Source organism: Lapidilactobacillus luobeiensis, assembly GCF_024345205.1.
In the GTDB taxonomy this organism is placed as follows: domain Bacteria; phylum Bacillota; class Bacilli; order Lactobacillales; family Lactobacillaceae; genus Lapidilactobacillus; species Lapidilactobacillus luobeiensis.
The window spans coordinates 1-57,671 of record NZ_BROC01000012.1 but is presented as its reverse complement, the minus strand read 5'-3'; the positions used below and the strand labels follow the sequence as shown (position 1 = coordinate 57,671).

The 57,671-nt window shown below is 46.2% G+C and carries 60 protein-coding genes, 10 tRNA genes and 1 pseudogene (1 of these 71 running past the window's edge); 6 read left to right on the top strand and 65 right to left on the bottom strand.

The annotated features are described in order from the left end of the window. From OCU21_RS05950 to OCU21_RS05910, 9 genes are all read right to left on the bottom strand, one after another. On the bottom strand, positions 1-166 hold the beginning of the coding sequence (locus OCU21_RS05950) for a flavodoxin family protein (RefSeq protein WP_261806519.1). The gene continues 644 nt to the left of window position 1, outside the view; the window shows 166 of its 810 coding nt (coding positions 1-166); the start codon lies at positions 164-166; the stop codon falls past the left edge of the window. A 24-nt stretch (positions 167-190) separates the two neighbouring features. Next, positions 191-607, bottom strand: coding sequence for a flavodoxin (locus OCU21_RS05945; RefSeq protein ID WP_261806518.1), 417 nt, complete (start codon positions 605-607; stop codon positions 191-193). A gap of 156 nt (positions 608-763) precedes the next feature. Further along, entirely contained in the window at positions 764-1,726 is a 963-nt protein-coding gene (locus tag OCU21_RS05940; protein WP_261806517.1) for an alpha/beta hydrolase family protein, read from the bottom strand. Positions 1,727-1,825: 99 nt separating this feature from the next. Further along, positions 1,826-2,878, bottom strand: a complete 1,053-nt coding sequence (locus OCU21_RS05935) for an NAD(P)-dependent alcohol dehydrogenase (RefSeq protein WP_261806516.1) — start codon at positions 2,876-2,878, stop codon at positions 1,826-1,828. Positions 2,879-2,974: 96 nt separating this feature from the next. Then, positions 2,975-3,568, bottom strand: coding sequence for a cyclophilin-like fold protein (locus tag OCU21_RS05930; protein WP_261806515.1), 594 nt, complete (start codon positions 3,566-3,568; stop codon positions 2,975-2,977). A 231-nt stretch (positions 3,569-3,799) separates the two neighbouring features. Beyond that, a complete protein-coding gene (locus tag OCU21_RS05925; RefSeq protein WP_261806514.1) occupies positions 3,800-4,507 on the bottom strand; it encodes a flavodoxin in 708 nt (235 codons plus the stop codon). A 42-nt stretch (positions 4,508-4,549) separates the two neighbouring features. Continuing rightward, the gene (locus OCU21_RS05920; RefSeq protein ID WP_261806513.1) at positions 4,550-5,830 is read right to left on the bottom strand and encodes a ferric reductase-like transmembrane domain-containing protein; all 1,281 of its coding nucleotides are present in this window, start codon (positions 5,828-5,830) and stop codon (positions 4,550-4,552) included. A gap of 137 nt (positions 5,831-5,967) precedes the next feature. Further along, positions 5,968-6,687 (bottom strand): flavodoxin, encoded by a 720-nt coding sequence (locus OCU21_RS05915; RefSeq protein WP_261806512.1) that lies wholly within the window; start codon positions 6,685-6,687, stop codon positions 5,968-5,970. Positions 6,688-7,196: 509 nt separating this feature from the next. Next, a complete protein-coding gene (locus tag OCU21_RS05910) occupies positions 7,197-10,100 on the bottom strand; it encodes an AMP-binding protein (protein ID WP_261806539.1) in 2,904 nt (967 codons plus the stop codon). Positions 10,101-10,347: 247 nt separating this feature from the next. On the opposite strand from OCU21_RS05910, the gene OCU21_RS05905 reads away from it, so the two are divergent. Continuing rightward, on the top strand, positions 10,348-11,214 hold the full coding sequence (locus tag OCU21_RS05905) for an Rgg family transcriptional regulator (RefSeq protein WP_261806511.1): 867 nt from the start codon (positions 10,348-10,350) through the stop codon (positions 11,212-11,214). A gap of 235 nt (positions 11,215-11,449) precedes the next feature. On the opposite strand, the gene rpsI is transcribed toward OCU21_RS05905, so the two are convergent. The 8 genes and pseudogenes from rpsI to OCU21_RS05865 all read right to left on the bottom strand — a co-directional run bounded on the left by rpsI (position 11,450) and on the right by OCU21_RS05865 (position 21,634). Then, positions 11,450-11,845: a 30S ribosomal protein S9 gene (rpsI, locus tag OCU21_RS05900; RefSeq protein WP_125600212.1), complete on the bottom strand. Its 396-nt coding sequence runs from the start codon at positions 11,843-11,845 to the stop codon at positions 11,450-11,452. A 14-nt stretch (positions 11,846-11,859) separates the two neighbouring features. Continuing rightward, positions 11,860-12,303, bottom strand: a complete 444-nt coding sequence (rplM, locus tag OCU21_RS05895) for a 50S ribosomal protein L13 (protein ID WP_125600209.1) — start codon at positions 12,301-12,303, stop codon at positions 11,860-11,862. Positions 12,304-12,677: 374 nt separating this feature from the next. Beyond that, positions 12,678-13,418 (bottom strand): annotated as a pseudogene (gene truA / locus OCU21_RS05890) (tRNA pseudouridine(38-40) synthase TruA); the annotation flags it as partial. Positions 13,419-13,652: 234 nt separating this feature from the next. After that, positions 13,653-14,837 carry an MFS transporter gene (locus tag OCU21_RS05885; RefSeq protein WP_261806509.1) on the bottom strand — a complete coding sequence of 395 codons (1,185 nt, stop codon included), beginning with the start codon at positions 14,835-14,837 and terminating at the stop codon, positions 13,653-13,655. Between the two features lie 188 nt (positions 14,838-15,025). Then, positions 15,026-18,052, bottom strand: coding sequence for a non-ribosomal peptide synthetase (locus OCU21_RS05880; RefSeq protein ID WP_261806508.1), 3,027 nt, complete (start codon positions 18,050-18,052; stop codon positions 15,026-15,028). A gap of 1,107 nt (positions 18,053-19,159) precedes the next feature. Then, a complete protein-coding gene (locus OCU21_RS05875; RefSeq protein ID WP_261806507.1) occupies positions 19,160-19,960 on the bottom strand; it encodes an energy-coupling factor transporter transmembrane component T family protein in 801 nt (266 codons plus the stop codon). Beyond that, positions 19,953-20,822, bottom strand: a complete 870-nt coding sequence (locus OCU21_RS05870; RefSeq protein ID WP_261806506.1) for an energy-coupling factor ABC transporter ATP-binding protein — start codon at positions 20,820-20,822, stop codon at positions 19,953-19,955. The genes OCU21_RS05875 and OCU21_RS05870 overlap by 8 nt, the downstream gene beginning before the upstream one ends. After that, positions 20,798-21,634 (bottom strand): energy-coupling factor ABC transporter ATP-binding protein, encoded by an 837-nt coding sequence (locus tag OCU21_RS05865; RefSeq protein WP_261806505.1) that lies wholly within the window; start codon positions 21,632-21,634, stop codon positions 20,798-20,800. Before OCU21_RS05865 ends, OCU21_RS05870 begins: the two co-directional genes overlap by 25 nt. 330 nt (positions 21,635-21,964) lie before the next feature. On the opposite strand from OCU21_RS05865, the gene OCU21_RS05860 reads away from it, so the two are divergent. Then, the gene (locus OCU21_RS05860) at positions 21,965-22,663 is read left to right on the top strand and encodes a YczE/YyaS/YitT family protein (RefSeq protein ID WP_261806504.1); all 699 of its coding nucleotides are present in this window, start codon (positions 21,965-21,967) and stop codon (positions 22,661-22,663) included. A gap of 267 nt (positions 22,664-22,930) precedes the next feature. Here OCU21_RS05860 and rplQ read toward each other — a convergent pair whose 3' ends face one another. The 32 genes from rplQ to rpsL form a co-directional block, all read right to left on the bottom strand. Further along, positions 22,931-23,311 (bottom strand): 50S ribosomal protein L17, encoded by a 381-nt coding sequence (rplQ, locus tag OCU21_RS05855; protein WP_261806503.1) that lies wholly within the window; start codon positions 23,309-23,311, stop codon positions 22,931-22,933. 24 nt (positions 23,312-23,335) lie between these two features. Next, positions 23,336-24,274 carry a DNA-directed RNA polymerase subunit alpha gene (locus tag OCU21_RS05850; RefSeq protein ID WP_261806502.1) on the bottom strand — a complete coding sequence of 313 codons (939 nt, stop codon included), beginning with the start codon at positions 24,272-24,274 and terminating at the stop codon, positions 23,336-23,338. Between the two features lie 70 nt (positions 24,275-24,344). Continuing rightward, positions 24,345-24,734: a 30S ribosomal protein S11 gene (gene rpsK, locus OCU21_RS05845; protein ID WP_125600184.1), complete on the bottom strand. Its 390-nt coding sequence runs from the start codon at positions 24,732-24,734 to the stop codon at positions 24,345-24,347. A gap of 21 nt (positions 24,735-24,755) precedes the next feature. Further along, entirely contained in the window at positions 24,756-25,121 is a 366-nt protein-coding gene (rpsM, locus tag OCU21_RS05840; protein WP_125600182.1) for a 30S ribosomal protein S13, read from the bottom strand. Positions 25,122-25,136: 15 nt separating this feature from the next. Next, on the bottom strand, positions 25,137-25,253 hold the full coding sequence (gene rpmJ, locus OCU21_RS05835) for a 50S ribosomal protein L36 (protein WP_125600179.1): 117 nt from the start codon (positions 25,251-25,253) through the stop codon (positions 25,137-25,139). A 33-nt stretch (positions 25,254-25,286) separates the two neighbouring features. Next, positions 25,287-25,505: a translation initiation factor IF-1 gene (gene infA, locus OCU21_RS05830; protein ID WP_125600176.1), complete on the bottom strand. Its 219-nt coding sequence runs from the start codon at positions 25,503-25,505 to the stop codon at positions 25,287-25,289. 147 nt (positions 25,506-25,652) lie between these two features. Further along, entirely contained in the window at positions 25,653-26,306 is a 654-nt protein-coding gene (locus tag OCU21_RS05825) for an adenylate kinase (protein WP_261806501.1), read from the bottom strand. Positions 26,307-26,321: 15 nt separating this feature from the next. After that, positions 26,322-27,626 carry a preprotein translocase subunit SecY gene (secY, locus tag OCU21_RS05820; RefSeq protein ID WP_261806500.1) on the bottom strand — a complete coding sequence of 435 codons (1,305 nt, stop codon included), beginning with the start codon at positions 27,624-27,626 and terminating at the stop codon, positions 26,322-26,324. After that, positions 27,626-28,066, bottom strand: a complete 441-nt coding sequence (rplO, locus tag OCU21_RS05815; protein ID WP_261806499.1) for a 50S ribosomal protein L15 — start codon at positions 28,064-28,066, stop codon at positions 27,626-27,628. The genes secY and rplO overlap by 1 nt, the downstream gene beginning before the upstream one ends. Positions 28,067-28,099: 33 nt before the next feature. Next, the gene (rpmD, locus tag OCU21_RS05810; protein WP_261806498.1) at positions 28,100-28,285 is read right to left on the bottom strand and encodes a 50S ribosomal protein L30; all 186 of its coding nucleotides are present in this window, start codon (positions 28,283-28,285) and stop codon (positions 28,100-28,102) included. A 13-nt stretch (positions 28,286-28,298) separates the two neighbouring features. Continuing rightward, on the bottom strand, positions 28,299-28,799 hold the full coding sequence (gene rpsE / locus OCU21_RS05805) for a 30S ribosomal protein S5 (protein ID WP_261806497.1): 501 nt from the start codon (positions 28,797-28,799) through the stop codon (positions 28,299-28,301). A gap of 20 nt (positions 28,800-28,819) precedes the next feature. Beyond that, entirely contained in the window at positions 28,820-29,188 is a 369-nt protein-coding gene (rplR, locus tag OCU21_RS05800) for a 50S ribosomal protein L18 (RefSeq protein WP_309297201.1), read from the bottom strand. Between the two features lie 19 nt (positions 29,189-29,207). Further along, positions 29,208-29,738, bottom strand: coding sequence for a 50S ribosomal protein L6 (gene rplF / locus OCU21_RS05795; RefSeq protein WP_261806496.1), 531 nt, complete (start codon positions 29,736-29,738; stop codon positions 29,208-29,210). Positions 29,739-29,767: 29 nt separating this feature from the next. After that, positions 29,768-30,166: a 30S ribosomal protein S8 gene (gene rpsH / locus OCU21_RS05790; RefSeq protein ID WP_261806495.1), complete on the bottom strand. Its 399-nt coding sequence runs from the start codon at positions 30,164-30,166 to the stop codon at positions 29,768-29,770. Positions 30,167-30,201: 35 nt separating this feature from the next. Continuing rightward, a complete protein-coding gene (locus OCU21_RS05785) occupies positions 30,202-30,387 on the bottom strand; it encodes a type Z 30S ribosomal protein S14 (protein ID WP_125600150.1) in 186 nt (61 codons plus the stop codon). A 14-nt stretch (positions 30,388-30,401) separates the two neighbouring features. Beyond that, entirely contained in the window at positions 30,402-30,944 is a 543-nt protein-coding gene (gene rplE / locus OCU21_RS05780; protein ID WP_261806494.1) for a 50S ribosomal protein L5, read from the bottom strand. A 23-nt stretch (positions 30,945-30,967) separates the two neighbouring features. Next, a complete protein-coding gene (gene rplX, locus OCU21_RS05775; RefSeq protein WP_261806493.1) occupies positions 30,968-31,279 on the bottom strand; it encodes a 50S ribosomal protein L24 in 312 nt (103 codons plus the stop codon). Between the two features lie 41 nt (positions 31,280-31,320). Next, on the bottom strand, positions 31,321-31,689 hold the full coding sequence (gene rplN, locus OCU21_RS05770; RefSeq protein ID WP_125600141.1) for a 50S ribosomal protein L14: 369 nt from the start codon (positions 31,687-31,689) through the stop codon (positions 31,321-31,323). A gap of 34 nt (positions 31,690-31,723) precedes the next feature. Next, on the bottom strand, positions 31,724-31,993 hold the full coding sequence (rpsQ, locus tag OCU21_RS05765) for a 30S ribosomal protein S17 (protein ID WP_125600137.1): 270 nt from the start codon (positions 31,991-31,993) through the stop codon (positions 31,724-31,726). 20 nt (positions 31,994-32,013) lie between these two features. Continuing rightward, the gene (gene rpmC, locus OCU21_RS05760) at positions 32,014-32,208 is read right to left on the bottom strand and encodes a 50S ribosomal protein L29 (protein WP_261806492.1); all 195 of its coding nucleotides are present in this window, start codon (positions 32,206-32,208) and stop codon (positions 32,014-32,016) included. Further along, positions 32,198-32,632, bottom strand: a complete 435-nt coding sequence (gene rplP, locus OCU21_RS05755; protein ID WP_125600131.1) for a 50S ribosomal protein L16 — start codon at positions 32,630-32,632, stop codon at positions 32,198-32,200. The genes rpmC and rplP overlap by 11 nt, the downstream gene beginning before the upstream one ends. A 3-nt stretch (positions 32,633-32,635) precedes the next feature. Then, positions 32,636-33,379 (bottom strand): 30S ribosomal protein S3, encoded by a 744-nt coding sequence (gene rpsC / locus OCU21_RS05750; protein ID WP_261806491.1) that lies wholly within the window; start codon positions 33,377-33,379, stop codon positions 32,636-32,638. 11 nt (positions 33,380-33,390) lie between these two features. Continuing rightward, positions 33,391-33,750, bottom strand: coding sequence for a 50S ribosomal protein L22 (gene rplV / locus OCU21_RS05745; RefSeq protein ID WP_125600125.1), 360 nt, complete (start codon positions 33,748-33,750; stop codon positions 33,391-33,393). Positions 33,751-33,768: 18 nt separating this feature from the next. Continuing rightward, a complete protein-coding gene (rpsS, locus tag OCU21_RS05740) occupies positions 33,769-34,050 on the bottom strand; it encodes a 30S ribosomal protein S19 (RefSeq protein ID WP_125600122.1) in 282 nt (93 codons plus the stop codon). Between the two features lie 33 nt (positions 34,051-34,083). Beyond that, positions 34,084-34,917, bottom strand: coding sequence for a 50S ribosomal protein L2 (gene rplB / locus OCU21_RS05735; RefSeq protein ID WP_261806490.1), 834 nt, complete (start codon positions 34,915-34,917; stop codon positions 34,084-34,086). A gap of 31 nt (positions 34,918-34,948) precedes the next feature. Beyond that, complete coding sequence (gene rplW, locus OCU21_RS05730) at positions 34,949-35,233, bottom strand: 50S ribosomal protein L23 (protein ID WP_125600116.1); 285 nt, start codon at positions 35,231-35,233, stop codon at positions 34,949-34,951. Continuing rightward, complete coding sequence (rplD, locus tag OCU21_RS05725; protein ID WP_125600113.1) at positions 35,233-35,856, bottom strand: 50S ribosomal protein L4; 624 nt, start codon at positions 35,854-35,856, stop codon at positions 35,233-35,235. The genes rplW and rplD overlap by 1 nt, the downstream gene beginning before the upstream one ends. Positions 35,857-35,881: 25 nt before the next feature. After that, positions 35,882-36,514: a 50S ribosomal protein L3 gene (gene rplC / locus OCU21_RS05720; protein WP_261806489.1), complete on the bottom strand. Its 633-nt coding sequence runs from the start codon at positions 36,512-36,514 to the stop codon at positions 35,882-35,884. A gap of 27 nt (positions 36,515-36,541) precedes the next feature. Further along, a complete protein-coding gene (gene rpsJ / locus OCU21_RS05715) occupies positions 36,542-36,850 on the bottom strand; it encodes a 30S ribosomal protein S10 (protein WP_125600109.1) in 309 nt (102 codons plus the stop codon). Positions 36,851-37,236: 386 nt separating this feature from the next. Next, positions 37,237-39,324 carry an elongation factor G gene (fusA, locus tag OCU21_RS05710; RefSeq protein ID WP_261806488.1) on the bottom strand — a complete coding sequence of 696 codons (2,088 nt, stop codon included), beginning with the start codon at positions 39,322-39,324 and terminating at the stop codon, positions 37,237-37,239. Positions 39,325-39,404: 80 nt separating this feature from the next. Then, positions 39,405-39,875 (bottom strand): 30S ribosomal protein S7, encoded by a 471-nt coding sequence (gene rpsG, locus OCU21_RS05705; RefSeq protein WP_125600103.1) that lies wholly within the window; start codon positions 39,873-39,875, stop codon positions 39,405-39,407. Positions 39,876-39,916: 41 nt separating this feature from the next. Next, entirely contained in the window at positions 39,917-40,330 is a 414-nt protein-coding gene (gene rpsL, locus OCU21_RS05700; RefSeq protein WP_125600101.1) for a 30S ribosomal protein S12, read from the bottom strand. Positions 40,331-40,701: 371 nt separating this feature from the next. Between rpsL and OCU21_RS05695 the strand changes: the two genes are divergently transcribed. From OCU21_RS05695 to OCU21_RS05680, 4 genes are all read left to right on the top strand, one after another. Further along, complete coding sequence (locus OCU21_RS05695; RefSeq protein ID WP_261806487.1) at positions 40,702-41,454, top strand: prepilin peptidase; 753 nt, start codon at positions 40,702-40,704, stop codon at positions 41,452-41,454. Between the two features lie 146 nt (positions 41,455-41,600). After that, positions 41,601-42,065, top strand: coding sequence for a helix-turn-helix transcriptional regulator (locus tag OCU21_RS05690; protein ID WP_261806486.1), 465 nt, complete (start codon positions 41,601-41,603; stop codon positions 42,063-42,065). Then, a complete protein-coding gene (locus tag OCU21_RS05685) occupies positions 42,058-42,783 on the top strand; it encodes an ABC transporter ATP-binding protein (RefSeq protein WP_261806485.1) in 726 nt (241 codons plus the stop codon). The genes OCU21_RS05690 and OCU21_RS05685 overlap by 8 nt, the downstream gene beginning before the upstream one ends. After that, entirely contained in the window at positions 42,773-43,414 is a 642-nt protein-coding gene (locus OCU21_RS05680; protein WP_261806484.1) for an ABC-2 transporter permease, read from the top strand. The genes OCU21_RS05685 and OCU21_RS05680 overlap by 11 nt, the downstream gene beginning before the upstream one ends. A 161-nt stretch (positions 43,415-43,575) precedes the next feature. Here the strand turns inward: OCU21_RS05680 and rpoC are convergent, their stop codons facing one another. From rpoC to OCU21_RS05600, 16 genes are all read right to left on the bottom strand, one after another. Next, positions 43,576-47,232, bottom strand: a complete 3,657-nt coding sequence (gene rpoC / locus OCU21_RS05675) for a DNA-directed RNA polymerase subunit beta' (protein ID WP_261806483.1) — start codon at positions 47,230-47,232, stop codon at positions 43,576-43,578. Positions 47,233-47,268: 36 nt separating this feature from the next. Continuing rightward, positions 47,269-50,865, bottom strand: a complete 3,597-nt coding sequence (gene rpoB / locus OCU21_RS05670) for a DNA-directed RNA polymerase subunit beta (protein WP_261806482.1) — start codon at positions 50,863-50,865, stop codon at positions 47,269-47,271. A gap of 325 nt (positions 50,866-51,190) precedes the next feature. Further along, positions 51,191-52,441: a peptidase U32 family protein gene (locus tag OCU21_RS05665; RefSeq protein ID WP_261806481.1), complete on the bottom strand. Its 1,251-nt coding sequence runs from the start codon at positions 52,439-52,441 to the stop codon at positions 51,191-51,193. Then, positions 52,441-53,364 carry a peptidase U32 family protein gene (locus tag OCU21_RS05660; RefSeq protein WP_261806480.1) on the bottom strand — a complete coding sequence of 308 codons (924 nt, stop codon included), beginning with the start codon at positions 53,362-53,364 and terminating at the stop codon, positions 52,441-52,443. Before OCU21_RS05660 ends, OCU21_RS05665 begins: the two co-directional genes overlap by 1 nt. A gap of 111 nt (positions 53,365-53,475) precedes the next feature. Continuing rightward, on the bottom strand, positions 53,476-56,019 hold the full coding sequence (locus OCU21_RS05655) for an ATP-dependent Clp protease ATP-binding subunit (RefSeq protein WP_261806479.1): 2,544 nt from the start codon (positions 56,017-56,019) through the stop codon (positions 53,476-53,478). Between the two features lie 29 nt (positions 56,020-56,048). After that, positions 56,049-56,513: a CtsR family transcriptional regulator gene (locus OCU21_RS05650; protein ID WP_261806478.1), complete on the bottom strand. Its 465-nt coding sequence runs from the start codon at positions 56,511-56,513 to the stop codon at positions 56,049-56,051. Between the two features lie 150 nt (positions 56,514-56,663). After that, positions 56,664-56,737, bottom strand: a tRNA-Pro gene (locus OCU21_RS05645). A gap of 60 nt (positions 56,738-56,797) precedes the next feature. After that, positions 56,798-56,869, bottom strand: a tRNA-Gly gene (locus OCU21_RS05640). A 20-nt stretch (positions 56,870-56,889) separates the two neighbouring features. After that, positions 56,890-56,963: transfer RNA gene (locus OCU21_RS05635), tRNA-Pro, on the bottom strand. Positions 56,964-56,968: 5 nt separating this feature from the next. Then, positions 56,969-57,042 (bottom strand) — tRNA-Arg (locus OCU21_RS05630). A 12-nt stretch (positions 57,043-57,054) separates the two neighbouring features. Further along, a tRNA-Leu gene (locus tag OCU21_RS05625) sits at positions 57,055-57,140 on the bottom strand. A gap of 13 nt (positions 57,141-57,153) precedes the next feature. Continuing rightward, a tRNA-Gly gene (locus OCU21_RS05620) sits at positions 57,154-57,225 on the bottom strand. A 4-nt stretch (positions 57,226-57,229) separates the two neighbouring features. After that, positions 57,230-57,302 (bottom strand) — tRNA-Thr (locus OCU21_RS05615). Between the two features lie 44 nt (positions 57,303-57,346). Then, a tRNA-Leu gene (locus OCU21_RS05610) sits at positions 57,347-57,429 on the bottom strand. A 17-nt stretch (positions 57,430-57,446) separates the two neighbouring features. Next, positions 57,447-57,519, bottom strand: a tRNA-Lys gene (locus OCU21_RS05605). A 2-nt stretch (positions 57,520-57,521) separates the two neighbouring features. Then, positions 57,522-57,594 (bottom strand) — tRNA-Val (locus tag OCU21_RS05600). Positions 57,595-57,671: the final 77 nt, after the last annotated feature.

Sequence of the window (57,671 nt, the reverse complement as noted above, 5' to 3'; positions counted from 1 at the left end):
TGGTTTTTGTTTTCTTGCTTGTTGACGCTACTAAGGCCTGACGCGGCGTTTGTGCACGCCGTGATGTTGCTGTTTCATGTTGCTTGACCACGTTGACCAAGCCCCCTCCCAGCGCAACCAACCCAATGATTGCCGCAATTATTAAAACTAAACTTCTTCTTTTCACCAGCAGTGTCCTCCCAAGCTCAGACTAGTCGAGCGTCAGCGTGGCACCCGCCATCCGCGTCAGCTGGCGCATCACTGTCAGCGTCGAACTCAATGGCGTCGAACTGCTGGTCGCAAACGGCATGATCAGCTTGCCCTTTAAGTCAGCTTGGTCAAACAAGCTGTGAATGACCATCGGCGGCTGACCCCACCAAATCGGATAGCCCACCGCGATCTCATCATATTGACTGAGATCGGGCCAGTCCTGTTTGATGGCAGGGTGACGATCATGATCTTTCTCCGCCTCACCCACGGTAATGATCTCCTGATAATCCTGAGGATAAGGTTGCACCGGCTCTAACCGATACAGATCCCCGCCAAGTTTCCGTTGTAACTGCTCCGCCGCCCGTTTCGTATTCCCGGACAGCGAGAAATAAATAATCAATGTTTTTGCTTGTGCCATTGCTATCATCCTTTCCCACGATCAACGATTTCGCGTGATCGACGATTCTGCGCCGATATCATGACTAAGCGCCAGAAACTGGCGTCTTCGTTAACTGCTGACCTTAGTATAAACGTTCGTCTGGACTATAAGGCAAGCCTTTGGTGGACGATTTTTTTATTGCCGATCATTTTTTTCTAGAAAGGCTAAAATCATTTTCCGCGACTGTCCCTCTGCGGCGCCGGGGAAATCATGACCAGCGCCCGCAAGCACTTTTAATTGGGCATGGGGATAGGTTTTAGCCGCTTGCCGCGAATATTTCAGCGGCACCACCTCATCCTGATCACCATGCATGATCAAGATAGGACCAGCGTACCGCTTCATTTGTGCTAACAAATCGAAGTTTAGTAGCCGTTGGAAATAGACTTTGCCAACGGGAGTGCCCCACATTTCGGTCCTTGTCGGAATATCAACCGTGGTTCGATACTGACTTTTGGCACTGGCAACCATGCTAAAAGCTGGGTAAAGCAAGGCCATTCCTTTGATCTGTTGCGGATATTGCGCCGCGACCAAGGCGGAGACCACCCCACCTTGACTAGCGCCAACCAAGAAGATCCGTTGAGGATCAACATCCGCACGTTGCCTAAATTGTTTGAGTACCGCCGCTAGATCCTGTTGTTCGGTGAAAACCGACATTTTCATAGTTGACCCAGTGCTGCGACTATCCGTACTACCGCCCGCGAAGTCGAAGGCATAGGCTAGATAACCTCTTTGGGCGAACGCGCGGGCATAACTGGCCAACTGCGTATGGTTGCCGCCAAACCCGTGGGACAGCAACACCACTGGCTTTTTGCCGGTTTGAGTCGGCTGATACAAGCGGCCATACAAGCGTTGTTGGCCCTCAGTGATCCACAACGTTGTCACCTTGATCGACTGCTTGCCGCTAGTAAAACCAGCCGAATCGTTTGAATCGCCTGAACCACTGGCTGCCACCGAAGCTGACGTTTCCTCCGACCTGATCGTGCTAGCCGAATCACCCGGACGAATTAAGGCCTGGTTATGTCGTCTGACGAACAAGAGAATCAACGCCAAAAGCGCCAGTACAACTGCGCCACTTAGAATTATTTTGAGTTGTTTCATGATCTTTTTTCTCCTTGAGGTAAAAAAAGAAACCACGGTGATCGACTGGACGTCGGGTAGAGACGTTCTCGCGATCATCATAGTTTCTTAGCCGCCCACTTACTTTAACGTACTCATGTCGATGACGAAGCGATAATGGACATCACTGGCCAAGATGCGCTGGTAGGCCGTCGGGACATCGTCGATCCCGATCATTTCGATTTGTGGCAAGACTTGATGTGCCGCAGCGAAATCCAACATCTCTTGGGTCAGCGCGATCCCGCCAACATTAGAGACGGTCAAAGTCCCCTGCTTGTTGAAAAGACTGAAGAGGTTGAATTTTTGTTCGTCCATTGTCAGACCAACAAAACAGAAAATCCCATTGACACGTAATAATTTCAAATATTGGTCTAGATCTAGGGAGACCGCCACCGTATTCAAGATAAAATCATACGAGTTGCTAAGTTGATCAAAATCAGCCGCCTCTCGTAAAATCTCATAGCCTGTGGCACCAAACTTACTGGCCTCAGCTTGTTTGCTAGCAGAATGGCCGAGGACGGTCACTTCCGCACCCATCTGATGAGCAAACTGAACCGCGATATGACCTAACCCACCGAGGCCGATCACGGCGACCTTGGAACCAGGCCCAACACCATAACGTTTTAACGGATTATAAGTCGTGATCCCGGCACACAACAACGGACTGGCCGCCGCTAAGTCTAGATTATCAGGAATGCTGAGCACGAAATGTTCCTTGACGACCAGCGATTGGGAATACCCGCCTTGCGTGATCTGCCCTTGATAATCCGGCGTATTAAAGACCGACACGAATCCCTTTTCGCAAAATTGTTCTTGACCAGCGCGGCAATATTTACATTTTCCGCAGGAATCGACAAAACAGCCAACCCCAACGCGATCCCCCACCTGATACTTGGTGACCGCAGGACCAACGGCGCTGACGATCCCCGTGATTTCATGACCAGGGACAATGGGATAATGGAACACCTGATCGATTCCTTCGACTTGCGCAATGTCGGAATGACAGATCCCACAATATTTAATGTCGATCGCCACATCATCAGCCCACAATTCCCGCCGCTCGATCACCGTGTGATGAAATGTAGCGAAGGCCGATCCCGTTGCTTCTAACGCTTTCACTTTAGTTGTTGCCATATTTGAATTTCTCCTTTTCATACTAAACCGATGATGCCACAGACTCATAATACCCGTTCTTGCCTAATTAGGTAGGCTGAGCGATTCGTCAACCAATTACTCATCAAGTTCGATCCGCACATCATAACTGCCCTCTAAGTTACTGATTTTGGCTAAGGGCGTCGTGATTACACCAATATTGACTTGAGAGCCATATTGCTCGGAATTTTCTTCACCCTTGAACAAAATCGTGAAGTAGGGCGCATCCGTCGCATAGTCGATGTCACCATTCAACCAGCCATAGTGCTCTTCACTTTTGTTATAAGGTAACGCATCGACAGTGCCACAAAAATCGGTATCATAGCGGCTTTCGTGAATTGTATAGGGTAATTTCGCAATCAAGGCCTTGGCTGTTTTACTGTCATTGAGAACACCTGTGATCACCGTATCGCCGAAATGCATCTTGATTTTTGTGCCATTCTTGATGACTCGAGTTGGCCGTGATTTATCGGCCGTTTGAATCTGAGCATCGTCCTTGGCAACACGCTTATTCGCCGTTTGGGTCGTTTTGATGCGGTCACCTGTCGCAGCGCTTTGGCTGTCAGTACTGGCACTCCCCTGATTTGACGCAGTATCACAGGCAGTCAGGCCGAAGCTCAACCCCAACAAAAGTACTGCTCCCATTAAAATTCGTCGTTGACTTGTTTTCATAAATCGTCCTTTCTTTCCTCACTTTGAGAAAAATACCATTTTCCAATTTGGCTTTTGCTTGAACCTTCGTATTTTGATTTTGCTTGAATTCTCGTCCTTGATTTTTTTCATTAATTATTCGCTTCAATTTTCTTTCGAACAAACGCTCAAAACTGCTCGTATTATTTTCCTAAGGTTACATTTCTGAATCTGTCATTTCCTAATTGATTGTGAGCAGCTATTTACTAAGAATCATTGTGCTGGCAAAACCCGTTGCAACCAACGGTCAATTCTATTGGCGCTGGCCACACTGGATGTTAGATCAAGGCCAGTCGTTATTTGACTATCGGGTACCAGTTGTTGGATCGTTTGCCGGGTTTGCTTGACTGCCGTCGCATCGGCTTGAGCGCTAGTACTAAAGGGAACTAGTCGCTTACCGGCTAACGCCGACTCATTCTGCATCAGAAACGACTGGAGCGGATAGGCCACGTCGCCACTCCAAATTGGAAAGCCGATAATGATTGTCTGGTACTGAGACAAATCAGGGAGCGTATTCGTCAATTGATCAGCTCTTTGATCGCGCTGCTGCAGCTTGACCCAAGCATTGACCGCATCATTATCCGTTGTTGGATAGGCATGCTCTGGTTGCAGTCGGATACTGTCACTCCCACTTTCCCGTTGAATCTTCTGCGCTAGCTTCGCAGTCGTCTCGGTTAATGAATAATATACCAACAATGTTTTCCCGTAATCATTTGTTTTGGTGTCAACCTGTTTACTACCGGTCGCAGATTTTGCTGTTGTCGTATTCCTGACCCTAGTCGCTTTACTGCCATGGGTTGTTGTGCCCTTGTGGCTCGTTTTCGGCGCTTGCGAACATGAGACCAAGACCGTAGCCGTCACAAGCACTAACAAGGTTGCAAGCACTCGCTTGAGCATACTGTTTTTACCACTGATTTTCATTGAATCTCCTCACTTTCTTGAACGAACTATTGCCGTCGCAACTCACATGGTCAACCGTTCATCCGTTAGGTGCTGACGCGGTACCCCGGCCTGGCGCAACATTTTCCTAATCGAGAGCACCGCGCTTGCTGGTCCCACGATCAAAAATCGTGCCTGCGCTAATTTTTCCGGACTGATCATTGTTGAAAGCTGCTCGGGGCGCAAACGACTATTTTGAATAACATAACTGAATTGTGGGTCTGCTAACGCCGCTAAGTCAGTCGCAAAATAACGATCGTGATCATCTTTGACCGTCCAGATTACTTGGATCGAGCGCGTCCCTAAATACGTCCGCGCTAAACTCAACAGCGGCGCGAGCCCACTACCGAGACCGATCAGGACAAGCGGCCGCTGATCCTGTTCAACGATCGAAGCGAAGCGACCAAAGGGACCTTCCACTTGAACAACCGTTCCCACAGCAACTTGCTGTAATTTGCGGGTATCATCGCCGACGGAACGCACGAGAATTTGAATCTGCTGACCGGCGGCGTCGGCCCGATTAACCACGGAAAAAGGATGCGCCTCCCGCGAAATTCCCTCAAATGTAAAGAAAAAGAAATCCCCGGCTTGAAACAGATGTTGCGCACCGCGAAAGACCAACGTGATCAAAACCGTCCGTTCATTCAGACGCTGCGTTGCTAGAACTTGACCGGTCAGGCATTGGGTAGGTGCCACCCACTTTTGCCACAAATAGGCACCGAGAATGAGCACGGTATAACCATCAAAGAGCAACATAAAAACCAATTGATGATTGATTCGCCCAATCAAATGAACGTGCAACCAAATCAAGAGGATCACCACCAAATTCAAACGATGGATCCACAGCGATAAGCGATGCTTGAAGAAAAATTGCAGCTTGGCCTTGACTCGAGCTATCACAGGCAAGCGATCAACCAACCAGCCCGACATGAACAGGCTGGCATAGATGATGCCGAAGAGCGCCAGATACCAAGCAACTTTTCCCGTCAATCTGATTTGCGCGCCCATAGAAATGAGAAAATTGCGATGCACAAAGGCAATCAATAAGGCGCCAACACCCAATAAAGCATGGACAAAGTACAAGGCCGGTAACCCGATCAGTCGATCTAGCCAAGTTGGCCGCGTCGCCAGAAAAACTTCAAACAGCCACCAAGCATAGGCGATCACGCCGCAATCGATCCAAACCAGTTGCGGCGTGTCGCCAGCGCCCATGCCCAAATTCAAGCTGAGCAACAATGGCGCCGGGAAAAGCAGTAAAGCAACAAGCCAAACTAGATATAAGGCCAGAGGATATTTTTTCAGCATACTTTCACTCCCTTTTTGGAACATGTTCGCTGATCTAGCTTCTTTCGCTTAGCTATACCAGACTTTCAAAGTCAAGCTGCATTTCCAAAATCCTAGCTAGGCTAATGCTCAGAAACTGACCAGGTCAGCTCGCACCGTTAATAACCTAAATCGCGCAGCCAGCGCCGGATTTGCTTGTGCGCCTGATCAACCTCCGCCCCCTCGATCTCAAAGCCCTTCTGAAACTTAGCTTGAGGATATTGCTTTTTGAGTGTGGCCAACGAATCGCCCCAGCCAGAACCGGCATTGGTCGAAAAAGGAATGACCACTTTATCATTCAGATCGATTTGATCCATTAAGGTCCGCACGGGCATTGGCAGATCACTCCACCAAATCGGATAACCCAAGAAAATCGTCTCGTATTGCGTCACATCAGGTAATTTCCCTTTTAAACGTGGACGGGCGTTATCTTGTTGTTCCTGTTCGGCCTGATCCACGGTCGCCTGATAATTCTTAGGATAGGCCTGCGCGGTTTGGATCTGGTAGCGTGTGCCGCCAGTAACCTGAGCGATTTCCCGAGCAATTTGCCAGGTATGCCCATGTTTCAACGTGACATCCGGATAATTCGTCCCTGAGCGGGAATAGTAGATGATCAAAACACGTCCAGAATTATGTGTTGACTGCTGACTAGCGGCTTTTTGACTAGAACTGTCTCGGTCAGTCGCGGAATTTTCATGACGGGTGACGGCTTGACTAGCACTGGTTGCGGTCATAACGGGCGTAGCCGCCGGTCGTGGCCGACTTTTGCTGATATCCAAGGTAAACAAGCCGATCAAAACCACTAACGCTCCTAGAAACAAGATCCATTTTCTTTTCATTTGATACGCCCTCCCAGCGTTGCTATTAAATCTATTATGATAACAGTCAGCCAAATTGTCCAATACCTATATATTTTGGTCAATCATAGCTAATTGTTATACTTAGCTGACCAAGTAAGCTCGACCCAATTTGCATCAAAAGATTTTCAGTTTATTGACGACCCTAGTATAAACGTTCGTCTGGACTTTAAGGCAAGCTCAAATTACAGACCTTTAATTGTTACTTGGACAATGACCAAGGGTTTCATAATGATATAAGTAGACTATCTTGAAGTGGGAGCAGGGCCTCAGCAGCGCTGGCTTTACGTTAGCCGCAAGTACACGGCTGGCTGCGGTGATGCGGAACTCACGATGTTATGCCACCTTACTGCTCTGTTCCTTGACAAATTTGCCAAATTAAAAAGTCAGAATATTCCAGTGCTCCGATATGAAGTGACTGAAATATTCTGACTGAGATCGGACGAAATGGATTGGTCAACCGACCGCGTGCCAGCTACCTCCATATATCGTTAAAAATCTAATAAATGCTGGGTAATAGGGATAAAAATCAATTCTTCACCGCACCGAAAAAAAGTAACATATAACTTAGTTTTGGAAAATTGCGCAAGTGTAGACTGTTGTTGTGCCAAACCTTCGATCGTTGATGCGACATCTTTCTCACGGATAGCGCCTAAAAAATTATTACTAAATTTCAAGTTATCATCCAGGTAAAACTCATACTTTTTCATTTCTTCTGGAATAAATGGATACGTTTGATAGATCGTGTTATTGACGTTATCACCGGCTAGAAATGAACGATAGATAATATTGAAAGTCTCGTTGAAGTGACTTTCAGTATCGGTCTTCCTAAAAACAAACGGGATCGTTGTATGGACATCACCAAACACATCGGAAAAATCTTGATCCGAAAACTTTCGCAGATCAATAATGGTTGATCCCGACACAAATTCTTGCTTTTGTGACGTGCAGACTAACTTTGAGAGAATAAAATTACCATAAACAATATTCTCATAGTTACTTTGATAAGGTGTTTTGACCTTAAAATACTTCGACTTCGAATCATAGGCCAATGAATAGAAATTATCCTGAACAACATTTTCAAACCCTAACCGAGAAATCTTTGCTGGGCTTGCCATCAAGCTATTTCGATCAATGAATGCGACAAATTCTGTGAAGGAAGAATTCTTGGAGATTGGTTTATCCTCAATAATTTTAAAGATATCCTTCTCAATAATATTGAGTGATGCTTGATCGCTAATCAAATGATTGAAAAAGAAATGAAGCACATTTTTATCTTCAGCAAAATAAACCTCCCATAACAAGCAATTCTTCACACTTTTCTCCAGGTCGCTTTTTATTTTTTCGTCTAAACTTCCTATTAGACTGGACGAAACCACTGGAACTATATGCTGATAACCCTCATAAACTATTAAATCATTCGTATCGCTGAATTGCGCACGTAATAATTCGTTATTCTCAACGAGTATTTGGATAATTTTCTCTATTTTTGTAATCGAGTTGATGGATTCGGGCAACGTGACTTTAAGCTCTAGGACTTGATTGAAATCATCGACAAGATAGGCTTTTTGTAAATAATACGAATTGGTTTTTCTAGCTGTTGTTCTACGGATGCTCGCGGTGTTCAGGTCACGAATAGCTTTAAGATTCGCATATTCATTTGCTAATTGCGTTTCGGTAAAATCCAGCTCATTATTAGTACTTACCAATGGACTTTTTTGTAAAAAATCAGTTATTTCGTTAATACTTCGGTATTCCTTGATAAAATCTTCCGGCAAATCAATCTGATATTTTTCCTCTAATGCAACGATTATTTCAATTTGCATCAAAGAATCCATTCGAGGCAATAGTAATAGATTTTCCGTTGATGCCAAAAATGATTCGTTTAAAATTCCCCTGATCAATGCACTGATTTGATTCTCCTGCCTATTCAGCTTATTTCTTGGCAGGAATCTTTTTTCATATTCATTCTTTAGATAGTTGCTATCTAGTTTATGACTTGGCGTTAACTTAAAGTCCTTGACCTGAACATACTGCTTTGGAAGCATGTATGCCGGTAAAAGAAGTTTAAGTCTAGCCTGAATTTCTGCAAAGTCTAGATTTTCATCTGAAAATAAAACCAGCTGATTGTTCATCTTCAATACACTAAAATTGGTAAAATCAGCCAGACATTTCTGGATAGCCTGTTCGATTTCTTCCAGTTCGATCCTAATGCCATTTATCTTTATTTGTCTGTCTAAGCGACCTTCGTAGAAGATCAAACCATTTTTCTGATGTCCCAAATCACCGGTCCGGTAATAAAGGACCCCATCCACTACAATGAATTTTTCTAAAGTTAAGCTACGATTATGATAATATCCCTTACTGACACCTTCACCACCAATCAATATTTCCCCACGGCTAGCATTGACATTCCCTCCACGATAGAATTGAATCGTGGCACCTTTTAGTGGCTGGCCAATTGGCACAGTTTTCGCTGTAATTTGTTCGTTGATCCAGTATTGAGTCGCATATATGGTACTTTCTGTTGGTCCATAGCAATTGAAAAGTCTGATATCTGGAAGTAATGCCAAAACTTGGTTTGCCAAGTTCACGGGTAAAACTTCACCTGCTAATAGAATAGTTGTCAGTTTAGAATTCTTAATTCTTTCTTTGGTCATGGAGAAAATCGATTTCAATGATGTCGGTGACAACGCAATATGGGTAGTCTCTCCATTTATTATCATCTCTTTTAACTGCTTGAATTGATGCGTGGGGGGTCCAGCCGCTAAGAATTGCAAAGATCCCTCACCGAATAAGAAGGATAAACTCTCGTGAAATGACACATCAAATTGCGGCGGTGTGGAGATAATAAAAGTATCATTTTCTCCAAAATGAATGGTGCTCGCCATTTCTTTTAAGAGCCAGTATAAATTATCGAAAGTTACTTGTACCATTTTGGGATTTCCAGTTGTGCCTGAGGTAGATAGCATATAGGCAACATCATTGTCAAAGCTTTTGCATGCTTCATCTATACCGTTTTTATCAAATCTCAATGGTATTTGCTGGATCCCCTTCAGATGCAGTGCCCCTTCAGTTGTTAGGATCGCATCAACTTCGATCAATGATAAGGTCGCTTCAATTTTTTTTGATGGCATACTACTATTGATAGGTAGATATATTTTGTCTGTCAGCCAACATGCAATCATTGTCAACAAATAATTCAAATTATCGGTTGACAGAATTGGAACGATCGCAGTGTCCGCAAATCGTTTTTCGAGATAAGTTGCTAATGATCGCGCTTTTTGGTCAAACTCGCGATAAGTCATCTGTTCCCCTATACAAGTTTTCAGCAGAACTCTGTCAGAACGTGTTTCAATAACGCTTTGATATCTTTCTAGTAACTTATTCATCATCTTCACCTTTATATTCCTAGAAATCAGTCACTAATATGAAAAGCTCATATTAATTTCGCCGTCCCTTGGTGGTTCTGTACCCCTATCGCGTTGGCTGCAGCTTCCAGAGCCATTCAGCAGTAATTGATAATACATTGACCATCATTCCCATACTTGTCTTTGCTATTCTGATGTTTTCGCTTATAATACGACATATAATTGATAATGGATTGTTTTGTAGTGTCATGTAACAAAAAAGGAGCATAAAATGGAGCATGCAGAATTATTTGCCAAGTTAAGAAAAGAGCGCGGCATCAGCCAGGAAAAATTGGCGCAGGGTATTTCCTCCCGAAGTGCAATTGCCGTCTTCGAAAATCGTCATACCAAGTTAAGTTTAGAATATGCCATCAGCTATTTGGAGAGAATGAATATCACTCTCGATGAATATATGTACTTGTTTAATGAAAATCATCTTTCCGAAAAGCGTCAATTGACTAAACAGTTGTTCAGTAAAAATCCCCAAGAAAGTGCTCAGGCTGAAAAACTAATTCAACAGAAATTTCAAGAAACCGGCGACTTATATTTTGAATATCAACTGTTAGAAATCGATCTTGCGGAACTTCCTCGACATCAATTGCCCATCGAAATTGATCACCTGAACGAACTGGCGCCTAAAATAAAAAAGATAACACAACACCTTGACCGAGTTGAGACATGGGGGCGTTTTGAGTTATCCATGTTTGCCAATTGTTGCTACCTATTTGAAACCGAACATCTCATTAGCAGCCTCAATTCAGCTATTGCCAAAATGCTAGATTATCAGGAAAAGAATTATACCTCGCGTTATCTCGGGATTTTATTACGAAATTGCCTTCGCCTTGCTTTGGAACGCGACTCTGATGACCTGTTGCAGGTCACCCTAAATCATCTGGATTCTATACAACCCAATCAAGATGATCTTATCACCTGTGTCTTGTCCCGTTTCTTTAAGAGAATCACAGTCTTGCCCCCCGCGGAGTATCAGAGTGATTCTGAAATTCGTCAACTCTTAAGCATCTTAGCGTTATTCGAGATCAATTCATGGAAAAATCTGCTCAAAAATTACTACAATATTGAAGATGTTGTAGCGGATTGACCAGTTTCCTACGAAAAATGGCAACGATCCTTGCCGCTTTTTTGCAAATAGTTGTTGCTCAACGTGCTTAACCAATTCATTTCGTCCGATTCCAATCAGAATATTCCAGTCGCTTCATGTTAGCGCACTGGAATTCTTTTTTATATGCTCAATACCCGTTTCACCGAGCCAGATAGCAAAAAAACACCCACTAGATAATCTAGTGAGTGTTCGAAACATTGATATGCTGGAAATATTAACGTTTTGAGAACTGTGAAGCTTTACGAGCCTTTTTCAAACCTGGCTTCTTTCGTTCCTTCATCCGAGGGTCACGAGTCAACATGCCGGCGCTCTTTAGAACGCTACGGAAGTCAGGGTCAACGTTTAACAAAGCACGAGCGATACCATGACGGATCGCGCCGGCTTGACCTGAGAAACCGCCGCCGTTAACGTTCACGTTAACGTCATAAGCGCCTTCTGTTTCAGTCAAAGCTAAAGGTTGTTTCATGTCTAAAATCAGGCTTGCGAATGGCATGTAGTCATCAGCTGATTTCTTGTTGATCGTGATTTTGCCTGTTCCGGGAACGAGGAAAACACGCGCAACTGAATTTTTACGACGGCCTGTGCCGATATAAGTTACTTGTTGTGCCACTATAATTTCCTCCCTTATTTAATAGTTGAAGCGTCTAAGATTTCTGGCTTCTGTGCTTGGTGTTCATGATCAGCACCAGCATAAACATGTAACTTGCTGAACTGTTGGCGACCCAACGTGTTCTTAGGTAACATGCCTTTGATCGATAATTCAACTAAACGAACAGGATTGTTCGCCAGCAAATCACCAGCCGTCCGTGTCTTCAAACCACCGGGATGATCACTATGATGTTGATACAACTTGTCAGTTGCTTTCTTACCAGTTAATTTAAGTTTAGATGCATTGATGATGATTACATTGTCACCAGTATCGACGTTAGGTGTGAATTGTGGCTTGTTCTTGCCGCGCAAGATTGTCGCTGCTGCAACAGATAAACGACCTAATACAAGGTCTGTCGCATCGATCACATACCATTTACGTTCGATTTCGCCTGGTTTTGCCAAAGGTGTTGTACGCACGATAAATTCCTCCATAAATAATGTTTTGTTTGACACTCAATAAGATTTCCGGGGCCTATCGTGGGGCAAACAAATACCAACGACTAGTTTACCGAAAATAAGCCCTGAAGTCAATGAAAATCGGTGATTATCCCAAAGTTTTAACTATTTTTCTTTTCATGGTGGGACGTTACTTCCCCATAAAATAGTCGAAGCGCAAAATTAAGCGACGCTAAGCAGGGCTACTGTACTGAAGCGGGACCTGGTCGGGGTTGCGCCTAAAGCTTGTTCTCCCAATCTGGCTCCTGCCGCCATTCCGGCGAAAACCGCTTGGGTACCAACGGTTTGACGATCTCGATCTGGCTAAGACTAGTGAGCTCTGCTTCATCGCCGGGATAGAAAACTTTTTCCAAGTAAAGTCCACTGGCCGGTGCAGTGCCCCGAGCCTCTTGACGATCACCAATCTGTAACAGCCGTTGAAAGTCATCTGGCGCCCGTCTGCCATTGCCGATCTCCAAAGCAGTCGCCACCAGGATCCGCACCATATTATATAGAAAACCATTGCCAATGAATTCAAAGGTCAGTTCATGATCAGCCGGATCCTCAACGACTGTGGCGCGATAAATCGTCCGCACTTTATTTTTAATGACACCGCCACTGGCTGCAAAGCTGGTGAAATCATGTTCACCTAGCAAGTCAGATAACGCTTGTTGGATCAGCGCCACATCCAAAGGATAAGGATAGTGCCCGGTATAAAAGCGCCGAAAAGGGTCGGTGAAACGCCCGCGACTGACTTGATAGCGATAGCATTTGCCAATGGTATCGAATTGGGCGTGAAAATCCGGCGCGGCCAGCTGACTGGCCACCACTTCCATATCTAAGGGCAACAAACTGTTCAGCGCCAAACGCATATTGCGTGGCGGTAATTCTTTCGGATAATCGAAATTGATCACCTGACCATGGGCGTGAACGCCGGCATCGGTTCGGCCAGACCCCTGGACTTTCACAAACTGGCCTTTTGTCATTTTGGTCAGGGCCTGTTCCAGCGTGCCTTGAACAGTCCGCTGCTGGGGTTGGCGCTGAAATCCAGCAAAATTCGTCCCGTCATATGCGACGGTGACCCGATAACGTGGCATTCAGTCACTCTCCCCTTTCCATTGATCAGTCTCGTCGGTCAGATCCGTCCGGCGGATCTTGTCTTCAAAAAAGTGGCACCCCTTCTTTTACTAGACGGATGCCCCTATTTGTTTTAGGCGTAATTCTCTTAGTCAAATGATAACACGTTTGCGCTCAATAAAAAATGATTGCAAGAGGAAACGTTAAATTCTACGAGCTCGATCAACGAACATCGACAACGCGCATGGACCAGCCTAATGACTACTCTTCCGCCAGATTTTCTCGTAACTCATCCCGATGAGCGCCGTGACGCAAATGCCCAAGCCGGCAAACAGGAAGCCCCATTTGGCCCGGATCGAAACGAACTCGGAGAACATCCAAGTGCCCACCGGCATGAACAAGACCGCCACCGTAAAGACGGCGCTAAAAACCCGGCCTTGAATTTCATCGTTCACGCTCATTTGTAAAATACTAAAGAACTGGACGTTATAGATCGTCAAGCAGATTTCAAAAATCGCGTTGGCGATGATCGTGCCGACAAGATTAGGTGACAGGGCCATCAAGACAATAAACACACCACTGGCGGCCAACCAGCCTAGCAATGAAAAGACACTGATACTTTTTCTGATTTTATTAGACATGAACGCGCCAATGATCGAGCCGATCGCCCCCGAACTAAGGAGCATAGCATAAGCTCTATTGTCCATAAAAATATTTCCGCCAAAGGGCAACAGATAATTATAGCCGGCCAGAAACAGGTTGATCAGCGCGGAGACGATCAGCAGTAGCCGGACAGTCGCATCATGAAGCACATATTTGAGCCCATCGAAAATACTAACAAGAATGCCGGGGCGTTTGCCAACCCGAGACGTGTTAGGATCACGGGCGACAATGAAACTGTTGAGTAAGGCGCTGATGAAAAACGAAACCCCATCGATCAACAACGCGCCGCGAACGCCAACGAGTTTCACCAAAGGTAACGCCAGCACTGGCACACTAACATTAATGATCTGGATCGCCGTTTCCATATTGGCGTTGAAATTTAGGATATCATCCTTTTTCATGACTAAAGGAATGATCGATTTATACGCCGGACTGGAGAAAGCGCCAATGAGCGCCAAGAATGAATTAACCACGATCATGCCCAAAGCCATGGTGGCGGTTTGATTGAACAACGAGATGATGATGCAGGCGCATCCGCTCAAAACGTTGGCCATGACGATCAACTTTTTCCGATTCGCTTTATCAGCCACCGCTCCGCCGAATAAATTAAAGATGATGGAAACGACTGATTGGACCGATTGGTATAACGCTACATACTTAGCGGCCATGCCGGCGCTAAGTCCCGCCATCCAAGTGACGTTGCCATAATCGAACAGCACGTCCCCGATCTTGGAAATACTTCGACTTGAAAATAAATATATTTTATTCTTATTCATCCCTGATCAGATCCATTCACTTCGATTCGCGGATCAAGGCACGCCAATGATCAAGTCTGGACCGAACGCCACGATTGTCGTGGCTGGATCCGCCGGCGGAGTTGCCCCGTTGACTTGGTGTTGGTCGTCAATCACCACGCTTCGTTATTCTTACTACCAAAATTTTCATTATCACTGTAAGCCTCTATTTACCGTAAGCCTCTGTTATTGAAAATCGCTAACGTGCCCTTATTTTCCACCGCGGTCACATACACCCGCGGATCACTGGCGTTCAATCGCTTTTGAATGGTCACCACATCTCGCCTGAATGCTTCAAGCTCCTGATTCGTCACGCGACCCAAGAAGTTCACTACCACCAAATCCGCGGCGCTAACAATGGCCTTGATCTGATTACGGTCCGGGTCATCTTTAAAGGCATCATCCTCTAAAATCGAAGAATGCCGGAAATTCTCAGTGGCAAACAAGCTCAGGACGCGCTGTGCTCTGGCTTTAAACGCCGCGTAAATATCCGTCTGATAGTAGGGAAATGACATGCTAACATGCAGATCACCCACGGTTTTGTTAAAGGTGAATCCCGGGAGGTTGCGAATATTCATAATGGTGCGCACGGCCACCGCGCTTTGGTCAAGCAGAGGTAAAAGCCGCTGGCCGACCAGGTAGGCGGTCTGAATCGTCGCATCCACGCTATCCACAAAGGTGAAATCTTTTTCGACGAGGCAACTGTCGATGCTACCTAGATCGGCCAACACCACTTCATGATGAGCCACCGCGCAGTTCTTTAATGCTTGAATGTACCAATTATTCAAAATTGCGGCAGGATCAGTATTGTTCTGCCGGATCAACGCGCAATAGTCTCGATAGGGTGGCACCGCGACTAGGGGATGGTCGCCAGGGCTGAGGAGGACACTGAGTCGATCACGGATCGCCGTCAAACTTGGCGCGTCGGCCACGGTATGATCGAACAACCCCACCACTTCGGTATGGGTGTCATAGACCAGAATCAGCCAGACAGCCAAGAAACCTTGATGGTAGCGGGCATAAAACAGCTCATCTTCATAGTTCGCGATCACGAAGTCATTGAATCGCGGCGCGTCCCCTTGGACTCTGATCACCGGGATCTTCAAATCGGCGGGCACCGCGTAATCTTCGAAAAGCAATTTGCCGTGCCGCTTGACAATTTTCGCGTAAAGCAGTACGTTCTCCTGCAACAACTGGCGAATCGCCTGTTCGATCGCGACGACACTGGCATTGTCATTGGCTTTAAAAACAAACGGCAAGGTGTTCTTGGCGAATTTATCGTAATAAAACCGCTGTAAGTAAAGCGCCTCATAGGTGGCCTGCTTAACCACCCCGTTCGGCGCGAATAAGAAGGCGCCCACCTGCTTGCTGAGACTTGCGATAGCCTGATCGTTATTTGAAGCAGCCCCGCACGCTAGTTCGGCCCCGGCGTTGGCTGCCGTCGAATTGGATTCGCGCTGAATTTGCCTGATCAGTTTCTCCGCGGTGCGCAACTGATACACCTGGTCGACGCTGATCGCCACGCCAAATGTCGTCTCAATTTCAGACAATAAGCCAATCGTATCCAGCGAATCCGCGCCAGCGCGAAAGAAATCGGTCTGGGCGTCAAACTGCTGCTTAGTCTTATTAGCAAGTACCCGTTGCATCAAGCCGACCAAAATTTCGGTGCTCTGATCCGTGGCCGCTGGTGTTGCGGCGTTAGTGGCCGCGGCTGGTTGGAATAGCTGCTTCAGTTGTTTGCGATCAACTTTATTACTGGCGTTCAAAGGAAGTTGCGCCAGCACACGAATGTCACTGGGGATCATGTAGCGGGGCATCCGACTGATCAGACGTTTCTGCAATGCCGGCACATCTAAAGCTTGATTGGCGGCGGTGACGACCGCGGAAATCGTGGCGCCATCACTGAAAACCACCGCGTCAGTGATCTCCTGGTCCTCGGAAATCCGGGATTCAATTTCGCCCAATTCCACTCGGATCCCATTGATTTGGACCTGCTGATCGTTACGCCCATGGAAGATGATCTGGCTATTTTCCTGGCTGACCAGGTCACCTGTCCGAAATGATCTGACGCCAGCAACATCACGGAATCTTTTTTTATTTTCAGCTTGGTTGTTCAGATAGCCGTGGGCAATTCCTTGGCCGGATAAAACTAATTCGCCGACGCCACTCGCGTTCGGATGTTCGATTTGATAATGGCAACCTGCCAATGGTTGACCAATCGGAATATTGGTGCCATAATCGTTGCCCTTGACCAACTCGTAAGCCGTGGCGTAAACGGTCGCCTCGGTGGGACCGTATAAGTTGATCAACCTGAAATCCCAGTCGTTGCGGTTCCAGGCCTTGGCTAGTTCCGGCTTGAAAGCTTCACCGGCCACCATCATGCATTTCATGTGGGCGAAAAGCCGCCGCAACTGCTCCTCACGATAAACCTTGATCATATTGAGTAAGCTAGAGGGCGAAACCGCCATATGGGTGACGTGGTTGGCGTAAGCCACGTCGGGGAAACGCTTGAACTCGGCATACTCCGAACTATCATAGACCAATATTTTCGGATCGAGGGTAAAAGCGTAGATCTCACTGACCGCCACATCAAAGGTATAAGGCGTGCTAAAGCAAACCACATCGTCGGGTTCATATTGGGCAATTGTTTTTAAATTATGCAAAATATAACTAACATTGCCTGCGCTGACGGCACATCCTTTGGGCACGCCGGTACTGCCTGAGGTGAACAAGACGTACAACTCTTCATCCGGTTGATAGAGGTGATGATCAGCGGCGTCCGCGGGTACCAGCATCATCGGCGACTGATCAAGAACGATCTGGGCCAATCCGGCCAAACGAGGATCGTCTTCCTCAGCGGTAATGACGAACTTCGTCTGACAGGCCGCGGCGATTTTAGCGATATCCGCCGCTGTGGCACCATGACGCACGGGTACATAGCTATAACCCAGCTTCAACACCGCCAAAACACTGACAATGATTTTGTATGAATGGGGCAAGTACAGCAGGATCCGCACCTTTTCACCGGCGACCTGACGTTGAAGGCTGGCGGCCAGGGTGACAACCTCCTGGCACATCTGCCGATAGGTTATTTGTTGGGATGCCGTTAAGATCATGATTTCGTCAGGGGAATTGGCAACCTTAGCGCTAAATTCTCCGAACACATCAATTGTTGGCGCCATTTTGATATTTTTCATCTCGATTGATAACCAAATGAGACCATTGTCCGCCTCATTTAGCTCCCTCCTATTCCCCATCATGTTTGATCATTCAACTTTTTTCGCCCATTAACTCATCTTGACTGAGAAACCCTGCCAAACTTGGCAGAGTCCAAAGGCCAAGACTACTTTCAGTATTTACTCCCACCAATAACTGCTGAGCGTTCTATCGTAAATCCTAATGTCAGCAGCACCCAGACCCAATATTGGCTTCCTGCATTTCTCACAACGATGATCGATCAAAAAACACTTCACCCTATTTCGTGACTAGACAACGTCGCTTCCACCATAGGGTTCGCGCACGATATCACATGTGATTGGTAACCATAATAAAACTAAATTAGAATAAAGTCAATATTTTTTAATACTTTTTAATTCAAAGTGATCATTTAATTTGATTGTTAGACCAAATGAATATTTTTATTTCAGCAATGTCTTTCAACACCGCACCAATATTTATTTTAAAAACCCACTTTGATTTTTTAAAAATCCTGATTATCGCCAATTTAAAAGGAATCGTAAGTTTAAATCTAAGTGAAGGCTAAAAATCAATATAGTTAATAGAGCAGGAAATTATACAATATTATAATTATTAATAAGGCCATATAAATTCTCAGAAATAGATGCTACTATTTATTTGCACACTTGGTACCTGATTTTCATGAGAATGGCGATGAAGCAAATAAGGGCGCCCTCAGCGACGATAAACAAGCTATTATGATCGGCTCATCGGATTGGGACTTAAGGCCTCTTTTTCCGGTCATCATTATGATGATTCTCAGAATTGATGCCCTGATGATTAAAAATTGGCGATTTTCAAAGCTAAAATCAAGATGTTGACCATTGATTTTCAATGCTTGCCATTTATCTGCAATCAAATCTAATAGGTTCCCTATGTTGCAGGTAGGTCGTTTGCGCAAATATCCGGAATACTAGAAAATATGCGTTGGAACCAACTAAAAAACTACTCAAAGCAGTCGTCATGGCTGCTTGAGTAGTTTTTTGATGTGGCTGATCCAACTGAATTTCCTTGACCTACAAGATCAGAGCGTGTTGCTGCCGATGTGTTGATCGCATTGAATTCTTCTATAAGAAGTGTTCGAGGACGATCAAGCCCACCGTTAAAACTCCTGAGGCGGCTAAGATCACTGTATCGGTTGGCCGCCATTTCAAAATCCGGTAACGACTGCGCCCCTCGCCGTCACGGTAACCGCGAGAAATCATCGCCGTGGTAAGATCAGAGGCAATATCAATACTGCTCATCATCAAAGGTATCAGCAATGGCAATAACGCCTTAGCTCGTTTGATCAACCCACCATTGTTGAAATCAACACCGCGAGCGCGTTGGGCATTCATGATCTTAGTGGTCTCATCCATCAGTTTAGGCACAAAACGCAACGCGATCGAGAGCATCAAGGCAACTTCATTAACAGGAAACTTGACCACTTTTAACGGTTTCATCAAATATTCCAGTCCATCTGCGATCTCCAGGGGTTGTGTCGTCAAAGTCAATAAAGTCGACATGAAAATGATCAACAGGAACCGAACTGCAATGTAAGCAGCATTGATCAGACCTTCTTGGCTGATCGACAAGATCCCCCATTGCCAATAAACATGCTGCCCGCTGGTGAAAAAGAGTTGCAAGCCCACGGTGAAAATGATCAACACTAGCATCGGTCGTAACCCACGGAGAAAGAAGCGTAGGGAGATTCCTGAAGCCCAAACGCTGGCAATTACGACTAAACCTAGCAACAGATAACTGGGCCAATGCTGGGCAATAAAAATCAAAATAATAAATAGAATATTAAGAATCAATTTAAGCCGAGGATCCAAACGATGCACAAAGGAATCCCCGGGGTAATAACGTCCCAGAATCAGTTTATCCATCCACTGGCACCCGCCTTAACTGTGGTGTCAATTGAGCCAATAATTCTGGGACAGTCAGTGGTAAGCTCGTAAACTTAAACCCTTGCTGCCGCAAACGTGCCACCAACTGACCAGTGCTGGGCAATTCCAGATTATGCGCCTGCAACCAAAGCGGATCGGCAAAGATCTCCCGAGGACTGCCGACTTTCAAGGGATGACCTTGTTCCATAACAACGACTTGATCTGCATAGCGGACCACATCATCCATTTGATGGGTAACCAGGATCACGGTCAAGTGACGCTCCCGCTGGATCTGCGCGAATAATCGCATCATTTCCTCACGGCCAACCGGATCCAACCCCGCCGTCGGCTCATCCAGAACCAGAACTTCTGGTTCCATCGCCAAAACCCCGGCGATCGCCACTCGACGCATTTGACCGCCGGAAAGATCAAAGGGCATTTTTTCCTCTAACTCAGGGCCAATACCGACGAGTCGTAGTGCTTGCTGTGCGATCGCCGTTGCTTCAGCCGGCGTTTTTCCAAAGTTTTTCGGCGCGAAGGCCACGTCTTTCAGAACAGTTTCTTCAAATAATTGACTTTCAGGGAACTGAAAAACCAACCCCACCTGACGTCGCAGATCATGCAAAGCCTTATTCTTGGTCAGTGGCGTGATCACTTGTTGACCAACGATCACTTGACCGGCGGTTGGGATCAGCAACCCATTGAGATGCTGGACCAACGTGGATTTCCCGCTCCCGGTCTGACCAATGATCGCATTATAGCTCCCGCTGGCAAAATGCAGCGTGACATCCCGTAATCCCTGAGTTGCCATTGGCGAATTTGCCTGATAGGTATAGCTTACTTGTTTAAATGTAATGTCCATAATTCGCTGACCAACTGCTCCTCACTTAAGTATTGATCTGACAATGGTACGCCTTGCTTCACTAATCCTGTTCGTACTTGTTCACTCAAGGGCACAGTCAATCCATGCCGACGCAATAACGCCCCTTCATTGAAAATCGTTGCCGGTGGTCCTTGTTGGATCAGGCGGCCATCATCCATTAAAATCACTTGATCGGCCAAAGCTGCCTCATCAATGTCATGGGTAATCGAAATGATCGTGAAATTTCCAGCCGCCTGTAACTGAGTCATCAAGCTGACCACGTCTTGTCGTCCCTGTGGATCCAGCATACTAGTCGCCTCATCCAGAATGATCACTTCCGGTTGTTGCGCCAAAACGCCAGCTAAAGCCACCCGTTGCTTCTGCCCGCCAGAAAGACGAGCAGGCTCATGAGCGGCATACTCACTCATGCGTACCTGAGCCAAAGCCGCGGCCACTCGGGGAACCATTTCCGCCCGTGGGACACCATTATTTTCCATCCCAAACGCAACATCGTCTGCGACAGTGGCGCCAACGAATTGATTGTCCGGACTTTGAAAAACCACCCCGATTTTCCGACGGATCGCCCAAACTGAATCCTCATCTAACAAGGTCCCATTGAAAAAGACTTGGCCCTGTTGTGGTTCGATCAGGCCATTCAAGGTTTTGGCCAAAGTGCTCTTGCCACTACCATTATGACCAACGATCGCGATCCACTGGCCCGCTGCGATCGTCAATGAGACGTCGTTCAGCGCTGGGACACTGCTATTATTGTATGTGTAAGTCAAATGTTCTAACCGAATCAGCGGTTCCACGGCCGCACCCCCAATTAATCATTGATAACATTCTACCATATTCCACCAAGAGGCGTGGTCCTGAGCCGTCAAAAAAATCAAGTCGCCGATAAAATTATCAGAGCAAGACGGGTGACCCTTTAAAACAAATCTAAAAGTCTACCCTATTCTGGTCTTTTATTCGCTGGCAGCGTCAGCAAGGCCTACACTCAATAACCGACGCACTCATTTTCAGTCAAAAGCTTGTATTTTTTTTGCTGGGTCTATACAATTGAAACCAAGATCTTCATAATGATCCTGCGTCGGCTGATCCCACTGCTCAACCTAATTTTGGAAGAAAAGGAAGTCTTTATGATCAAACATTTTCTGGCAAGGCTTGCGCCCCAAGGTCCAAAGAACTACTTCTGGCGTTCGCTGATGTCCTTTATCGGGGTGACGATCCAAGCGATCGGTGCAACGCTGCTCTTGATCGCTGATCTGGGAATGGATCCTTATTCAGCAACCAATGTTGGTCTGGCCAAACTATTTCAGATCAGCTTGGGTACCTATCAATTGAGTGTCAATTTCGTTATTCTGATTTTTGTTTTTATTATGGCGCGAAAATTGATCGGCACTGGAACGATCTTCAATATGGTATTGATCGGCTATTACATTCAACTCTTCAATTGGCTATATAAATTGATTTTGCCGGGACCAACAACGCTCATCACCAAAATCCTTGTCGCGGTGATTGGGCTTTTGATCTTCACTTTTGGGGTTGCCGCTTATATCACTGCTGACACAGGTGTGGCTCCTTACGACGCCATAACGCCGATCCTGGTCACTTTGACCCATGGTAAGTATAGAATCATTCGGATCACCCAAGACGTGCTCTTCACCCTTGGCGCTTACTTTGTTGGTGGGCCTGTGGGTATCGTCACGATCATTGTCGCCTTTTTCACTGGTCCTTTGATTGTTTTTTGGGATCAACGTCTACAAAGTCTGATCAACTGGATCGATTTGAAAACAGCTCTGCCGATAAATAATAGTAGCTCAGAAGAATATGAATGATTTGGCCCAAATCTTGCTAGCAGAAAACCAAGACCAAAATAAGCGACCGACCCATTTTTCTCTGGGCCGATCGCTTATTTATTTATCAAACTGGTCAACGATCAGTTCGATCTGTGTTATGTACAATAATCATTCATAGGTGGGACAGGCAATGCTGCCCATCTAAGCTAGACTTGGTGGGTCCCCATCATCGTAACGCTCGCGCTCACACCTATGAAATGAAAATTGGCCGAAATTAATCGTGCTTATTTGAAATCGTGAGGTTGATTACACTAATTCAATGATAACCATTGGGGCACCATCGCCACGACGTTGGGTCGTCTTGAGGATGCGAGTGTAACCACCGTTACGATCGGCGTAACGCGGTGCAATATCGCTGAAAAGCTTTTGCAAAGCGGATTGTACAACAACATCGTCGCCTTCTTCATGAACAGAAGCGATCTCGTTGCGGACAAAGGCAGCAGCTTGACGGCGTGCATGCAAATCGCCATGTTTGCCTAAAGTGATCATCTTTTCAACAGAACGACGGATTTCTTTAGCGCGTGTCTCAGTTGTTTCAATACGTTCATTGATCAACAGATCAGTCGTTAAATCGCGTAACATTGCCTTCCGTTGTGAAGATGTTCGGCCTAATTTGCGGTAACTCATAGTCTAACCTCCCTTTAGTGTTAATTAATCGTCTGAGCGTAATGATAGACCAAGATCGATCAACTTAGCTTTGACCTCTTCCAAGGACTTGCGGCCAAGGTTACGAACCTTCATCATATCTGCTTCAGTTTTATTGGTCAATTCTTGGACTGTGTTGATCCCGGCCCGTTTCAAGCAGTTATAAGAACGAACTGACAAGTCGAGTTCTTCGATCGTCATTTCAAGTTTCTTTTCCTTCTGCGTTTCTTCCTTCTCAACCATGATATCTGTATTCTTGGCTTCATCAGACAAGTCCACAAAAATATTTAGGTGATCAGAAAGGATCTTTGCAGCGAGACTAATTGCTTCACGGGGTGAGATCGAACCGTTTGTCCAAACATCCAATGTCAATTTATCAAAGTCATTACGCTTACCAACACGGGTGCTTTCGACCTGATAGTTCACTCTTTCGATCGGTGTGAAAATCGAATCGATTGCAATGACACCAATGGGCATATCGCTAGCCTTGTTCTGATCAGCGGGAATATAGCCACGACCATTTTTGATCGTCATTTGCATGTGTAAATGACCACCCTCAGCGATTTGGCAAATATACTGTTCAGGATTCAAAACATCGATGTCGTCATCGGTCTTGATATCTGCGGCAGTAACTGTCGCTGGGCCATCTACGTCGATCTCCACAACTTTAACATCTTCGGAGTGATTCTTTAATGCTAACTTCTTAATATTCAGAATAATCTGGGTGACATCTTCCATGACCCCATCGATGGTCGAGAACTCATGGAGTACGCCATCAATTTGAATACTTGAGACAGCAGAGCCAGGTAAAGACGACAACAAAATCCGTCTTAAAGAGTTGCCAAGCGTCGTTCCGTAACCACGTTCAAGCGGTTCAATCACAAACTTACCGTAGTTGGTACTTTCATCAACTTTTGTAATGTTTGGCTTTTCAAATTCGATCATTCAATCTTTACCCCTTTCGAAACGTGTGTGTCTAAGTGAACGCGTCGATACATCTTAGAAATCAGCGACACTAAACACGACGACGCTTTGGAGGACGGGAACCGTTATGCGGTACCGGAGTAACATCGCGGATAGCACTGATTTCCAAACCAGTTGCTTGCAATGAACGGATCGCAGCTTCACGACCTGAACCAGGGCCTTTGACTGCAACTTCAACAGCCTTCATGCCATGCTCCATTGCTTCTTTAGCAGCGGATTCAGCAGCCATTTGTGCAGCAAACGGGGTTGATTTCCGGCTACCCTTAAAGCCAAGAGCACCAGCTGATGACCAAGAAATTGCGTTACCTTGGGGATCAGTGATCATAACTAATGTATTGTTAAAAGTGGAGTGGATATGAGCAACGCCACTTTCGATATTCTTTCTGACGCGGCGTTTCCGACTTCCTTTACGAACTGCCATGTGTTTACCTCCTTATCCTAATTATTTCTTCTTACCGGCGATTGAGATCTTTGGACCTTTCCGAGTCCGCGCGTTGTTCTTGGTATTTTGACCACGCGTTGGTAAACCACGGCGGTGACGAATGCCACGGTATGAACCGATATCTTGCAAACGTTTGATATCACGAGTTACTTCACGGCGAAGATCACCTTCAACTCGAACTTTATCAACTTCTGCACGGATCTTGTCTTCTTGATCTGGTGTTAAGTCTTTTGAACGAACGTCTTCAGACACACCAGCGTCTTTACAAATCTTTTGAGCAGTCGTATTGCCGATCCCATAAATATAGGTTAAAGCAATGACGATGCGCTTTTCACGAGGTAAGTCAACACCTGCGATACGAGCCATCTATTACACCTCCTATTAGCCTTGACGTTGTTTATGCTTTGGGTTTGCTGAGCAAATGACCATGACACGGCCCTTGCGCTTGATAATCTTGCAATGTTCACACATTGGTTTTACTGATGGTCTAACTTTCATTTCTAATTTAAGCCTCCCGAAAATACGATATCTTTAACGATACCGATAAGTAATACGGCCTTTGGTGAGATCGTATGGTGATAATTCGACGGTAACTTTATCGCCAGGAAGTATACGAATATAATGCATCCTGATCTTACCAGAAACATGCGCCAACACGGTATGACCGTTCTCTAATTCGACTTTGAACATCGCATTGGGAAGGGTGTCGACAATCGTTCCTTCGATTTCGATTACGTCATCTTTTGCCAAAAAAATTTTCCTCCTAATTGGTTAACACGTGGATACATAAAAACAGTGAGAGCAACCGCACTCACTTGACATGACACCGCCCTAGTTTATCACAAAGGAGTTGTTCTGCCAAGCCTTCAGCTTTACTTTATACCACTGAACCAAGAGTTAATTTAATTTCGACAAAATTGCTTTAATTTCATCAAAAACCTGATCGATATCTTGTTCACCATTGACGGTATAAAGTAAATTCTTACCGCGGTAAAAATCAAGTAACGGTGTATTCATTTTGATATTAACGGCTAAACGGTTTTTGACCGTCTCGGGCTTATCATCTTCACGTTGATAAAAGTCGTGGCCGCCGCACCGATCACAAGTTCCAGCTACCTTAGGTGGGTTATACAACTTATGATAAGTTGCCCCACAAGTCCGGCAGATGAAACGACCAGAAAGACGATCAACCAATACTTTAGGATCAACCGCGATATTGATCACCGCATCCACTGGCTTAGCCAAGTCAGCGGCGATCTGATCTAATGCTTCAGCTTGTTCGATCGTTCGCGGAAAACCATCTAACATATAACCGATATTAGTATCGGGCTTCTGCAAACGTTCTTTAACGATCGCGTTGGTCACTTCATCAGGAACCAAGTCGCCATTGTCAATAAACTTCTTTGCCTCTAAACCGATCGCAGTCTCCGCTGCCATTGCCTCACGAAACATATCTCCAGTAGAGATATGAGCCAAGTGATATCGATCAACGATTCGTTCTGCTTGAGTGCCTTTACCAGCACCGGGCAGCCCCATTAAAATCAAATTCAATTTTCCAGCCTCCAGTTACCGAATAAATCCGATATATTGACGTTTCATCATCAAACCATCTAATTGACGAGCTGTTTCCAGCGCGACCCCAACGACGATCAATAAACTAGTACCACCCAATCCAATGGATTGTGGTAAGCCCCAGATGTTTGTCGCCAACTGTGGTAACAACGCGATCAAGCCCAAGAAAATCGAGCCGACTGTGGATAAACGCATCAATAAGCCTGAGAAATACTTCTCTGTTTCTTTACCTGGCCAAACACTAGGAATATAGGCGCCTTGCTTTTGCAAGTTTTCCGCCAACTTCTCAGGATTGACCTGGACAAAGGCATAGAAGAACGTGAATAGAACGATCAAAACGGTATAGATCAGTGCGCCGACTGTTGTCTGCATACTGAAGATGTTGCTGAGTACTTGATACCAGCCTTCATCACCATGATTCGCTTGGAAGATCATCAAGATCGTCGATGGCGTGATAATAAAGGAGCTGGCAAAAATAACAGGGATAACACCAGAAACGTTGACTTTCAATGGTAAGTAGCTTTCACTGCCGCCACCAGTCGCACGTCGGGTATATTGGATCGGAACCTTACGATTAGCTTGTTGAACATAAGTCACCCAATAAACGATGAACAAGATCACAACAAGCAAGAGAACCAAGATGCCAATGCCTTTCCAAAGATCCGCAGCGGAAGCATCCAAATTATTGATGATATTCTCTTCAAATAATGAATAGATTCCACTCGGTAAGCGAGCAATGATCCCGGCAAAGATGATCATGGAGACCCCATTGCCGATTCCTTTATCCGTGATCTGCTCGCCAAGCCAAGTCAGTAGCATCGTGCCACCGGTTAGGATGATCCCCAGAACAACGAAGGTTTGCGGTGTCGAATCTTTGATCAGGCCATAATTACTTAAGTAGTTAAAGCCAGCCGTGATCCCGATCGACTGAACAAAAGCAAGCACGATCGTTAAGTAGCGCGTTGCTTGGTTCAGCTTGCGCCGACCAACTTCACCTTGCTTACTCCACTCCACAAACTTTGGAACAATATCCATTTGTAACAACTGAATAACGATTTGAGCGGTAATGAATGGCGAGACACCCATCGAAAACAGTGAGTAGTTAGATAAACCACCACCACTGACGGTATCAAATAAAGGAATCAACCCGCCAGCACTGATTTTCGACAGCGCAGATGCATCAACCCCAGGTACAGTGATCTGAGAGCCAAGACGATAGATCAACAAAATGAACAGCGTGAAGAAAATCTTTTTACGGATTTCCTTGACTTTGAATGCATTCCGCAATGTCGTTAGCATTAGAGCACCTCGATCGAACCACCAGCAGCTTCAACAGCTTCTTTAGCAGCAGCTGAGTACTTAGCAACTTTAACAGAAAGTTTCTTAGTTAATTCGCCAGTTGCTAACAGCTTAACGCCGGCAAGTTCTTTTTTGATCACGCCGGATTTAAGTAACAATTCAGTCGTAACTTCTGTCCCTTCATCAAAACCATTCAAATCATTGAGGTTGATGATAGCATATTCTTTACGATTGATATTCTTGAAGCCACGTTTTGGCATTCTCCGGAACAATGGCATTTGGCCACCTTCGAAACCGATCCGTGTCTTACCGCCTGAACGCGCTAATTGACCTTTTTGGCCACGTCCGGAAGTTTTACCTTGACCTGACGAAGTACCACGGCCAACACGTTTGCGATTGCGACGGGAACCTTCACTAGCTTTTAATTCATGCAAGTTCATGAAGTCTAGCACCTCCTTGTTTGAGTATTGTGATTAATCTTGAACTTCTTCGATCTCAACCAAATGTGAGATCTTAAAGATAGCACCGCGGATCGCAGCGTTATCTGGTTTAACAACAGAACTGCTGATCCGACCTAAGCCTAACTCTTTAACGATTTTCCGTTGAGCAGGTAGGCGATGTGCAGCGCTGTGTACGAGCGTGATTTTAATCTTAGCCATCAACAAAGCCCTCCTAGTTTTGTAAGTCTTGAACAGAAACACCACGAAGACTAGCAACTTGCTCAGCAGTTTGTAGTTGTTTCAAGCCATCCATCGTCGCGCGGATCACGTTGATCGGTGTGTTTGTACCCAATGTCTTAGAAGTGACATCAAGAACGCCACCAAGTTCCATCAAAGCACGAACGGCACCACCAGCAGAAACCCCAGAACCTTCAACGGCTGGTTTCAACAATACGCGGCCTGAACCGAAATGACCGATCACTTCATGAGGGATCGTTGTGCCCACGATTGGAACTTCGATCAAGTTCTTTTTAGCGTCTTCACCGGCTTTGCGGATCGCTTCAGGAACTTCCTGAGCTTTACCAGTACCAAAGCCAACGTGTCCAGCTTTGTCGCCAACGATCACGATTGCAGCAAAGCGCAAACGACGACCACCTTTGACAACTTTAGTAACACGGTTGATCGCAACAACGCGATCTTCTAAATCTAGGTGAGTTGGATCAATAAAAGTCATATGTGTGGTTTTCTCCTTCCTTAGAATTGCAGTCCATTTTCACGAGCTGCTTCAGCTAATGCTTGAACACGGCCATGATAGAGATAACCACCACGGTCAAAGACAACAGCTTTGATGCCTTTATCTTCGGCCCGTTTTGCGATCAACTCGCCAACTTGTTGCGCTTGTTCAACTTTAGTTCCTGTTGCTGTTAACTCTTTATCTTGAGTTGAGGCACTTGCAAGCGTCACACCCGCTACGTCATCAATTAATTGAGCGTAGATGTTTTTGTTAGAACGGAAAATATTCAAGCGTGGGCGCTCTGCAGTACCAGAGATTTTGCCACGGACACGCGTGTGGCGTTTTTGCCGTGTCTTATTCTTGTCTGGTTTCGAAATCACAATGTTCACCTCATAAATTTTTTAAAAACTACTTACCAGTCTTACCTTCCTTACGACGAACGTATTCATCAACATAACGAATACCTTTGCCCTTGTAAGGTTCTGGTGGCCGGATCGCGCGGATCTCAGCTGCCAACTGGCCAACTTTTTGCTTGCTGATACCACTGATATTGATTTCCGTGTTTGACGGAACTTCGATCGTGATACCCTCTGGTGCTTCAAATTCAACTGTATGAGACAAACCAACGCTTAAGCTCAAGGTCTTACCCTTTAACTGTGCACGATAGCCGACCCCGACCAATTGCATTTTCTTGACATAGCCTTCGGTGACCCCGATGACCATGTTGTTGAAGTTAGCACGTGTCGTCCCATGAAGTGCTTTATAGTTATCATTAGGACGGTCGAAAGAAACGATGTTGCCTTCTTCTTTCAAAGTGATTGCTGGATCAAATGTCCGAGTTAATTCGCCTTTAGGACCCTTAACTGTGACTTGATCGCCGTTTTTTGTAACCGTAACGCCTGCAGGCAATTCGACTACTTTATAGCCAATACGACTCATTTAATGAAACACCTCCTAACTTTTGAGAATTACCAAACGTAAGCTAAAACTTCGCCGCCAACGTTTTTGGCACGGGCTTCTTTATCAGTGATAACGCCCTCTGATGTTGAAATGATTGCGATGCCTAAGCCGTTAAGTACCTTAGGAACATCGTCAGCCTTCACGTAACTACGCAAGCCTGGTTTAGAGATACGCTTCAAACCAGAAATGACACGTTGGTGATTTTGACCGTATTTCAAGGTGATCCGGATGATACCTTGTTTGCCGTCTTCGATCACTTCATAATCGCGGATAAAACCTTCGCGCTTCAGAATCTCAGACATGTCTTTCTTAATTTTTGAGGCAGGAACTTCTAAAGATTCGTGACGTACCATGTTGGCGTTACGAATACGTGTTAGATAGTCTGCAATTGGATCAGTCATGACCATTGATTAATTTACCTCCCTTTCCTGTCGTTTTAGGATTACCAGCTTGCTTTTTTCATGCCAGGGATCTGACCTTCATGAGCTAATTCGCGAAGGCAAACACGGCAAAGCTTAAATTTGCGATATACAGAATGTGGACGTCCGCAACGTTCGCAACGTGTGTATTCCTGTGTTGAGAACTTAGCAGGACGGTGATTCTTGACTACTAATGACTTCTTAGCCAAATGTGTGACCTCCTTTATTTAGCAAATGGCATACCAACTTGGGTCAACAATTCGCGTGCTTCTTCGTCAGTATTTGCGGTAGTGACGATGACGATGTCTAACCCACGGACCCGCGCAACTTTATCAAAATCGATTTCCGGGAAAATCAATTGTTCCTTGACACCCAATGTGTAGTTACCACGTCCATCAAATGAACGAGTGCTGACACCATGGAAGTCACGGACACGAGGTAAAGAAACGTTGATCAATTTATCCAAGAAATCATACATCCGTTCGCCCCGCAACGTAACTTTTGCCCCAATGGACATCCCTTCACGTAAACGGAAGCCGGCGATCGATTTCTTAGCTTTAGTGATCAGTGGTTTTTGGCCAGAGATCAAAGTTAATTCTTCAACAGCGTTATCTAGGTTTTTTGAGTTGGTTACTGCGTCACCAACACCCATGTTCAGAACGATTTTTTCGATCTTTGGTACTTGCATGACAGAGCTGTAGTTAAATTTCTCAACCATTGCTGGTGTGATTTCTTTAACGTAGCGTTCTTTTAAGCGATTTGACATTAAGTTGTATCCTCCCTTCTCGTTTACTTGTCGATTTGATTGCCGGATTTCTTAGAGATCCGAACCTTCTTACCATCAACGACTTGATAGCCAACCCGAGTTGGCTCGTCTGTTGAAGGGTCGATCAGCATCACGTTAGAAACATCGATCGCAGCTGCGATTTCCTTAACACCGCCTTGAGGATCAGTGTTAGATGGCTTCGCATGCTTCTTGACAATGTTGACGCCTTCGACAATCACGCGGTTTTGCTTAGTGAGGACTTTAAGGACGTTGCCTTCTTTGCCTTTGTCTTTACCGCTAATAACTTTAACTTTATCACCAGTTTTTACGTGCATCGTTTGATGTGCACCTCCTCATGAACAATTCTCAATTACGACTATAATACTTCCGGTGCTAACGAGATAATCTTCATAAAGTCGTTATCACGAAGTTCACGAGCGACCGGTCCGAAGATACGAGTACCACGAGGGCTCTTATCTGGGTTAATGATCACAGCGGCATTTTCGTCAAAACGAATGTACGAACCATCTGGACGGCGAGCGCCTGAACGAGTCCGGACAATAACTGCCTTGACTACGTCGCCTTTTTTGACAACGCCACCTGGTGTTGCTTGTTTGACCGTGGCAACGATGACATCACCGATATTAGCTGTCTTGCGGTTTGAACCACCAAGAACTTTGATCGTCAAGATTTCACGAGCACCTGAATTATCAGCAACTTTAAGCCGAGTTTCTTGTTGAATCACTATAATTTCCTCCTCTCGTCATTCTTGACGCGCTTTAGATAATAACTGCCTTTTCAACAACTTCTAATAAACGGAAGCGCTTTGAACGAGACAACGGACGAGTTTCCATGATCCGAACAATGTCGCCAACTTTTGCTTCGTTGTTTTCGTCATGTACATAAAATTTCTTCGAATACTTAACACGCTTGCCATAAGTTGGGTGGGTATGATAAGTTTCAACCACGACGGTGATTGTCTTTTCCATTTTATCGGAAACAACGCGACCTTGGTAAACCTTACGATTATTACGATTTTCTTCGCTCAAGTTTTAAATCTCCCTTCCGATTATTTTTCAAGTTCTTGCTGACGAAGAACTGTCTTGATCCGCGCGATATTTTTCCGCACTTGATTCAAGCGAGCGGTGTTTTCCAATTGACCAGTGGCCTGTTGGAAGCGCAAGTTGAACAATTCTTCTTTATATTGCTTTTCTTTATCAAGCATTTCAGCAGTGGTTAACCCTTTAATTTCACTAGCCTTCATTAGCTTCGCCACCTACTTCCTCGCGCTTAACAAACTTAGTCTTGATCGGCAACTTATGAGATGCCAAACGAAGTGCTTCACGCGCAACTTCTTCTGGAACGCCGCCGATCTCAAACAAGATCTTCTCGCGCTTAACGGGTGCTACCCAACCTGCTGGTGCACCTTTCCCAGAACCCATCCGGACACCAACGCCTTTAGCGGTGTACGATTTGTGTGGGAAAATACGGATCCAAACACGGCCGCCACGTTTCATGTAACGGGTCATCGCAATACGAGCAGCTTCGATCTGGCGGTTGGTAATCCAATGTGATTCCACAGCACGCAAGCCATATTCGCCAAAGTTAAGCTCTTTGCCGCCTTTAGCAGCACCGCGCATCTTACCACGGAACTCGCGGCGATGTTTAACACGCTTAGGTACTAACATTGATTATTTTCCTCCTTTCGCAGCTCTCTTATCACCGCGTTGGTCACGACGACCACGACGGTTATTGTTGTTGCGTTTCTTATTGTCATTGCCTGTATCGGCATCACGAACAACTTTTTGTCCTGGTAAGATCTCACCACGGTAGATCCAGGTTTTAACACCTAATTGACCATAAGTTGTGGTTGCTTCTTGCCATGAATAGTCGATATCAGCACGTAATGTATGCAAAGGCACAGTGCCTTCTGTATGCCATTCGACCCGTGACATATCTGCCCCGTTCAAACGACCAGAGATCTGAGTCTTGATACCTTTAGCACCAGCACGCATTGTCCGTTGTGTTGCTTGACGTTGTGCCCGACGGAAAGCCACACGTGCTTCCAATTGAGCAGCGATCGATTCAGCAACTAACTTAGCATCCAAATCTGGTTGCTTGATTTCAACGATGTTGATGTGTACTTGTTTGCCAGTCAAAGCATTCAAAGCTTTACGCAAGTTTTCAACTTCCGCGCCACCTTTACCAATGACCATACCTGGTTTAGCGGTATGAATCGAAACATTCACACGCTTAGCAGAACGTTCGATTTCCACTTGGGAAACCGAGGCATCAGCAAGATTTTTTTCAATGTATTTACGGATGTGCAAGTCTTCGTGCAAGTAAGCAGCGTATTCTTTATCAGCATACCATTTTGCATCCCAGTCACGAATGACGCCAACACGGAATCCAATCGGATTTACTTTTTGACCCACGTTTTTCCCTCCTATTCTTCTCGTTCTTTGACAACCACGGTGATGTGGCTTGTCCGTTTATTGATTGGTGATGCTGAACCCTTCGCCCGTGGACGGAAACGCTTCAAGGTTGGACCCTCGTTAACGTAAGCTTCACTGACGTACAGGTTCTGTGCATCTAAATCATAATTATGTTCAGCGTTCGCAATAGCTGATTTTAAAACTTTAGCAACAACTGGTGAAGCACCACGTTGTGTGAATTGTAAAATCGCTAATGCCTCAGCAGCACCTTTGCCACGAATTAAATCGACTACAAGGCGAGCTTTACGAGGCGCGATACGAACAGTTTTTGCTTCTGCCCGTGCTGATGTGATTTGATCTTGATCTGCCATCGACTAAATCTCTCCTTCCTAGCGTGCCGCCGTTTTCTTATCATTACCGCCATGACCGCGGAATGTTCTTGTTGGTACGAATTCGCCTAATTTATGGCCAACCATATCTTCTTGGACGAAGACTGGGACATGCTTTCTACCATCATAAACTGCGATCGTGTACCCAACGAAACTAGGGAAAATCGTAGAACGACGTGACCAAGTTTTAATGACTTGTTTCTTCTCGCTATCTGCTTGAGCGGCGATCTTCTTCAGAAGATGCTCGTCAGCAAAAGGTCCTTTTTTCAAGCTGCGACCCATTATGTTACCTCCTTCGATCGTGTTTAGTTATGACTATTTGCCCTTACGGTGCCGAATGATGAGCTTCTCAGAACGAGCCTTAGAATTACGGGTCTTCTTACCCATTGTCTTCTTGCCCCATGGTGAGAGTGGCGACGGACGTCCGATCGGTGCTTTACCTTCACCACCACCATGAGGGTGATCGTTAGGGTTCATAACTGAACCACGAACTGTTGGACGGAAGCCTAACCAGCGTTTACGGCCAGCCTTACCAATCTTGATCAATTCATGTTGTTCATTACCAACTTCACCGACAGTAGCGCGGCCAGATGAAAGCACCATCCGTACTTCGCCTGATGTCAAGCGAATCAAGGTGTATTTAGCTTCATGACCTAAGATCTGAGCCGAAGCGCCGGCTGAACGAGCCAATTGGCCACCCTTGCCTGGTTTCAATTCAATGTTGTGAACCAAAGTACCAACAGGGATGTTAGCCAATTCAAGTGCATTACCGACCTTGATATCAGCGTTATCGCCAGATTGGATGACTTGGCCAACGACCAAACCTTTAGGCGCGATAATGTATGACTTGACCCCATCTTCGTAGTGTAATAAAGCAATGTTTGCAGTCCGGTTGGGATCGTATTCGATCGCCTTTACAACTGCTTTAACATCATCTTTGGTACGTTTAAAATCAATGACACGGTACTTTTGTTTGTGACCGCCGCCACGGTGACGAACCGTAATATGACCATGAGCATTACGACCGGCAGTTTTTGATTGGGATTCCAGTAAAGTCTTCTCAGGCTTTGACTTGGTGATCTCAGCAAAATCTGATGCGGTCATATTGCGCCGACCATTGCTGGTTGGTTTGTATTTAACAATCGCCATTAGTTTTCCTCCTGTATTATTCTAGTTATGACTAATCTTCAAAAATCTTGATTTCATCAGAATCAGGTGTCAAAGTAACGATTGCTTTCCGACGTTTCTTTGTGTAACCCTCATAACGGCCATAACGTTTCTTTTTACCACGAACGTTCAAAATGTTGACTTCTTTAACGCTAACGCCAAAGATTTCTTCGATTGCGTGACGAACCGCGATTTTGTTCGCGTTGACAGCAACTTCAAACGTGTATTTCTTATCTTCCATGATGTTCATGGATTGTTCCGTCACGATCGGACGAATAATAATATCATGTGCGGCCATTAACCAAGCACCTCCTCGATTTTAGCAAGAGCGGCTTGTGTTAAGATCAGTTTCTGGTTGTTGACGATATCTAACACGTTGATGCCGTCAGCTTCCACAACTGTGACGTTTGGCAAGTTGCGTGCTGATAAAGCTGCAAAATCATTGTCAGCTTCCAGAACAACTAATGCCTTTGTCGCAACATTCAACCCTGCTAAAACATCAGCGAATGCTTTTGTCTTTGGTTGGTCGAAGTTCAATCCGTCCACAACAATCAAATCACCATCGAGAACCTTTTGCGAAAGAACTGATTTGATTGCTAAACGCCGTACTTTTCTAGGTAATTTATAAGCATATGAACGAGGTGTAGGTCCGAAGACGATCCCACCACCACGCCATTGTGGAGAACGAATCGAGCCTTGACGAGCGCGACCAGTACCCTTTTGCCGCCAAGGTTTACGACCACCGCCGCGGACCGCAGAACGGTTCTTGACAGCGTGTGTCCCTTGACGTAAAGAAGCACGTTGCATGACGACAGCATCGAAGACAACGCTGTTGTTAGGTTCGATCCCGAAAATCGCATCGTTTAAAGCAACGGTACCATTCTCAGTTCCATCTTGTTTATAAAGTGTGACATTTGCCATTACGAAAATCCTCCTTTCTCAATTTCTACTTTGTTAATTTGATTGCGGATTTAACTGTAACGAATGAATGCTTAGCACCAGGGACATTGCCCTTGATCAACAAAACATTCCGTTCAGGATCAACGCGCGCGATCATTAAGTTCTGGATCGTGACCTTGTCATTACCCATGCGTCCTGGCAACATCTTGCCTTTGAAGACACGGTTGATGATCGAGCCCATTGAACCAGGGATCCGGTGATAACGAGAACCGTGAGTCTCAGGTCCGCGTGATTGGCCGAAACGCTTGATGTTACCTTGGTAACCATGACCCTTCGTGATACCAGTAACGTCAACAACGTCACCTTCGTTGAACACGTCGACGTTTACTTCAGCGCCGACTTCGTAATCTCCTAGCTCAACATCACGAATTTCGCGAATGAAGCGCTTAGGAGCCGTTTTTGCCTTAGCAGCATGACCTTTAGCTGGTTTGTTAGACAGAACTTCACGAACGTCTTGATAACCTAATTGAACTGCTTCGTAACCGTCTGTTTCAGTTGTCTTGATTTGCAAAACAACGTTCGCGCTTGCTTCGATCACAGTAACGGGGATCAATTCGCCATTTTCCGTAAAGATCTGGGTCATTCCAACCTTTTTCCCTAAGATTCCTTTTCTAGCCATGACTACACCTCCATTTTCTTTGGTTTATTATAATTTGATTTCGATATCGACACCACTTGGTAAGTCGAGTTTCATCAACGCATCAACTGTTTTAGCAGTTGGGTTAACGATATCGATCAAACGTTTGTGCGTCCGGATCTCGAATTGTTCACGTGAGTCCTTGTACTTATGTGGTGAACGGATCACCGTATAAAGGCTACGCTCTGTTGGCAATGGGATTGGCCCGCTAATTGCAGCACCAGTACGTTTTGCCGTTTCAACAATCTTTTCAGCTGATTGGTCTAAGATACGATGTTCATAGGCCTTCAACCGAATCCGAATTTTTTGTTTTGCCATGGAAATTTACCTCCTTTTCGTCACATTAATGGACAAGCTCCGTGGGAATTACCAACATAACCGTCGTGGCAATGCGGCCGGGTGTGTCGCAACCTCTCACTTCAACGCCCTTGTTTGTTGCGCAGCACCCCTAGGGCGTACTACACCCCTGGAACTGAGCACTTTATCTATATTACTGGAAAAGCCTTGCGATTTCAAGGTTTTTCTCTAAATTATTCAAGTTTTTTTATGGTCAAAAAGCGGAAGCGGCTTCATCTTTTTTTTTGCAGAGACAGAGCATCTCAAAAAAATATTATTTCTTCTATTATAAAGTGGATGGCCAACAAAAAAAGCACCCTCACCAACAGGCGAACGTGCTTTTCGGAATAACAGTCATGCGCAACTAATTAGTTGCCACCATTTTTCTTGATGATTTCTTCTTGGATCGATTTTGGTACTGCTTCGTAATGATCAAAGACCATTGTGAAGGTACCACGACCCTGAGTTGCTGAACGCAAGGTAGTCGCATAACCAAACATTTCTGCCAATGGAACAGAGGCATTAACGACTTGAGCGTTACCACGCGCTTCCATGCCATCGACACGACCACGACGTGCAGTGATCTGGCCCATAACATCGCCTAAGTAATCCTCAGGTGCCACAACTTCAACCTTCATGATTGGTTCAAGGATCACGGCGCCAGCTGTCTTAGAAGCCGCCCGCAATGACATTGAAGCCGCAACCTTGAAGGCCGCTTCAGAAGAATCGACTTCGTGATAAGAACCATCATAGAGCTTAGCCTTAACGTCGATCAATGGATAACCAGCTAAGACGCCATTAGCCATTGATTCTTTCAAGCCTTGTTCTACTGACGGGATATATTCACGAGGTACGACCCCACCAACAATGGCGTTTTCGAATTCGAAGCCTTTACCCTCTTCATTCGGAGTAAATTCGATCCAAACGTCACCATATTGACCTTTACCACCAGACTGACGAACAAACTTACCTTGAGCAGAGGTTTGTTTCGTGAAGGTCTCACGGTAGGCAACTTGTGGTTCACCGACTTTAGCTTCAACCTTGAATTCACGACGCATCCGGTCAACGATGATGTCCAAATGCAACTCGCCCATCCCGGAGATCAGCGTTTCGCCAGTTTCAGGGTTTGTTTCTGCACGGAAGGTTGGATCTTCTTCAGCAAGTTTTTGCAAAGCAAGATCCATCTTGTCCCGGTCTTCTTTAGAGTTCGGTTCAATTGAAACCTGAATAACTGGTTCAGGGATCTCCATTGATTCCAAAATCAAGGGCCGCTTGAGATCAGTCAAAGAATCCCCAGTGGTGGTGTTCTTCAAACCGATCGCCGCGCCAATATCACCAGAGAAGACTTCTGGGATCTCTTGACGGTGGTTGGCATGCATTTGTAGCAAACGACCAACACGTTCACGCGTGTCTTTCGTTGCGTTCAAGATGTATGAACCTGCAATCAAAGTCCCCGTGTAAACCCGGAAGAAGGTCAACCGGCCAACAAATGGGTCAGTTGCGATCTTGAAGGCCAACCCAGCGAACGGTGCGTCATCGTCAGCCAATAAGTCGATCTCTTCGCCAGTAGCAGGATCAACTGATTTATAAGGGCGAACTTCCAAAGGTGATGGCAAGTAGTCAACGACTGCATCCATCAACATTTGCACACCTTTGTTCTTGAAAGCAGAACCGGCTAAAACAGGGTAAAATTTCAAATTGATCGTTGCTTCGCGAATAGCGTGACGCAATTCGTCGTTAGTGATTTCTTCACCTTCGAGATATTTCTCCATGATGTTGTCATCAACGTCAGCAACGGCTTCAACTAATTCATTCCGCCGTTTTTCAGCTTCAGCCTTGTATTCATCAGGTACGGCAACTGTATCCCATTTCGTACCTAAAGCATCTTCGTCATACAAGTCAGCAACCATGTCGATCAAGTCGATCACGCCTTCGAACTGGTCTTCAGCACCGATCGGCATTTGAACAGCGTGGGCATTTGCTTGTAAACGGTCATGTAAAGTCGAAACAGAATAGTCAAAGTCTGCGCCGATCTTGTCCATTTTGTTAACGAAAACTAAACGAGGAACACCGTATGTGGTTGCTTGCCGCCAAACATTTTCAGTTTGTGGTTCAACCCCAGATTGAGCATCCAAAACCGTGATGGCACCATCAAGTACCCGCAATGAACGTTCAACTTCAATAGTAAAGTCCACGTGTCCGGGAGTATCGATGATGTTGATCCGATAGTCTTTCCATTGCGCAGTTGTCGCAGCGGAAGTGATCGTGATCCCACGTTCTTGTTCCTGTGCCATCCAGTCCATTTGTGAAGCCCCTTCATGGGTTTCACCAATTTTGTGGATTTTACCTGTGTAGTACAGGATCCGTTCAGTGGTCGTTGTTTTACCGGCATCGATATGAGCCATGATCCCGATATTACGTGTTTTTTCCAAAGGGAATTCACGTTTATTAGCCATTCAAAGTTTCTCCTCTCAAAAAGTAATCTAGATAAAATTGAGCCGCTCGTGCGATTTGCCGGAGCTGCTCAATCAGAATCTTACCAACGATAGTGGGCGAAAGCACGGTTAGCGTCTGCCATCTTATGGGTATCTTCACGTTTCTTAACGGAAGCCCCCGTGTTATTAGCAGCATCCATGATCTCGTTAGCTAAACGTTCGTCCATGGTATGTTCGTTACGCAAACGAGCATAACTAACGATCCAACGTAAGCCTAAAGTCGTCCGACGTTCTGGACGAACTTCGATCGGCACCTGATAGTTAGAACCACCGATACGGCGAGCTTTAACTTCAAGAACTGGCATAACGTTCTTCATGGCTTCTTCGAATACTTCAAGTGGATCTTTGCTTGTTTTTTCTTTGATGATATCAAAAGCATCGTATAAGATCGTTGATGCGGTACCACGTTTGCCGTCAAGCATCAAATGGTTGATCAAGCGGGAAACGAGTTTTGAATTATAGATTGGGTCTGGCAAGACGTCACGTTTTGCCACATTACCTTTTCTTGGCATTGAGTAAACCTCCTAGTAATGGTTATGGTCAGATTAAAATGCTATTTCTTAGGGCGCTTAGCACCGTACTTAGAGCGGCTTTGTTTCCGGTCAGTTACACCCGCGGTATCTAAAGCACCACGAACGATGTGATAACGAACACCAGGAAGGTCTTTGACACGACCGCCACGGATCAAGACGACACTATGCTCTTGCAAGTTATGACCGATACCAGGGATATAGGCGGTAACTTCGATCAAGTTAGACAAACGAACACGGGCATACTTCCGCAAAGCGGAGTTAGGTTTCTTAGGAGTCATTGTCCCTACACGAGTAGCTACACCACGTTTTTGAGGTGCAGGATTTGAAGTTAATGACTTTTTCTTACTGTTGTAACCAAAGTTCAAAGCAGGTGAATCTGACATTGAAACTTTTGATTTACGGCCTTTACGTACCAATTGGTTAATAGTTGGCATCAAGGATCCTCCTCAGTTTTATTTCAAATTTAAGTACACACATCCAGGCGGTTCATTTTTTGGTAAAAAATAAAGGCCTGAACATTTGATAGCTTCGAATAGAGCAGCACGGACACCGAAGTATCGAACAATATCCAGAAAGCACCTTTAATACATTATCACGAAGCGCCCATACTGTCAAACCATTTCCACGCTTTTTCGGCGATTATTCAGCACACTCACCTGATTTTTTATAGAACAAACAGGATGTTATCTTCTCCTGATCGAATTCTTGAAAAATAGGAATGGCAAAATAAAAGGAAAATCGTTGTTTTGACGTATTTCATTTTAACACAGATGCAGGGTGCAAGTAATAATGGAGGCAGATTTATTTGGCGATTCTTTGGCTTGAAAAAACAATGCTCTTGATTTTGATTTTCTTTCTGGGCGCTAGTTTAGGCTCCTTCGGTCAATTAGTTGTTGAACGGGGACCAGCGGCCGACGTGGTCTTCACCCCTTCGCACTGCGCGACTTGTTTATGGCCGCTGACCTGGGCCGACTTGATCCCGATCATCAGTTACGGGCACCACCACGGTCGCTGTCGCCACTGCCAGCAACCGATCGCCGTGGCCTCGACCCTGCGCGAATGGCTGGGCGGCCTGAGTGCTTGTTGGCTGGTCAACTTTGCCGGCGATTATCAACTGGCCGACTTCATCGCCTTGGGCGGTTTATTTGTTTGTGCATTAGCAGATTGGACCAATCATTATGTTTATCAACGCACCCTGCTCATTTGTAGTGTGTTACTTTTAGTGACCCCTTTCCCCACCGGCGGCCCGCATTGGTTCGCCGCATTGGCGTTGATCGGCGGCTTAGTCTTGATCGCACGGTTGACGCAAGGCTTAGGCAGCGCTGATATTTTTTGGCTAGGACTGATCTTCTTTTATCGCGGTAGTGTCTTTGGCCTAGGCGCCCTCTTCATCGCCAATCTGCTGATTTTGACCTACTACCCTTGGCGCGAGCAAACCGCTGATCGACAGATCCCCTTTCTACCTTATTTGTTCGTGGCCACCTTGATCACCCCGCAACTCTTTGGCCAAAGCCAACGCTGGGTGCTACTATGGCAAAGCTTCTGGTCGCTTCCTTAAATGGATTTCAGGGCAAACCGCCCTGCAAGATCCGGTCATGTCCGCAGAACAATCTCCGTGGCAACCAGTCGTTGCAAAATCAGTTACCTTAAAATGCTGTCCTCGAGAAACTTGCTGAGTATAATCGAGTTATTGGAGGAATCAAAATGACAGCAAATCAATTTATCGCAGCAAACATTCGGAGCCTACGTCAACGTAAACAATGGTCGCAAGAGTTTGTCGCCGAGCGGCTCAACGTCTCCCGCCAAGCTTTCGCAAAGTGGGAAAACGGCGCCAGTTTGCCAGACATCAATCGTTGCTTAGCAATAGCAAATCTATTTGACGTCGATCTCAATGCCCTGGTGACCTACGATGAAGCAAACACCGGTGTTCCGATTGGACCGCCGGGAAAACATATTTTTGGTGTGGTCACGTTAGATGATCAACATCAAGTCACTTTGCCAGCGACTGCCTGCGCCACCTTAGGCCTGACACACGGGGCGCAGTTGATGCTCTTAGGCGATTCCAATCCTGGTACCGCCGGACTGGCCTTGGTCGCCGTGGACCAATTTCTGGCGCAAACCGGACCAGCTTTTCACCACTTGTTCCCAGAGGGTGACGACAATGTCTAGCCTAACCGTGACCAACCTGGTCAAGAAATATCCCACTTTTCAACTTAACGTGACTCGATTGCGGCTTGAGCCAGGTCAGATCTATGGTCTGATCGGTCCCAACGGCGCTGGCAAATCAACTTTGATCAAATCGCTCTTAGGAATTTGCCCGATCGATCAGGGGCAGATCCGCTTCTTTGAGCAACCATTCAGTGACCACCAGCGAGAAAGCCTACTGCAAATTGGTGTGGTGCTAGGCACGACCGATTATTATCGGGAGAAGCGCCTTGTCAGTCTAACCAAGATCACACGGCAGTTCTTTCCTAACTGGGACCAAGATCGCTATCTGACCTTGTGCCGTCAGTTCAATTTAAATGAACAGCAACGAGTCAAAGAACTTTCCACAGGAATGAAAGTTAAATATCAGCTGGCGCTAGCGCTGGCCCACCAGGCACAATTGTTGATCCTCGACGAGCCAACCAGCGGTCTAGATGTAGTTGCCCGACGCCAGTTGCAAACAATTTTGCGCCAGCTAGCCGATTCCGGGATCAGTATTTTGCTGGCGACCCACTTGTCCGATGACTTGGAGCGCTGCGCCGATGAATTGATTGTTTTGCGCCAGGGTCAAATCATCGCCGCAGACACACTGGCGCACTTCAGCGCCGCCCACCGCTCTGCGACGGCCCTAACTTTAGACGACATGATTGTCGCCCTCGAGGTGCCCGACAATGCGCATTGACCTCTTGAAAAAAGAATGGTGCCTGGCTGCCCACCCGAACCTATTTGTGTTCACTTGCATGGGTCCCTTAGCGTTGGTTCCCGCTTATCCACTCGTCATGATCTGGCTCTTTTCCTGCCTAGGTATCTTCATTTCCTTCACTTACAACCGTGAAACCAACGATCTCTACTATACGGCACTTCTACCGATTCCGCGGCAAGCGCTGGTCACAAGCAAATTTCTCGTCACGATCACCGCGCAACTGGCAAGTCTGCTGCTGACGCTGCCGTTCGCCCATTTACGACAGACTTTGCCCCTGGCCGGAAATCCCGTCGGCTTGAGCGCTAATGTCACTTTGTTTACCGTGGGTTTCCTAATATTTGGCGTTTTTAATTTCACCTTTCTGCCCGCCTACTTTCGACGACCAGCCAAGGTCGGTCAAGCCTTTCTCAAATGTTTGCCAGGGCTCCTGCTCGTGGCTGGCGGCGCCGAGGCTCTACCTCATTTTCCTGGCTACCAATGGCTCACGGCTTTCGGTGCTGAACAGACCAAGCAGCTTCCCGGATTGCTATTGGCCCTCCTCGGCTATCTGGTGGCAACCGGCCTGGCAGCGCGCCATGCACACCGCAATTTTGCTCATGTTGACCTCTAAAAACCGCAATCCAACAGACCAAGAGTCCTTTAATTCCCCTGTCAAATAATGGCTGGGGATTTTTTTGTACAGAAAAAAGCCCAAGCGACAACTGTCGCCTGGGCTTTGATCGATGACTAGGTCACCGCCATCATGACTTTTACGCCTGATGATTTGTTGATTTATTTCTTGCTCGTTGCTTCTGCATTATCGGCTTCCATTTTCTTCTCAATATCAGAAATGGAGTAAATGCTTTGTGAAGAGGCCCCGATTTTTTCTGGTTCCATGTGACGATACTTCGCCATCCCGGTCCCAGCCGGTACGATCTTCCCAATAATGACATTTTCCTTTAAGCCGATCAGTGGATCATTCTTGCCGCGAATCGACGCGTCAGTTAAAACACGCGTTGTTTCTTGGAAGGATGCCGCTGACAAGAAGCTGTTGGTTTCCAAGGAAGCTTTGGTGATCCCTAACAACACTGGACGACCAGTAGCTGGAATGCCACCTTTGACCAAAGTTGCTTGGTTTTGTTCCGTGAAATCAGCAATATCTAGCAAGGTCCCCGGTAAAATATCAGTGTCGCCTGGATCTAAAACGCGGATCTTCCGCAACATCTGCCGAACCATGACCTCGACGTGCTTATCACTGATCTCAACACCCTGCATCCGATATGTTTTTTGGACTTCAGACAAGAGATAGTTTTCCGTTGAGATCACATCACGGACCCGGATCAACTGTTTAGGATCGATCGACCCACCAGTCAATTTAGCACCACGTTCGATGTGATCGCCTTCAGCGACAGCCACACTCGATGCGTAAGGAACGCTATAAGTACGTGTATCAGTTTTACCTTCAACAGTGATCTCGCGAGTATGCTCCGCCGGATTCTCGTCGATGGCGCTGATCTCGCCAGTAACTTCACTAATAACAGAAAGACCTTTAGGATTACGCGCTTCAAAAATTTCTTGGACCCGTGGCAACCCTTGCGTGATATCTTCGCCACCGGCAACACCGCCGGAGTGGAAGTTCCGCATGGTCAACTGTGTACCAGGTTCACCGATCGACTGAGCAGCAACGGTTCCGACAGCTTCGCCGACTTCGACTTCGCCGCCAGTCGCTAAGTTGTAACCATAGCACTTCTTGCAGACACCATGTTTGGTATCGCAGGTAAAGACGGAACGGATCGTTGCTTCTTCAACACCGGCATCAACGATCTGATGGGCCGTGTCTTCATCAACTAGGTCGCCACGCTTAGCAATGATCTCACCAGTTTCTGGGTTGATCACTGATTTTTGTAAATAACGACCAACTAAACGGTCAAACAAGGATTCGATCAATTCATTGCCTTCACGGATCGCCTTGATCAAAATACCGCGGTCAGTGCCACAGTCTTCTTCACGAACGATCACATCTTGGGCAACATCGACCAACCGTCGAGTCAAGTAACCAGAATCGGCCGTCTTCAGGGCCGTATCAGTCATCCCTTTACGGGCACCGTGAGTCGACATGAACATTTCCATGACTGATAGACCTTCACGGAAGTTTGACGTAACGGGTACTTCCATCATCCCACCGTTAGGCGCAGCCATCAAACCACGCATCCCTGCGAGCTGGGTAAAGTTAGAGATCGAACCCCGGGCGCCAGAATCACTCATCATTGAAATCGGATTAGCTGGGTCAAAGGAATCGACTAATTCTTGTTGGATCTCATCTTTCGCGTCATTCCAGATCGTAATGACCCGATCATGACGTTCTTGATCCGTGATCAACCCACGGCGGAACTGCTTAGAAACATTAGCAACTTTCTTATGAGCATCGTCTACGATCCGATCCTTGTCGGGCATAACTGGAACATCGGCGACCCCGACAGTCAAGCCGGAGATCGTGCAGACCGTATAGCCTAATTCCTTCATATCATCAAGTAATTCAGAAGTCCGTTGAACTTTGTAGATCTTAAAGACTTGGGCGATGATATCTGACAAGAAGCCCTTCTTGAATGGCGTTACTAATGGTTCTTGCTCCAATTTAGCGTAAATATCTTCCCCAGGCGCCAAATAGAATTTGGCCAAATCACCCTCAACTAAGTTCGCGTTAGATGGTTCGTTCAAATAAGGAAAATCAGTTGGCAGAACCTGATTGAATAAAGCTTTACCAGCCGTCGTCAAAAGGATACCATTTCGCTGTGCCGCTGGGAATGGCTTCTCAGGCATTGACGCGATCGAAAGACCGATACGTGAATGATAATGAACATCACCATTTTGCATCGCTGTTTCAACTTCGGCGATATTATTGAAGATCATGCCTTCGCCTTCGCGACCGCGTTCTTCAAGGGTCAGGTAGTAGTTACCCAAAACAACGTCCTGCGATGGTGTTACGATCGGCTTACCATCCTTAGGAGCCAAAATATGGTGAGCAGCCAGCATCAACATCCGTGCTTCAGCTTGGGCTTCATCAGATAAAGGCACATGGATCGCCATCTGGTCTCCGTCAAAGTCGGCATTATAAGCTTCGCAGGCCAACGGGTGTAAACGAATCGATTTACCATCAACCAGCACAGGTTCGAAGGCTTGGATCCCCAAACGGTGCAATGTTGGTGCCCGGTTCAAGAGCACGGGACGCTCTTTGATCACATCTTCCAAAACATCCCAGACATCATCATCTTGACGTTCGATCTTGCGTTTGGCGTTTTTAATGTTCGACGCGATTTCTCGTTTGACCAATTCGTGCATCACGAATGGCTTGAATAATTCCAAAGCCATCTGACGAGGGACCCCACATTGATAGAACTTCAATGTTGGACCTACGTCGATAACGGAACGACCAGAGTAGTCGACCCGCTTGCCCAGCAAGTTTTGACGGAACCGGCCTTGCTTCCCTTTCAACATATGAGAAAGAGATTTTAGTGGACGATTACCTGGGCCAGCAACTGGGCGCCCGCGACGACCATTGTCGATCAAAGCGTCAACGGCTTCTTGTAGCATCCGTTTTTCGTTTTGGACAATGATACTTGGTGCATTCAGGTCAAGCAGACGTTTCAACCGGTTGTTACGATTGATCACCCGACGATAAAGGTCGTTTAGATCAGAAGTCGCAAAACGACCACCTTCAAGTTGGACCATTGGCCGCAGATCTGGTGGAATGACCGGGATCGCATCCATGATCATCCATTCAGGACGATTACCAGATTGTTTGAACGCATCGATGATATCCAAACGCCGGATCGAACGAGTCCGTTTCTGACCTTGGGCTGTTTGTAATTCTTCTTTTAACGTTTTGATTTCTTTATCGAGATCAACTTTTTGTAATAATTCTTTGATAGCTTCCGCGCCCATTTTGGCCGTGAATTTACCATCAAATTCATCTAAGCGTTCCCGATATTCTTGCTCAGTCAACAGTTGTTTGTATTCCAAAGTCGTATCAGCTGGGTCGATCACCACGTAAGAGGCGAAATAAATGATTTCTTCAAGGGCCCGCGGGCTCATGTCTAAAATCAATCCCATCCGACTAGGGATGCCTTTGAAATACCAAATATGAGAAACGGGAGCTGCTAATTCAATATGGCCCATCCGTTCGCGCCGAACCTTCGAGCGGGTAACTTCAACACCACAGCGATCACAAACGATGCCCTTATAGCGGACACGCTTGTACTTGCCACAGGCACATTCCCAATCTTTCGTTGGTCCGAAAATGCGTTCATCGAACAACCCATCACGTTCTGGCTTCAAAGTCCGGTAGTTGATCGTTTCTGGCTTTTTGACTTCACCATAAGACCAGCTCCGAATCTTATCAGGGGATGCAAGTCCGATTTGCATGCTTTCAAACTTATTTACATCGATCAAAGATTTAGACCTCCCTGTCTATAGTCGATCGACCGCTTACTTAGCCGGTTGATCTTTACCCGTCGTTTCAGCTAAGGCCTTTTGAGCCTCTTCTTCTTGACGTTTCTTTTCTTGTTCATCGGAGTATTTTTGCAAGGCGTCATTGTTGACCACATCATCTTCATCGTCATCCATATCGCGGAGTTCGATTTCTTGATGCTCAGCGTCTAAGACCTTCATATCCAATCCTAACGCCTGCAATTCTTTAACCAAGACCCGGAAGGATTCGGGAACGCCTGGCTTAGGAATTGGTTCACCTTTGACAATGGCTTCATAAGTCTTGACCCGACCAACCACATCATCAGACTTGTAAGTCAAGATCTCTTGCAGGGTATAAGCGGCGCCATAAGCCTCTAAGGCCCAAACTTCCATTTCCCCGAAACGCTGACCACCAAATTGGGCTTTCCCGCCTAAAGGTTGTTGCGTAACTAGCGAGTAAGGCCCGATCGAACGAGCATGGATCTTATCATCGACCATGTGGGCCAGTTTCATATAGTACATGACCCCAACGGAAACCCGATTATGGAAGGCTTCACCAGTCCGACCATCATAAAGCACGGTCTTCCCATCTCTGGCCATACCAGCTTCTTCAACGGTATCCCAAAGATCTTTCTCATTGGCCCCATCAAAAACTGGCGTGGATACATGGATCCCCAAGTTGCGGGCAGCCATGCCTAAATGAAGTTCCAAGACCTGGCCAATATTCATCCGTGAAGGAACACCCATTGGGTTCAGTAGAATATCGACCGGCGTGCCATCTGGCATGAACGGCATATCCTCTTCAGGAACCACGATGGAGACCGTCCCTTTGTTACCATGACGGCCGGCCATCTTATCACCGACTTGGATCTTCCGTTTCTGGGTGATATAGACCCGCACCATCATATTGACGCCTGGAGCCAGTTCATCACCAGCTTCACGGGTAAAGATCTTCACATCTTGAATGATCCCGCCGCCACCATGAGGGACCCGTAATGAAGTATCACGGACTTCACGAGCTTTTTCACCAAAGATCGCATGCAACAGACGTTCTTCAGCCGATAGTTCAGTCACACCCTTAGGCGTTACTTTACCGACTAAAATATCACCGTCGCGAACTTCTGCGCCGATCCGCACGATCCCGAACTCATCAAGATCTTTCAACGCATCTTCACCAACGTTAGGGATCTCCCGAGTCATTTCCTCAGGTCCTAACTTCGTGTCACGCGCTTCTGATTCATATTCCTCAATATGGATCGAAGTATAGATATCATCTTTAACAAGACGCTCTGATAAAACGATCGCATCTTCAAAGTTATACATGTTCCAGGTCATAAAGGCGATCAATGGATTTTGGCCTAAAGCTAATTCGCCATTTTCCATAGCTGGTCCATCAGCGATGATCTCGCCAACATCGACATGATCGCCCTTAGCAACGATCGGCCGTTGGTTATAACTCTTACCACCATTAGAACGGCGGAACTTCATCAACCGATATTTATCTAAAGTACCATCTTCGCGACGAGTCCGGATCTCTTTAGCATCGACGAACTCAACCGTTCCATCATACTTCGCTAACATCGCCACACCAGAGTCATGGGCAGCAACGTATTCCATCCCTGTCCCTACTAACGGTGCATGCGGATCAACTAAAGGAACGGCCTGACGTTGCATGTTAGCACCCATCAAGGCCCGGTTCGAGTCATCATTTTCCAAGAAAGGAATGCAGGCAGTTGCGACCGCAACAACTTGTTTAGGTGAAACGTCCATGTAGTCGACTTTTTCAGGGCTGATTTCGATATTCTCATCTTTATGACGCGCCAGAACTGTTTCGTCAACGAAACTACCATCATCGTTCAAAATAGAGTTGGCCTGAGCAACGATATAATTATCTTCTTCATCAGCGGTCAAATAGTCGATCTTATCGGTAACCTTATGATCCGTCCAAGCGACCCGACGATATGGCGTTTCAATAAAGCCATACTTGTTGACCACGGCATAAGAAGCCAAACTATTGATCAAGCCAATGTTCGGGCCTTCAGGCGTTTCGATCGGACACATCCGGCCATAATGAGTATAGTGAACGTCCCGGACTTCATAACCGGCACGATCACGAGTCAAACCACCAGGCCCTAAGGCAGACAAACGCCGTTTATGCGTCAATTCACCTAAGGGGTTGGTTTGATCCATGAACTGGGATAATTGTGACGAACCAAAGAATTCCTTGATCGAAGCAACAACTGGCCGAATATTGATCAACTGTTGCGGCGTTACGGTATTGATGTCTTGGATCGACATCCGTTCGCGAACGACCCGCTCCATCCGTGCTAAACCGATCCGGAATTGGTTTTGTAGTAATTCACCAACTGAACGGATCCGACGATTGCCTAAGTGATCGATATCGTCAGTGCTGCCAAGGCCTTCACTGAGATTCAAGAAATAGTTGATCGAAGCAACGATATCAGCAGGCGTAATATGCTTGACCGCCTCGCCGATATTAGCATTTCCAATCAAATTGACTTCTTTTTCTGGATCGTCTGGTGAAACGACCTTGATGACTTGTAAGGTCATCGGATCCTTAACGACACCTTCATCAGAAGGCTCATAAGTCACCGTCTTGAAATCATCGCGAGCCAAATAAGGATTCAACTTCTCCATGACTTCTCGATCAACTAACTTGCCTTTTTCAGCCAAGATCTCCCCAGTATCAGGGTCAGCCAGAGTCTCAGCCAAAGTTTGATTGATCAAACGATGTTTCAAACCAAGCTTCTTATTGATCTTATAACGACCGACTGGCGCTAGATCATAACGTTTTGGATCAAAGAAACGCGCGTAAAGCAATGAGCGTGAACTATCAGCAGTCTTAGGCTCGCCTGGGCGGAGACGTTCGTAAATATCTTTTAGGGCCTCAGTAACGCGTGAATCCGTATTATCCTTATGGACATCTTTCTCCAAAGTCGACATCAGGCTATCATTATCGCCTAAAATATCAATGATCTCTGAATCAGAACCGTAACCCAATGCTCGGATCAAGACCGACAATGGTAATTTACGCGTCCGATCGATCCGCACATAAGAAATGTCTTTCGCATCAGATTCATATTCCAGCCATGCGCCACGGTTAGGGATCACAGTTGTCCCATAAAGCGTGCGACTGTTTTTATCGATCGAAGAATTAAAATAAACACCAGGGGAACGAACTAATTGTGAAACGATGACCCGTTCAGCACCATTGATAATAAAAGTACCTTGCTCAGTCATCAGAGGGAAGTCGCCAAAGAAAACATCCTGAGTTTTGATCTCATTAGTCTCATGATTGGTCAACTTCAAAGTCACATGCAAAGGTGCTGAATAGTTTGCGTCATGTTGACGCGCCTCTTCAACTGTATATTTTGGTTCTAAAAGTTTATAGCCAACAAATTCAAGTGAAAGATTCCCAGCAAAGTCGTCGATCGGCATAATGTCTTGGAACATGCTGCTTAGACCTTCATCAAGGAACCATTGATATGAATTCGTTTGGATCTCGATCAAATTAGGTAAATCCAGAACTTCTTTGATTCGCGCGTACGAACGCCGAGTCCGATGTTTACCATATTTCACGATATGTCCTACCAAACCGTTCACCCCTTCAAAAAAATCGGTAGCCAACAATATTACGTAGTCATGACAAATATTACATTTTGATTAAATCGTTCATTTCGCCTGTTTTTAAGCAAAAAAAAGACAAAAGCAACAGCAAACGCCTTGCCTTTGTACTTATATAATCACTTACCGGACAAAAGATCGGTCGTGATACTGTAATATCGCTCGCTACAGTTCTTGTCAGACTTATTTAGTATACTACAGCGATCTCCACCTGTAAAGAACTTGACAAATTGTAAGCGATATTACTTTTACTCATTTTGTGCACATGTGCTATTTTCAAAAAATTGGCGCGTGATCAGCTATGTTGTGCCTGAGCTCGCACAAAATCGCCAGGATGAACGGGTTGCGCGCAAGTAAAATGGACCACTTGCATCGCATGAGGTGCCCGTTCGATGGCCTGATCTTGATCATCGAACAAGTCGGTTACGACCTGTTTATGGTGCGCAAAATTTGGCCCGTAGAATTCGATCTCATCGCCAATGCCAAAATTATTCCGTTGTTGCACCGTGACCTGCTTCGTCACTGCATCATAGGCCAAAACTTCGCCGACAAAGGCATAATGCGATAAGCGCCGCCGTTTGCCAAACAACTGGAAGTCCTCATCAGGCGTTCCGTAATAGAAACCAGTCGACAATTCTCGCTGAGCCACTTTCCACAATTCGTCCACCCAAGCTGGATCCAGCTGATAATGAGCTGGATCAGCACAATATTGACGGACCGCAGTGGAATAAACATTAGCGACCGTTGAGACATAATGGACCGTCTTCATTCGACCTTCGATCTTCAATGAATCGACGCCGGCCTCGACCAAGTCAGGGATATGTTCGATCATCGCCATATCTACGGCGCTCATTGAGAACTTTTCCGTCTTACCATCAGGACCATGGCCTAGCAACTCGCGCTTCTGACCGAGGTCAGGAATATCGAATAGGTCATACTTCCAACGACAGTTTTGAGCACAGCCCCCACGATTGGCATCTCGCAAACTTAAATGATTCGAAAGCACGCAACGACCAGAATAGCCGATACACATCGCCCCGTGAACAAAAGCTTCGATCTGAACGTCAGTATGTTGGCGCATTTCTTTGATCTCGGCGATCCCAACTTCTCGTGCCAGAACCACCCGCTCTAATCCCTCATGCTGCCAAAAATTCAATGTTTCATAATTCGTCGCTGATGCTTGGGTCGATAAATGGACCTTCAAGCCAGGCGCTTCGGTGATCGCCGTTTCAATCAGCGAAGGATCAGAAACGATCACGGCATCGATTCCAGCATCACGGACCTGACGATAAAAAGAACCTGCTCCAGCAAGATTTTGCTCATGGGCAACGATATTAGCGGCTACATAGACTTTAGCATTGTGTTGATGGGCATAATCCGCACCCACGCGCATTTCTTCAAAAGAGAAATTACCTGCCCGCGAACGTAGACCGTAAGCATCGCCGCCGATATAGACGGCATCAGCGCCATAATCGATCGCGACTTTTAATTTTTCTGGTGTCCCTGCAGGTGCGAGGACTTCAGGATGTTTGACTGCTGTTAACATTATTTCACCTCATCTGGATCTAAATCAAAGAAGCCATTATCTAAACCCCGCGCTGCCGGCTGTAGCTCATGAACTTGTCGATCAAGCTCTGCTAACGCTTCTGGGGTCGCCGTTCCCGCCAATAGGAGGTCCCGCGCTTGAGCAAATACGGCCACGATCTGGGAGAACGTCGTCACATCGGCGAACAATCCGTCCAGTTTCCAACGGCGCAAACCCAGCGCCCAGAGTTTCGGCAGATCCGTGAGCAGATCCAAGTCATTATTAGCAAAGATATGAGTCCCGTTGCGATCTTCATAAATAGAATAGTGCGTCTCCTCATGATGAGGCGTGGCGATGAACAAACCTCGTTGGCGATCTGTCTGAGCCAAATGTTCTTGCACAAAATTGGAATAATTTTGTAGTAACGGGCGCCCCGATTGATGGATAACGATGGCGCCATAGACGGTGATCTCAACTGGGATCGCAACATTTTTGCTTAGAGGAACCATTTCTTGATAAGGAACTTCGTGAGCGAGCACAGCCGCCGTGGCGCCATGTTTACCCCAAAAATTGATTTGTCGAGAACTGGTCACTAAATCAGCGGCGTCATAAATATAAGGTAAGCCAAGTTGTTCTCGTTGCAAAATATTGATGGCGCCAGGATCGCCGATACTGACTTCATCAACTTTGATCTGCGCCAAAAACCGCAAGTATTCACCGACCATCGCAATGCGATCATTATGAAAGATCGCATTGACAGCAACTGTGACCTTAACGTTATTTTGATGGGCCAGTTCAACGATTTCATTTAATTCAGCACGCTGAAAGCTGTGGGGTAAGCGTAGACCAAATTCATCTTCACCCAAATAAAGTCGATCAGCGCCGGCAGTGATAACGGCTTCGGCTTGGGCATAATCAGCCACAGTGGTTACTAATTCAGACATAATGGACCTCTTTCATTTTTCATTCTTTCACAGGATAGCACAAAACCCAATAAAAAAGCTAGATTGTTAACAATCTAGCTTACTGGTACCACTTTTGAAATCAGATATTGATCAAGGTGTTTTGACCACTTTTTTAGCTTTAGTTTTGGCCTTGGTGGCAGACGCCTTCGCTGGTTGGGCTTTCACATTGATCGTGATCTTACCTTTACTAGCGCCGACCGTTACTTGGCTGTCAGCCGTAATCGTACGATCTAGCAATAGCTCACTGACCCGATCCTCGATATCCCGCTGGATCGCCCGCCGCAATGGGCGCGCACCATATTCCGGATCAAAACCGTCTTGTGCGATCACGTCCATCGCCGCTGGTGTCAACTTCAAACTGATTTTTTGTTCAGCCAAACGTTGCTGCAATTTTCTGGACAAGATCCGCACGATCGTCCGCAATTGGGCCTTATCTAAACTGTGGAAGATCACAGTCTCATCGATCCGATTCAAGAATTCCGGCCGGAAGAATTGCTTAGTCGCTTCCATGATCTTTGCGTGCATCTCGGCCTGCTGGTCAGTTGGTGAGTAAGCACCAAAGCCAACCGACTTATCATCTCGTAACGCAGTAGCGCCCAAGTTCGAGGTCATGATCAAGATCGTATTACGAAAGTCAACGCGCCGACCTTTGGCATCGGTCAAATAACCATCATCCAAAACTTGTAATAACAAGTTGAAGACATCAGGATGTGCCTTTTCCACCTCATCGAAAAGCACGACAGAGTATGGTTTGTTCCGCACTTTTTCCGTTAATTGACCGCCCTCATCATAGCCGACATAGCCAGGAGGTGACCCGATCAAACGCGAGGTCGTGTACTGATCCATGAATTCGGACATATCGATCCGGATCAAATTATCTTCTGAACCAAACATAGCTTCAGCCAGGGCCTTAGCCAGCTCAGTTTTTCCGACACCTGTCGGGCCAAGGAAAAGGAAGGAGCCAATTGGTCGTTGCGGGTCTTTCAACCCACTGCGAGCACGACGGATCGCTTTGGCCACCGAGGTCACTGCTTCATCTTGACCAACGACGCGATCATGAAGGATCTGTTCCAAGTTGATCAGCCGTTCACTCTCTTTTTTCTGCAACTGGGTCAAAGGGACCCCAGTCCACTCAGAAACCACTTCGGCCACATCTTCTGGTGTGACTTTAATATCAGAACGAACTGTGCCCGGATTAGCGGCGATGACCTCATCAAGCTTGACTTTCAAAGCCATCTCTTTTTGTCGGATATTCGCTGCTTGCTCAAAGTCCTGTTGCTCGATCGCTTGCTCTTTTTGGGCGATGATCTGGTTTAATTCCTGTTGGATCTGATCCAGTGGGCTTAAATCACTAGCTTCATCTAGACGAACCTTAGCTGCGGATTCATCGATCAAATCAATAGCCTTGTCAGGCATGAAACGTCCGACGATATACCGATCCGCTAAGATCACCGCTTCATGTAAAGCCTCATCCGTGATCGTCACCCCATGATGGGCCGCCTCATAACGAGGGCGTAATCCCTTCAAAATCGATTCTGTTTCGGCCGGCGTTGGTTCATCGATCTGCACAGTGGCAAAACGCCGTTCTAACGCAGAATCTTTTTCAATGTATTTTTGATATTCGTCTAAAGTCGTTGCCCCGATCAATTGCAATTCGCCACGCGCTAAAGCCGGCTTCAAAATATTCGATGCATCGATCGCGCCTTCCGCGCCCCCGGCACCAACCAATGTATGCAATTCATCGATAAAAAGAATGACTTGACCATCTTGATAGATCTCATCGATCACTTTCTTCAGACGATCTTCAAATTCGCCCCGATATTTCGTGCCAGCGACTAATGAGCCCATATCTAGCATCATCAGACGCTTTTGCCGCATATCAGCAGGGACATTTCCAGCAACGATCCGTTGAGCCAAGCCTTCTGCGATAGCTGTTTTACCAACCCCAGGCTCGCCAACCAAAACCGGATTGTTCTTGGTACGACGACTTAAGATCTGAATGACCCGCTTGACTTCACGGTCACGACCAACGACCGGATCCATTTTTGCCTCATTGGCCGCTGCAGTCAGATCACGAGCCAGTGAATTTAGGGTCGGCGTCAAGGTCTTACTTTGACTTGCGGCAGGACGAGCTGCCTGATTTCGGCCACCATTGGCCTGAGCTTTTTTGAAATTAACATCGGACAATCCCATTTTTTTCAAAAGGATCTGCTTAGTCTTAGTGAGACTCAGCCCCAGATTAGTTAGGATCCGCGCTGCTAAGATATCATCTTCGCGCAATAAGCCTAACAAAATATGTTCCGTGCCGATCTTGACCGCGCCTAAACGCTTTGCTTCATCCCCAGCATAAGCCAGGATCTGCTTAGACTTGGGCGAATAAGGTAAATAACCTTCGCCTTGATCAGAGCCTTCTGCTGTTGCTGACCCATAGCCGGTGAATCGCTCGATCTCCTCTTTGACATAATCTGGCGTGATCGTCAATTGGCGCAAGGTTTTCCCCGCAATACCATCCGTTTCCATTGTCAAAGCTAATAATAAATGTTCTGTCCCCACTGCGTGATGATGAAAATATCGCGCCTGCTCTTGGGCAATGACCAGCACTTTACTGGCACTTTCTGTAAATAAATTATCCAAGATAACGCCTGCCTTTCCTTAAATCAAATTCAGCGATAACGTAAACCGTCCACTAACGCAACCAACATATTTGCACGCACTGTTTCAGCAACACGTTGATCGTTGATCTGTAATGCCTCGTCAGTCAACATCGTTGCGAGCAAGCGCGCTTCGCGTTCACTCAACAGCTCTGTCTCGATCAGTTGTTGCAAAGCCATCAGTGTTCGTGACAGCGTGATCTGCGTGCCGATCGCCTTGATCAAACGATCCAGATAATGATCCTGATCACAGAATTGCATCTTTTCGATGCGAATATAGCCACCACCACCACGCTTACTTTCGACTAAATAGCCTTGTTGCGTAGTGAAGCGCGTTTTGATGACATAATTGATCTGGGAAGGAACACAATTAAACTGTGCGGCTACCTCTGAACGATTGATCTCTATCTGCTGCTCTGCTGCCAGAATTTGTTTCAAATACGCTTCGATTATATCTGAAATATTTTGTCCTGCCATTGATCGATTCCTTTTCTATCCAGTCTCACCTGATTTTTGACCATCATTGACCTTCATTATAAAAGAATTTGATCGATCTGCCAACTACCAAGTTCCCAACTGATACCAAAAAACGCTGAAAGCTTTAAAATCACTTTCAACGTTCTCCAATCGGGAAAACAAGATTTGAACTTGCGACCCCTACGTCCCGAACGTAGTGCTCTACCAAGCTGAGCTATTTCCCGAAAATAACTAAGCCATACCTTTAAAACAAAAAAGCCCAAAAGCAACCTTTCAGACTCAGAAGCGGAAGACGGGATTCGAACCCGCGACCCCCACCATGGCAAGGTGATGTTCTACCACTGAACTACTTCCGCATTTTAAAAATCAACTAACATCGGGAAGACAGGATTCGAACCTGCGACCCCCTGGTCCCAAACCAGGTGCTCTACCAAGCTGAGCTACTTCCCGAACTATGCACCCAGTAGGAGTCGAACCTACAACCTTCTGATTCGTAGTCAGACACTCTATCCAGTTGCGCTATGGGTGCATTTCATTATAATGCCGAGAATCGGAATCGAACCGATACGGAGATCACTCTCCGCAGGATTTTAAGTCCTGTGCGTCTGCCAGTTCCGCCACCCCGGCGTCTTATAATGAAAGCGGAAGACGGGATTCGAACCCGCGACCCCCACCATGGCAAGGTGATGTTCTACCACTGAACTACTTCCGCATTATGCCGACTAGACGATTTGAACGCCCGACCCTCTGATTACAAATCAGATGCTCTACCAACTGAGCTAAGTCGGCATCTTGGTTTTTCTCTTTTCTCGCGCCGTTGGCGCTCCTTGTGATACGGGTGAAGGGACTTGAACCCATACGTCCATTGGACACTAGAACCTAAATCTAGCGCGTCTGCCAATTCCGCCACACCCGCGTGTTTGGGGCCAACGATGAGTCGTGACAGGCTCGAACTGTCGACCCTCTGATTAAAAGTCAGATGCTCTACCAACTGAGCTAACGACTCAATGGAGGTTACAGGGCTCGAACCTGTGACCCTCTGCTTGTAAGGCAGACGCTCTCCCAGCTGAGCTAAACCTCCATTTAGCGTGGCAACGCCCTATCCTCGCAGGCAGTCTCCCACCAACTACTTTCGGCGCTAAGAAGCTTAACTTCTGT

Coding starts and splice junctions, on each gene's coding strand:
- OCU21_RS05945 (WP_261806518.1), bottom strand. CDS start 607: ATGGCACAAGCAAAAACATTGATTATTTATTTCTCGCTGTCCGGGAAT.
- OCU21_RS05940 (WP_261806517.1), bottom strand. CDS start 1,726: ATGAAACAACTCAAAATAATTCTAAGTGGCGCAGTTGTACTGGCGCTT.
- OCU21_RS05935 (WP_261806516.1), bottom strand. CDS start 2,878: ATGGCAACAACTAAAGTGAAAGCGTTAGAAGCAACGGGATCGGCCTTC.
- OCU21_RS05930 (WP_261806515.1), bottom strand. CDS start 3,568: ATGAAAACAAGTCAACGACGAATTTTAATGGGAGCAGTACTTTTGTTG.
- OCU21_RS05925 (WP_261806514.1), bottom strand. CDS start 4,507: ATGAAAATCAGTGGTAAAAACAGTATGCTCAAGCGAGTGCTTGCAACC.
- OCU21_RS05920 (WP_261806513.1), bottom strand. CDS start 5,830: ATGCTGAAAAAATATCCTCTGGCCTTATATCTAGTTTGGCTTGTTGCT.
- OCU21_RS05915 (WP_261806512.1), bottom strand. CDS start 6,687: ATGAAAAGAAAATGGATCTTGTTTCTAGGAGCGTTAGTGGTTTTGATC.
- OCU21_RS05910 (WP_261806539.1), bottom strand. CDS start 10,100: ATGATGAATAAGTTACTAGAAAGATATCAAAGCGTTATTGAAACACGT.
- OCU21_RS05905 (WP_261806511.1), top strand. CDS start 10,348: ATGGAGCATGCAGAATTATTTGCCAAGTTAAGAAAAGAGCGCGGCATC.
- OCU21_RS05885 (WP_261806509.1), bottom strand. CDS start 14,837: ATGAATAAGAATAAAATATATTTATTTTCAAGTCGAAGTATTTCCAAG.
- OCU21_RS05880 (WP_261806508.1), bottom strand. CDS start 18,052: ATGAAAAATATCAAAATGGCGCCAACAATTGATGTGTTCGGAGAATTT.
- OCU21_RS05875 (WP_261806507.1), bottom strand. CDS start 19,960: ATGGATAAACTGATTCTGGGACGTTATTACCCCGGGGATTCCTTTGTG.
- OCU21_RS05870 (WP_261806506.1), bottom strand. CDS start 20,822: ATGGACATTACATTTAAACAAGTAAGCTATACCTATCAGGCAAATTCG.
- OCU21_RS05860 (WP_261806504.1), top strand. CDS start 21,965: ATGATCAAACATTTTCTGGCAAGGCTTGCGCCCCAAGGTCCAAAGAAC.
- rplQ (WP_261806503.1), bottom strand. CDS start 23,311: ATGAGTTACCGCAAATTAGGCCGAACATCTTCACAACGGAAGGCAATG.
- OCU21_RS05850 (WP_261806502.1), bottom strand. CDS start 24,274: ATGATCGAATTTGAAAAGCCAAACATTACAAAAGTTGATGAAAGTACC.
- rpsK (WP_125600184.1), bottom strand. CDS start 24,734: ATGGCAGTTCGTAAAGGAAGTCGGAAACGCCGCGTCAGAAAGAATATC.
- rpsM (WP_125600182.1), bottom strand. CDS start 25,121: ATGGCTCGTATCGCAGGTGTTGACTTACCTCGTGAAAAGCGCATCGTC.
- rpmJ (WP_125600179.1), bottom strand. CDS start 25,253: ATGAAAGTTAGACCATCAGTAAAACCAATGTGTGAACATTGCAAGATT.
- secY (WP_261806500.1), bottom strand. CDS start 27,626: ATGCTAACGACATTGCGGAATGCATTCAAAGTCAAGGAAATCCGTAAA.
- rplO (WP_261806499.1), bottom strand. CDS start 28,066: ATGAACTTGCATGAATTAAAAGCTAGTGAAGGTTCCCGTCGCAATCGC.
- rpmD (WP_261806498.1), bottom strand. CDS start 28,285: ATGGCTAAGATTAAAATCACGCTCGTACACAGCGCTGCACATCGCCTA.
- rpsE (WP_261806497.1), bottom strand. CDS start 28,799: ATGACTTTTATTGATCCAACTCACCTAGATTTAGAAGATCGCGTTGTT.
- rplF (WP_261806496.1), bottom strand. CDS start 29,738: ATGAGTCGTATTGGCTATAAAGTAGTCGAATTGCCTGCAGGCGTTACG.
- rpsH (WP_261806495.1), bottom strand. CDS start 30,166: ATGGTCATGACTGATCCAATTGCAGACTATCTAACACGTATTCGTAAC.
- rplE (WP_261806494.1), bottom strand. CDS start 30,944: ATGTCAAATCGCTTAAAAGAACGCTACGTTAAAGAAATCACACCAGCA.
- rplX (WP_261806493.1), bottom strand. CDS start 31,279: ATGCACGTAAAAACTGGTGATAAAGTTAAAGTTATTAGCGGTAAAGAC.
- rpmC (WP_261806492.1), bottom strand. CDS start 32,208: ATGAAGGCTAGTGAAATTAAAGGGTTAACCACTGCTGAAATGCTTGAT.
- rplP (WP_125600131.1), bottom strand. CDS start 32,632: ATGTTAGTACCTAAGCGTGTTAAACATCGCCGCGAGTTCCGTGGTAAG.
- rplV (WP_125600125.1), bottom strand. CDS start 33,750: ATGGCAGATCAAGATCAAATCACATCAGCACGGGCAGAAGCAAAAACT.
- rpsS (WP_125600122.1), bottom strand. CDS start 34,050: ATGGGTCGCAGCTTGAAAAAAGGACCTTTTGCTGACGAGCATCTTCTG.
- rplB (WP_261806490.1), bottom strand. CDS start 34,917: ATGGCGATTGTTAAATACAAACCAACCAGCAATGGTCGGCGCAATATG.
- rplW (WP_125600116.1), bottom strand. CDS start 35,233: ATGGCCGCACATGATATTATTATTCGTCCGATCGTGACGGAACAATCC.
- rplD (WP_125600113.1), bottom strand. CDS start 35,856: ATGGCAAATGTCACACTTTATAAACAAGATGGAACTGAGAATGGTACC.
- rplC (WP_261806489.1), bottom strand. CDS start 36,514: ATGGCTAGAAAAGGAATCTTAGGGAAAAAGGTTGGAATGACCCAGATC.
- rpsJ (WP_125600109.1), bottom strand. CDS start 36,850: ATGGCAAAACAAAAAATTCGGATTCGGTTGAAGGCCTATGAACATCGT.
- fusA (WP_261806488.1), bottom strand. CDS start 39,324: ATGGCTAATAAACGTGAATTCCCTTTGGAAAAAACACGTAATATCGGG.
- rpsG (WP_125600103.1), bottom strand. CDS start 39,875: ATGCCAAGAAAAGGTAATGTGGCAAAACGTGACGTCTTGCCAGACCCA.
- rpsL (WP_125600101.1), bottom strand. CDS start 40,330: ATGCCAACTATTAACCAATTGGTACGTAAAGGCCGTAAATCAAAAGTT.
- OCU21_RS05690 (WP_261806486.1), top strand. CDS start 41,601: ATGACAGCAAATCAATTTATCGCAGCAAACATTCGGAGCCTACGTCAA.
- OCU21_RS05685 (WP_261806485.1), top strand. CDS start 42,058: ATGTCTAGCCTAACCGTGACCAACCTGGTCAAGAAATATCCCACTTTT.
- OCU21_RS05680 (WP_261806484.1), top strand. CDS start 42,773: ATGCGCATTGACCTCTTGAAAAAAGAATGGTGCCTGGCTGCCCACCCG.
- OCU21_RS05665 (WP_261806481.1), bottom strand. CDS start 52,441: ATGTTAACAGCAGTCAAACATCCTGAAGTCCTCGCACCTGCAGGGACA.
- OCU21_RS05660 (WP_261806480.1), bottom strand. CDS start 53,364: ATGTCTGAATTAGTAACCACTGTGGCTGATTATGCCCAAGCCGAAGCC.
- OCU21_RS05650 (WP_261806478.1), bottom strand. CDS start 56,513: ATGGCAGGACAAAATATTTCAGATATAATCGAAGCGTATTTGAAACAA.